Source organism: Cellulomonas citrea (assembly GCF_009829685.1).
GTDB lineage: Bacteria > Actinomycetota > Actinomycetes > Actinomycetales > Cellulomonadaceae > Cellulomonas > Cellulomonas citrea.
Window position 1 is genome coordinate 1 of record NZ_VWSD01000002.1, and the last position, 57,210, is coordinate 57,210.

Annotated in this window: 52 protein-coding genes, 1 tRNA gene and 1 pseudogene (1 of these 54 only partly in view); 15 read left to right on the forward strand and 39 right to left on the reverse strand. The window is 72.6% G+C overall.

All coding sequences use genetic code 11. The annotated features are described in order from the left end of the window. Window positions 1–197 (reverse strand): hypothetical protein (locus F2B26_RS17135; RefSeq protein WP_201292541.1); only part of this gene is annotated, 197 nt, incomplete at its 3' end. A 4-nt stretch (window positions 198–201) separates the two neighbouring features. Between F2B26_RS17135 and F2B26_RS17140 the strand changes: the two genes are divergently transcribed. Together F2B26_RS17140 and F2B26_RS00390 are read left to right on the forward strand one after the other, a co-directional pair. Next, the gene (locus F2B26_RS17140; RefSeq protein ID WP_235929408.1) at window positions 202–384 is read left to right on the forward strand and encodes an FMN-binding protein; all 183 of its coding nucleotides are present in this window, start codon (window positions 202–204) and stop codon (window positions 382–384) included. A gap of 1 nt (window position 385) precedes the next feature. Beyond that, the gene (locus F2B26_RS00390; protein WP_235929409.1) at window positions 386–1,120 is read left to right on the forward strand and encodes an FAD:protein FMN transferase; all 735 of its coding nucleotides are present in this window, start codon (window positions 386–388) and stop codon (window positions 1,118–1,120) included. A 92-nt stretch (window positions 1,121–1,212) separates the two neighbouring features. Here the strand turns inward: F2B26_RS00390 and F2B26_RS00395 are convergent, their stop codons facing one another. The 4 genes from F2B26_RS00395 to F2B26_RS00410 form a co-directional block, all read right to left on the reverse strand. Next, window positions 1,213–2,376 (reverse strand): sensor histidine kinase, encoded by a 1,164-nt coding sequence (locus F2B26_RS00395; protein ID WP_159805247.1) that lies wholly within the window; start codon window positions 2,374–2,376, stop codon window positions 1,213–1,215. Between the two features lie 77 nt (window positions 2,377–2,453). Continuing rightward, on the reverse strand, window positions 2,454–3,143 hold the full coding sequence (locus F2B26_RS00400; RefSeq protein ID WP_201292534.1) for a response regulator transcription factor: 690 nt from the start codon (window positions 3,141–3,143) through the stop codon (window positions 2,454–2,456). Between the two features lie 48 nt (window positions 3,144–3,191). Next, window positions 3,192–3,797 (reverse strand): LysE/ArgO family amino acid transporter, encoded by a 606-nt coding sequence (locus F2B26_RS00405; protein ID WP_159805249.1) that lies wholly within the window; start codon window positions 3,795–3,797, stop codon window positions 3,192–3,194. Further along, a complete protein-coding gene (locus F2B26_RS00410; protein WP_159805251.1) occupies window positions 3,798–4,910 on the reverse strand; it encodes a hypothetical protein in 1,113 nt (370 codons plus the stop codon). 192 nt (window positions 4,911–5,102) lie between these two features. Here F2B26_RS00410 and nhaA point away from each other — a divergent pair. Further along, window positions 5,103–6,242 (forward strand): annotated as a pseudogene (nhaA, locus tag F2B26_RS00415) (Na+/H+ antiporter NhaA); the annotation flags it as partial. 29 nt (window positions 6,243–6,271) lie between these two features. Here nhaA and F2B26_RS00420 read toward each other — a convergent pair. From F2B26_RS00420 to F2B26_RS00430, 3 genes are all read right to left on the reverse strand, one after another. Continuing rightward, a complete protein-coding gene (locus tag F2B26_RS00420) occupies window positions 6,272–6,946 on the reverse strand; it encodes a metal-dependent transcriptional regulator (RefSeq protein WP_159805255.1) in 675 nt (224 codons plus the stop codon). Window positions 6,947–6,956: 10 nt separating this feature from the next. Then, window positions 6,957–8,210, reverse strand: a complete 1,254-nt coding sequence (locus tag F2B26_RS00425) for an Nramp family divalent metal transporter (protein ID WP_159805257.1) — start codon at window positions 8,208–8,210, stop codon at window positions 6,957–6,959. Window positions 8,211–8,313: 103 nt separating this feature from the next. Further along, the gene (locus tag F2B26_RS00430; RefSeq protein WP_235929410.1) at window positions 8,314–9,690 is read right to left on the reverse strand and encodes an anthranilate synthase component I family protein; all 1,377 of its coding nucleotides are present in this window, start codon (window positions 9,688–9,690) and stop codon (window positions 8,314–8,316) included. Between the two features lie 225 nt (window positions 9,691–9,915). On the opposite strand from F2B26_RS00430, the gene F2B26_RS00435 reads away from it, so the two are divergent. Beyond that, the gene (locus tag F2B26_RS00435) at window positions 9,916–10,965 is read left to right on the forward strand and encodes a zinc-dependent alcohol dehydrogenase (protein WP_159805259.1); all 1,050 of its coding nucleotides are present in this window, start codon (window positions 9,916–9,918) and stop codon (window positions 10,963–10,965) included. Between the two features lie 25 nt (window positions 10,966–10,990). Next, complete coding sequence (locus tag F2B26_RS00440) at window positions 10,991–11,665, forward strand: TetR/AcrR family transcriptional regulator (RefSeq protein ID WP_159805261.1); 675 nt, start codon at window positions 10,991–10,993, stop codon at window positions 11,663–11,665. A 97-nt stretch (window positions 11,666–11,762) separates the two neighbouring features. Here F2B26_RS00440 and F2B26_RS00445 read toward each other — a convergent pair. The 12 genes from F2B26_RS00445 to F2B26_RS00500 all read right to left on the reverse strand — a co-directional run bounded on the left by F2B26_RS00445 (window position 11,763) and on the right by F2B26_RS00500 (window position 21,450). Then, window positions 11,763–11,836: transfer RNA gene (locus F2B26_RS00445), tRNA-Pro, on the reverse strand. 171 nt (window positions 11,837–12,007) lie between these two features. Continuing rightward, window positions 12,008–12,412, reverse strand: a complete 405-nt coding sequence (locus tag F2B26_RS00450; protein ID WP_235929411.1) for a rhodanese-like domain-containing protein — start codon at window positions 12,410–12,412, stop codon at window positions 12,008–12,010. 42 nt (window positions 12,413–12,454) lie between these two features. Continuing rightward, entirely contained in the window at window positions 12,455–13,918 is a 1,464-nt protein-coding gene (der, locus tag F2B26_RS00455; RefSeq protein WP_159805263.1) for a ribosome biogenesis GTPase Der, read from the reverse strand. Between the two features lie 4 nt (window positions 13,919–13,922). After that, window positions 13,923–14,597: a lysophospholipid acyltransferase family protein gene (locus F2B26_RS00460; RefSeq protein ID WP_159805265.1), complete on the reverse strand. Its 675-nt coding sequence runs from the start codon at window positions 14,595–14,597 to the stop codon at window positions 13,923–13,925. Next, window positions 14,594–15,307 (reverse strand): (d)CMP kinase, encoded by a 714-nt coding sequence (gene cmk, locus F2B26_RS00465; protein ID WP_235929412.1) that lies wholly within the window; start codon window positions 15,305–15,307, stop codon window positions 14,594–14,596. The genes F2B26_RS00460 and cmk overlap by 4 nt, the downstream gene beginning before the upstream one ends. After that, the gene (locus tag F2B26_RS00470) at window positions 15,304–16,440 is read right to left on the reverse strand and encodes a prephenate dehydrogenase (RefSeq protein ID WP_159805267.1); all 1,137 of its coding nucleotides are present in this window, start codon (window positions 16,438–16,440) and stop codon (window positions 15,304–15,306) included. The genes cmk and F2B26_RS00470 overlap by 4 nt, the downstream gene beginning before the upstream one ends. Further along, window positions 16,437–17,180, reverse strand: a complete 744-nt coding sequence (locus F2B26_RS00475; RefSeq protein WP_159805269.1) for a pseudouridine synthase — start codon at window positions 17,178–17,180, stop codon at window positions 16,437–16,439. Before F2B26_RS00475 ends, F2B26_RS00470 begins: the two co-directional genes overlap by 4 nt. Further along, complete coding sequence (gene scpB / locus F2B26_RS00480) at window positions 17,177–17,785, reverse strand: SMC-Scp complex subunit ScpB (protein ID WP_235929413.1); 609 nt, start codon at window positions 17,783–17,785, stop codon at window positions 17,177–17,179. Before scpB ends, F2B26_RS00475 begins: the two co-directional genes overlap by 4 nt. After that, window positions 17,782–18,627 carry a segregation and condensation protein A gene (locus F2B26_RS00485; RefSeq protein ID WP_438939150.1) on the reverse strand — a complete coding sequence of 282 codons (846 nt, stop codon included), beginning with the start codon at window positions 18,625–18,627 and terminating at the stop codon, window positions 17,782–17,784. The genes scpB and F2B26_RS00485 overlap by 4 nt, the downstream gene beginning before the upstream one ends. Continuing rightward, window positions 18,596–19,411: a ParA family protein gene (locus F2B26_RS00490; RefSeq protein ID WP_159805371.1), complete on the reverse strand. Its 816-nt coding sequence runs from the start codon at window positions 19,409–19,411 to the stop codon at window positions 18,596–18,598. Before F2B26_RS00490 ends, F2B26_RS00485 begins: the two co-directional genes overlap by 32 nt. Before the next feature lie 123 nt (window positions 19,412–19,534). Then, window positions 19,535–20,458, reverse strand: coding sequence for a site-specific tyrosine recombinase XerD (locus F2B26_RS00495; protein WP_159805275.1), 924 nt, complete (start codon window positions 20,456–20,458; stop codon window positions 19,535–19,537). Between the two features lie 11 nt (window positions 20,459–20,469). Beyond that, the gene (locus tag F2B26_RS00500; RefSeq protein ID WP_438939151.1) at window positions 20,470–21,450 is read right to left on the reverse strand and encodes a heme o synthase; all 981 of its coding nucleotides are present in this window, start codon (window positions 21,448–21,450) and stop codon (window positions 20,470–20,472) included. 332 nt (window positions 21,451–21,782) lie between these two features. Here F2B26_RS00500 and tkt point away from each other — a divergent pair, with 332 nt between their 5' ends. The 4 genes from tkt (at window position 21,783) to pgl (ending at window position 27,247) form a co-directional block, all read left to right on the forward strand. Further along, window positions 21,783–23,933 (forward strand): transketolase, encoded by a 2,151-nt coding sequence (tkt, locus tag F2B26_RS00505; protein ID WP_201292536.1) that lies wholly within the window; start codon window positions 21,783–21,785, stop codon window positions 23,931–23,933. Between the two features lie 97 nt (window positions 23,934–24,030). Beyond that, window positions 24,031–25,572, forward strand: coding sequence for a glucose-6-phosphate dehydrogenase (zwf, locus tag F2B26_RS00510; RefSeq protein WP_159805279.1), 1,542 nt, complete (start codon window positions 24,031–24,033; stop codon window positions 25,570–25,572). Then, window positions 25,569–26,489: a glucose-6-phosphate dehydrogenase assembly protein OpcA gene (opcA, locus tag F2B26_RS00515; protein WP_159805281.1), complete on the forward strand. Its 921-nt coding sequence runs from the start codon at window positions 25,569–25,571 to the stop codon at window positions 26,487–26,489. The genes zwf and opcA overlap by 4 nt, the downstream gene beginning before the upstream one ends. Further along, window positions 26,486–27,247: a 6-phosphogluconolactonase gene (gene pgl, locus F2B26_RS00520; RefSeq protein ID WP_159805283.1), complete on the forward strand. Its 762-nt coding sequence runs from the start codon at window positions 26,486–26,488 to the stop codon at window positions 27,245–27,247. Before opcA ends, pgl begins: the two co-directional genes overlap by 4 nt. Window positions 27,248–27,322: 75 nt before the next feature. Here pgl and F2B26_RS00525 read toward each other — a convergent pair whose 3' ends face one another. The 6 genes from F2B26_RS00525 to whiA all read right to left on the reverse strand — a co-directional run bounded on the left by F2B26_RS00525 (window position 27,323) and on the right by whiA (window position 32,379). Continuing rightward, window positions 27,323–27,673, reverse strand: coding sequence for an RNA polymerase-binding protein RbpA (locus tag F2B26_RS00525; RefSeq protein WP_159805285.1), 351 nt, complete (start codon window positions 27,671–27,673; stop codon window positions 27,323–27,325). A gap of 10 nt (window positions 27,674–27,683) precedes the next feature. Beyond that, complete coding sequence (gene secG, locus F2B26_RS00530; RefSeq protein WP_159805287.1) at window positions 27,684–27,923, reverse strand: preprotein translocase subunit SecG; 240 nt, start codon at window positions 27,921–27,923, stop codon at window positions 27,684–27,686. Between the two features lie 125 nt (window positions 27,924–28,048). After that, the gene (gene tpiA / locus F2B26_RS00535; RefSeq protein WP_159805289.1) at window positions 28,049–28,837 is read right to left on the reverse strand and encodes a triose-phosphate isomerase; all 789 of its coding nucleotides are present in this window, start codon (window positions 28,835–28,837) and stop codon (window positions 28,049–28,051) included. Between the two features lie 3 nt (window positions 28,838–28,840). Beyond that, window positions 28,841–30,040 carry a phosphoglycerate kinase gene (locus F2B26_RS00540; protein ID WP_159805291.1) on the reverse strand — a complete coding sequence of 400 codons (1,200 nt, stop codon included), beginning with the start codon at window positions 30,038–30,040 and terminating at the stop codon, window positions 28,841–28,843. 134 nt (window positions 30,041–30,174) lie between these two features. After that, complete coding sequence (gene gap / locus F2B26_RS00545; protein WP_159805293.1) at window positions 30,175–31,179, reverse strand: type I glyceraldehyde-3-phosphate dehydrogenase; 1,005 nt, start codon at window positions 31,177–31,179, stop codon at window positions 30,175–30,177. A gap of 219 nt (window positions 31,180–31,398) precedes the next feature. Next, a complete protein-coding gene (whiA, locus tag F2B26_RS00550) occupies window positions 31,399–32,379 on the reverse strand; it encodes a DNA-binding protein WhiA (protein ID WP_159805295.1) in 981 nt (326 codons plus the stop codon). Window positions 32,380–32,659: 280 nt separating this feature from the next. Between whiA and F2B26_RS00555 the strand changes: the two genes are divergently transcribed. The 3 genes from F2B26_RS00555 (at window position 32,660) to F2B26_RS00565 (ending at window position 36,835) form a co-directional block, all read left to right on the forward strand. After that, window positions 32,660–33,175, forward strand: coding sequence for a hypothetical protein (locus F2B26_RS00555; protein ID WP_159805297.1), 516 nt, complete (start codon window positions 32,660–32,662; stop codon window positions 33,173–33,175). A 103-nt stretch (window positions 33,176–33,278) separates the two neighbouring features. Then, window positions 33,279–35,033, forward strand: a complete 1,755-nt coding sequence (locus tag F2B26_RS00560) for an ABC transporter ATP-binding protein (protein ID WP_159805299.1) — start codon at window positions 33,279–33,281, stop codon at window positions 35,031–35,033. After that, window positions 35,030–36,835, forward strand: a complete 1,806-nt coding sequence (locus tag F2B26_RS00565; protein WP_159805301.1) for an ABC transporter ATP-binding protein — start codon at window positions 35,030–35,032, stop codon at window positions 36,833–36,835. The genes F2B26_RS00560 and F2B26_RS00565 overlap by 4 nt, the downstream gene beginning before the upstream one ends. A gap of 121 nt (window positions 36,836–36,956) precedes the next feature. On the opposite strand, the gene F2B26_RS00570 is transcribed toward F2B26_RS00565, so the two are convergent. The 3 genes from F2B26_RS00570 to uvrC are packed head-to-tail and all read right to left on the reverse strand — an operon-like array spanning window position 36,957 to window position 40,950. After that, window positions 36,957–37,997, reverse strand: a complete 1,041-nt coding sequence (locus F2B26_RS00570) for a gluconeogenesis factor YvcK family protein (RefSeq protein WP_159805303.1) — start codon at window positions 37,995–37,997, stop codon at window positions 36,957–36,959. Window positions 37,998–38,002: 5 nt separating this feature from the next. Further along, window positions 38,003–38,944: an RNase adapter RapZ gene (gene rapZ / locus F2B26_RS00575; protein WP_159805305.1), complete on the reverse strand. Its 942-nt coding sequence runs from the start codon at window positions 38,942–38,944 to the stop codon at window positions 38,003–38,005. Beyond that, the gene (gene uvrC / locus F2B26_RS00580) at window positions 38,941–40,950 is read right to left on the reverse strand and encodes an excinuclease ABC subunit UvrC (protein ID WP_159805307.1); all 2,010 of its coding nucleotides are present in this window, start codon (window positions 40,948–40,950) and stop codon (window positions 38,941–38,943) included. Before uvrC ends, rapZ begins: the two co-directional genes overlap by 4 nt. Window positions 40,951–41,108: 158 nt before the next feature. On the opposite strand from uvrC, the gene F2B26_RS00585 reads away from it, so the two are divergent. Next, the gene (locus F2B26_RS00585) at window positions 41,109–41,600 is read left to right on the forward strand and encodes an OsmC family protein (protein WP_159805309.1); all 492 of its coding nucleotides are present in this window, start codon (window positions 41,109–41,111) and stop codon (window positions 41,598–41,600) included. A 63-nt stretch (window positions 41,601–41,663) separates the two neighbouring features. On the opposite strand, the gene uvrA is transcribed toward F2B26_RS00585, so the two are convergent. After that, on the reverse strand, window positions 41,664–44,528 hold the full coding sequence (gene uvrA, locus F2B26_RS00590) for an excinuclease ABC subunit UvrA (RefSeq protein WP_159805311.1): 2,865 nt from the start codon (window positions 44,526–44,528) through the stop codon (window positions 41,664–41,666). Between the two features lie 66 nt (window positions 44,529–44,594). Between uvrA and F2B26_RS00595 the strand changes: the two genes are divergently transcribed. Continuing rightward, window positions 44,595–45,266 (forward strand): MBL fold metallo-hydrolase, encoded by a 672-nt coding sequence (locus F2B26_RS00595; protein ID WP_438939152.1) that lies wholly within the window; start codon window positions 44,595–44,597, stop codon window positions 45,264–45,266. 1 nt (window position 45,267) lies between these two features. On the opposite strand, the gene F2B26_RS00600 is transcribed toward F2B26_RS00595, so the two are convergent. The 9 genes from F2B26_RS00600 to F2B26_RS00640 all read right to left on the reverse strand — a co-directional run bounded on the left by F2B26_RS00600 (window position 45,268) and on the right by F2B26_RS00640 (window position 56,522). After that, window positions 45,268–46,962 (reverse strand): AMP-binding protein, encoded by a 1,695-nt coding sequence (locus F2B26_RS00600; RefSeq protein WP_235929415.1) that lies wholly within the window; start codon window positions 46,960–46,962, stop codon window positions 45,268–45,270. A 47-nt stretch (window positions 46,963–47,009) separates the two neighbouring features. Continuing rightward, the gene (locus F2B26_RS00605; RefSeq protein WP_159805315.1) at window positions 47,010–48,167 is read right to left on the reverse strand and encodes an acyl-CoA dehydrogenase family protein; all 1,158 of its coding nucleotides are present in this window, start codon (window positions 48,165–48,167) and stop codon (window positions 47,010–47,012) included. A gap of 42 nt (window positions 48,168–48,209) precedes the next feature. Further along, complete coding sequence (locus F2B26_RS00610) at window positions 48,210–49,205, reverse strand: TerC/Alx family metal homeostasis membrane protein (protein ID WP_159805325.1); 996 nt, start codon at window positions 49,203–49,205, stop codon at window positions 48,210–48,212. 3 nt (window positions 49,206–49,208) lie between these two features. After that, a complete protein-coding gene (locus tag F2B26_RS00615; RefSeq protein ID WP_159805327.1) occupies window positions 49,209–50,237 on the reverse strand; it encodes a TerC family protein in 1,029 nt (342 codons plus the stop codon). 164 nt (window positions 50,238–50,401) lie between these two features. Next, complete coding sequence (locus F2B26_RS00620; RefSeq protein ID WP_159805329.1) at window positions 50,402–50,836, reverse strand: VOC family protein; 435 nt, start codon at window positions 50,834–50,836, stop codon at window positions 50,402–50,404. Between the two features lie 38 nt (window positions 50,837–50,874). After that, window positions 50,875–52,980, reverse strand: a complete 2,106-nt coding sequence (uvrB, locus tag F2B26_RS00625) for an excinuclease ABC subunit UvrB (RefSeq protein WP_159805331.1) — start codon at window positions 52,978–52,980, stop codon at window positions 50,875–50,877. A gap of 79 nt (window positions 52,981–53,059) precedes the next feature. Then, on the reverse strand, window positions 53,060–53,677 hold the full coding sequence (gene coaE / locus F2B26_RS00630; RefSeq protein ID WP_159805333.1) for a dephospho-CoA kinase: 618 nt from the start codon (window positions 53,675–53,677) through the stop codon (window positions 53,060–53,062). 103 nt (window positions 53,678–53,780) lie between these two features. Continuing rightward, window positions 53,781–55,253, reverse strand: a complete 1,473-nt coding sequence (rpsA, locus tag F2B26_RS00635) for a 30S ribosomal protein S1 (protein ID WP_159805335.1) — start codon at window positions 55,251–55,253, stop codon at window positions 53,781–53,783. 243 nt (window positions 55,254–55,496) lie between these two features. Next, window positions 55,497–56,522, reverse strand: a complete 1,026-nt coding sequence (locus F2B26_RS00640) for a 6-phosphofructokinase (RefSeq protein ID WP_159805337.1) — start codon at window positions 56,520–56,522, stop codon at window positions 55,497–55,499. A 99-nt stretch (window positions 56,523–56,621) separates the two neighbouring features. On the opposite strand from F2B26_RS00640, the gene F2B26_RS00645 reads away from it, so the two are divergent. Then, on the forward strand, window positions 56,622–57,210 hold the 5' portion of the coding sequence (locus tag F2B26_RS00645) for a class I SAM-dependent methyltransferase (protein WP_159805339.1). The gene runs 215 nt beyond the window's last position; the window shows 589 of its 804 coding nt (coding positions 1–589); the start codon lies at window positions 56,622–56,624; its stop codon lies off the right edge, out of view.

Sequence of the window (57,210 nt, forward strand, 5' to 3'; positions counted from 1 at the left end):
GCAGCCTCGCCCACCGCGACCCAGAAGCCGGTGCCGAAGCCCGCCGCGAAGCCCACGACGGCCGCGCCGGCGGCACCTCCCCCGGCACCGGCCCCGGCGGCCGGGTCGACGAGCTCGCAGGTCATCGCGGGCACGGCGATCTCGATGCGGTACGGCACGGTGCAGGTCGCGGTCACCTTCACCGGTGCTGCGATCACGGCGGTGCAGACCCTGCAGGCGCCCAGCGGCGGCGAGTCGTCCCAGATCAACGCCTACGCCACCCCGATCCTGGCGCAGGAGGCCGTCGCGGCGGGCTCCGCGGCGATCGACACCGTGTCCGGGGCCACCTTCACCTCGCAGGCCTACAAGAAGTCGCTGCAGTCGGCCATCGACCAGCACGGCTGACATGCGACGCGTCGAGGAGGTCATGGGTCTGCCGATCTCGGTGGACGTCCGGGACGAGGACCACGGACAGGTCGACGCCGCGCTCGACGCCGCCTTCGCGGTGCTGCGCGCGGCCGACGAACGGTTCAGCCCCTACCGGCCCGACAGCGAGCTGAACCGGCTGCGACGCGCCGAGCTGACCGAGGACCAGGCATCCGACCAGATGCGCGAGGTGCTGGCCATCGCCGCCCAGGCGCACGACGACTCCGGCGGTGTGTTCGACGTGCACACACCCGACGGGCTGCTCGACACCGACGGTGTGGTCAAGGGCTGGGCGGCCCAGTGCGCCGCCGACGTCCTGGTCGCGGCGGGGCTGACGCGCTTCTGCCTCAACGCCGGCGGCGACGTCGTGCTGCGGGGCGAGCCCGAGCCCGGGAGGCCCTGGGACGTGGCGGTCCGCGACCCTCGGGACCCGAAGGCCGTCCTCGCCGTGCTGGGCGTGCGCGACGGGGCCGTCGCCACGTCGGGCACCTACGAGCGCGGGCAGCACGTCTGGGACGGCAGGACCGGCTCCGTCGACCTGCCATTGGTCGCGGCCACCGTCGTCGCCGCCGATCTCACGGTGGCCGACGTGCTCGCCACGACCGTGCTCGCGATGGGCACCGACGGGGTGGACTGGGCGCTGCGGCACGGCGCCGCGACAGTCATCGTCGTGACCACGGACGGACAGATCCTCGCGGGCACCCCGCAGGGTTGATCCGCGGCGCCAGACGGCGCGGACACACCGGCACGGCCCGGGACAGACCCGCCCCTCGCGGGTCCGGACCGCTCAGCGCGGGTCCGGACCGCTCAGCGCGGGGCCGGCAGCTCCAGCGTGAGCTGCGCACCGCGCTCGCGGTCGTCGCGCGCGCCCGCCGTGACCCGCCCGTGGTACTTGCCGGCGATCTCGGCGACCAGGGCCAGGCCCAGTCCGTAGTGCTTGCGCCCGTCGCGCCCCGTCCCGCCCGATGCGAACCGCTCGAACACCTGGGCGCCCTCGGCGATCCCGGGGCCGTCGTCGATCACCCGCACCCGCACCACGGCGCCGTCCCGGACCACGTCGACCACGACGGCCTGCTCCGCGTGCTCGATCGCGTTGTCGACCAGTGCCGTCACCGCCCGGCGCACCGGCGACAACGAGGCGACCGCCACCGCGCTGCGGTCCCCCGTGCAGTGCAGTGTGCGGCGCCGGGAGGCCGCCACCGCCGACGCCGCGTCCACCACCGCCCGCGCCGTCGCCGCCACGTCCACCGGTTCGGGTCGCACCTCACGGTCGTCGGCGGCGAGCAGCAGGTCGTCGAACAGCCCGGCCAACGCGTTGGCGTCGCCGTACAGGCCACGGACGTCGTCGCGCACCGCCGTCGGCAGGTCCGGCACCTGGGTGTCCAGGTGCCGCCCGAGCAGCTGGACCCGGGTCGACAGCAGCGTGAGCGGTGTGCGCAGCTCATGGCTGGCATCCGCGACGAACCGGCGCTGCCGAGCCAGGGAGTCCGCGAGCGGCCGCACCGCGCGGCGCCCGAGCCACGCACCGGCCACCCCGGCGAGCACGACGCCCACGGCACCGGCGAGCAGCACCGCGGACGCGATCCGCTCGCTGATCTCCCGGTTCTGGGTCGGGTCTACCGCCACCTGGACCACCCGGTCGTCCCGGGCGACCGTGAGCACCGCCACCCGACCGAACGGGGTGCTCACGACGCTCTGCACCTCACCCCCCTCGGTCTGGGCCGCGGCCAGGGCAGTGGTGTCGGGCAGGCCGTCGGGCAGGTCGCTGCTCGACTGCTGCGCCCCGTGGCCGCGGTCCCGGTCCACGACGGTGACCCACAGGTCGGACGAGGCGTCGTGCACGTCGTCGATCGAGCGCGCGGCCTGCTGCCGTCGGCTGTCCGCCTCGGCGTTGAGCGCATGGCGGGCACCGAGCAGCGCGACCAGCGCCACCCCGAGCACTGCCGCGAGCACGACCGCCGCGCTGAGCACCCCGAGACGGAACGAGGCGTGGGCCAGCTCGACCTGCTCCGGCGTCCGTGGCGCTCGGCCCCGGACGCCCGGCGAGGTCACCGCTCGCCCAGTCGGTAGCCGACGCCGCGCACCGTCGCGACGACCTCTCGGCCGAGCTTGCGCCGCAGGTAGTAGACGTAGGTGTCGACCACGCCGATGTCCTCCGCGTCGGCGAACACCAGGTCGAGCAGCTGCTCGCGGCCGAACACCTGGGACGGGTGCCGAGCGAGGGTCTCGAGCAGGTCGCTCTCGCGTTCGGACAAGGCCACCCGACCACCGGCGTCGCACACCACCTCGTGGGTGCCCGGGTCGAGCAGCCCACCGGGCACGGGGACCTGGTCGGACTCCTCGTGGTGCCGACGCACGAGGGCGCGCAGCCGGGCCAGCAGCTCGTCCAGGTCGAACGGCTTGGCCAGGTAGTCCTCCGCCCCGGCGTCCAGCCCCTCGACCCGGTCGGCCGGGTTGCCCAGCGCCGACAGCACGAGCACCGGGGTGTAGACGCCCCGGGCACGCCACCGCGCGAGCACGTCAAGTCCCTCGAGCGCGGGCAGGCCACGGTCGAGCACCACGACGTCGTAGCTGCGGGACAAACCGAGGTGCAGCCCCCGCTGCCCGTCCCGGGCCGCCTCGACGTCGAAGCCCTCACCTGTGAGCAGATCCGTGAGCATCGCGGAGAGCTGCGGGTCGTCCTCGACGAGAAGCAGCCGACGGCGTGCGACCGGGCTGGTCACGACCCACCCGCGCATCTGGTCACCAGCCGAGACTAGTCCGCGCCGCCCACCCGGCGCGGGACGTCACCGCAGGTCGACGAGGAGACCCACCGCGATCGTGGCCATCACGCCGGCGATCACCACGTCGAGCACGCGCCATGCGGCCGGGCGGGCGAAGAGCGGTCCGGCGAGCCGCGCCCCGAAGCCCAGGCCGGAGAACCACAGGATGCTCGCGCAGCAGGCACCGAGGGCGAACCACCACCGGCCGGCCCCGTAGCCCGCCGAGACCGAGCCGAGCAGCACGACCGTGTCGAGGTACACGTGCGGGTTGAGCCACGTGAGGGCGAGCGTCGTGCCGAGCACCCGCCCGGCGGGCACCGGCGGCCCACCGGTCTGCGCGGCCAGCCCGGTCGGCCTGATCGCGCGACGCAGCGCGAGCCCGCCGTACACGAGGAGCACGGCGGCGCCGAGCACCGAGACCACCGCGAGCACCGCGGCGTTCGCCGAGACGAGAGCACCGACGCCCGCCGTGCCGACCGCGATGAGCACCAGGTCGGACCCGGTGCACACCGCCACCACGAGCCCGATGTGCTCACGGCGCAGCCCCTGCCGCAGGACGAACGCGTTCTGCGCTCCGATCGCGACGATCAGCCCGAACCCGAAACCCAGCCCCGACCAGATCGCATGCACCTAGCGCCCGTCCTCCTCGTCCGCCCGAGGTTCGGGCGCGTCCGGGATCCTGCCACCGGCCGGGCCGCCCGCGACGGCGCCGACCAGGGTGTGGGCACGCCGACGCACCCTGACCGCGGCCGGCGCCGGGCCGGTGACCCACACCGCCACCGCGACCAGGACCGCGACCAGGGCGACGGTGACCGAGGTCGCGACCATCGGTGCGGTCGCCGCCGTGAGGAACGCACGCACGACGGCCCCCGGCACGCTCGCGGGCGCCTGCGACACCGCGACGGCTCGGGCCACCGCGACGCCGACGGCCAGCACGGCCATCGCCACGACCTCACCGACGGCCGCCACCGCCACGGCCCTCCGACGACGCACCGCGACCAGCACGCCGCCGACGACGAACGCCAACCCGATCGGTGCGAGCCAGGCACCGGTCATGAGCACCAGCTCGTAACCGAGCCGCAGGCTCGGCAGCTGCTGCACCGTGGCGACCTCCACCTGTCGGTCGATGTCCGGCACGCGCGCCGCCAGCGCGAAGCCCTGGGCGACGAGGCGGTCACGCACCGCCGCCACGATCGGACGCAGCTGGACGGTCAACGTGCCGTCGTTCGACCCCACGACCACCGCACCCGGATCGCCTGCCAAGGTCGCGGTCGCCTGGGTGTGGGTGGCCCGCAGCGCCTCGCGCCAGACGGCAGCGAACGCATCCGAGTCGATGAAGGCCTCGGTGCGCGAACGCATCAGGCCGTCGATCGCCTGCACCGCCGTAGGGCGCAGCGCCTCGAGCGCGGCCGTCGTGCGCGGCCCCGCACCCAGCTGCACCAGACCGTCGACCAGGTCGTTGGTGAGCTGGTCGATGTCGACGGCCTGGTCCACCGCTGCCACGACCTGGTCGGTGAGGAAGGCCTGGACCGCGGGGTCGTCCGCGAGCGGGGCATACGTCGCCACGAAGCGGTCGGTGTCCGTGAGCGTCGACCTCGCCCAGGCGCTCACGACGGCGAACGGGGACACCAGCAGCCCGATCACGACGAGCGCGACCGCGACCGCGGTCCGCCCACGGTGACGGACGGGGCCCGTCGCGGACCCGCGGTCCGCCGCCGGGTCGTTCGGCGCTGTCGGGCTCATCTCGCCTCCGTCCGCACCACCCGGCGCGGGCGGGCGGGTGCCGGCCCAGGATTGCACGACGCGACAGCCTCCGCCGCCTGGTGACCAGGCCCGACGCACCTGCTCCGGTAGGATGGCCGTGGTGTGCCGGGAAGTCTGGTCGGCCGTCACGATGCCGTCCGGGTCGCGACGCTCGCTCCTGTGAGGACCCCGATGAACGTCACGACCCGTCTGTCCGCCGCCACCCGCCTGCGGCTGGCGCTCACCCGCGAGACCACCGGCGGGGCGCTGCTGCTCGGTGCCGCCGTCCTGGGTCTGCTCGCCGCGAACTCCCCCGCGGCTGACGCCTTCGAGAGGCTGCGCCAGGCCCCGGTGGGCCCACCAGGGCTGCACCTGTCCGTGTCGACGTGGGCCACCGAGGGGCTGCTGGCCGTCTTCTTCTTCGTCGTCGGTGTCGAGCTGGTGCGCGAGCTCGTCGTGGGCAACCTGCGCGACCCCCGTCGTGCCGCGGTCCCCGTCCTGGCCGCCGTCGGGGGGATGGCCGTGCCCGCGGCGTTGTACGTGCTCATGCTCGCGTGGGCCGGGGACCTGTCCGCCGTGCACGGCTGGGCCATCCCGACCGCCACCGACATCGCCTTCGCGCTCGCCGTCCTGGCGGTGGTGGGCCGCGGGCTTCCGGTGGGGGTGCGCACCTTCCTCCTCACGCTCGCGGTGGTCGACGACCTGCTCGGCATCATCGTCATCGCGGTCTTCTACGCGACGTCGCTGCACGTGCTGCCGCTCGTCGCGGCCCTTCTCGGGGTGGCGCTGTTCGCGCTGCTGTCCCGGTCACGCGCTGGGCGTTGGTTCACCCTCGTCCCGGTCGCCGTGGCCACCTGGGTCGCGCTGCACGAGTCCGGCGTGCAGCCGGCGGTCGCGGGGGCGCTGCTCGGGCTGGCCGTTCCTGCACGCCCGGTGCTCGGGGAACGGCACTCGCGCGCCCACCGGTACGAGGAGCTCGTCCGGCCGTGGTCGGTCGGCATCGCGCTGCCCGTGTTCGCCTTCTTCGCCGCGGGCGTCGCGCTCGGGGACCAGGGCGGCTCGGTGCTCGTCGACCCGGTGTTCGTCGCCGTCGTGGTGGGACTCGTGCTGGGCAAGCCGCTCGGCGTCATGCTCGTCACCACCGTGCTCACCCGGACGACCCGGCTGCGACTGCCTTCGGGGGTAGGGCTGCGCGACCTGGCGCCGATCGGTCTGCTCACGGGTGTCGGGTTCACGGTCTCGCTGCTCATCACGCAGCTGTCGTTCGCCGACGGCCCCCAGGTCGCGGCGGGCAAGATCGGTGTGCTCGCCGGCTCGGTGCTGGCCGCCCTCGGCGCCTCGGTGGGGCTGCGGCTACGGGTTCAGCGGGTGCGACGCACCAGGACGGCCGCCGCATCGTCCGGGTCGACCAGCACGGGTGCACCCGCTGCTCCTGCACCCGGGACGACGAGCTCCACCGCACCGGAGGCCACCACCTCGAGCTCGGCGCCCGGGGCGACCAGCACCGAGGCCAGCCGCCCGAGCCGCGAGGCGTCCTCGTCCGAGACGCGCACCACCCGGTAGCGCCCGGCGGGGGCGAGCGAGAGCCGCTCGACCGGGGGCAGCGGCGGCAACGAGCCGTCGGCCGCCGGGATCGGGTCGCCGTGCGGGTCATGCCGGGGCTGGCCGAGAAGCGCGTCGACCCGTTCGACGAGCAGGTCGCTCGCGGCGTGCTCGAGTCGTTCGGCGTCGTCGTGCACCTCGCCCCAGTCGTAGCCGAGCGAGGTCACCAGGAAGGTCTCGAGCAGCCGGTGCCGGCGCACCATCGCCAGCGCGTGCACCGTGCCCTGCGCGGTGAGGCGCACCGGTCGGTACGGCTCGTACTCGACGAGACCCTGCGCCGCGAGCCGGCGCACCGTGTCCGAGACGCTGGCCTGCGTGGTGCCGAACCGCGCTGCCAACCCCTTCGTGGTGATCGGCGCGCCGCCCCACTCGGTGGCCGACCAGATCACCTTGAGGTAGTCCTGCGCGACCGCGCTGATCTGCTCGACTCCCACGCTCGCCACCCTAGGGTGCGAGCACCGTGAGCACGACGAGCGCCACGTTGAGCGCGACGACCAGGCTCACGGCCGTCCAGGACAGCACCCGCAGCAGCGGGCGTGCCGCGTGCTCCCCCATGACGGAGCGGTCGCCGTTGAGCCGCACGAGCGGCACGAGAGCGAACGGGATGCCCAACGACAGCAGCACCTGGCTGAGCACGAGCGCCCAGGTCGGGTCGACCCCGAGCCCCAGCACCACGAGCGCGGGGACCAGCGTGACGACACGGCGCACCAGCAGCGGGACGCGCACGTGCAGCAGCCCGGCCATGATCGTGGCCCCCGCGTAGGCACCGACGGAGGTCGAGGCGAGCCCGGAGGCGAGCAGCCCGATGGCGAAGGCCGTGCCGATGACGGGGCCGAGCGCACCGGTGATCGCCGCATGCGCCCCGTCGATCGTGTCGGTCCCCGACTGCCCGGACAGCGCCGAGGCCGCGAGCAGCAGCATCGCGATGTTCACCGTGCCGGCCAGCCCCAACGAGCCGACGACGTCCCAGCGGGTGGCCCGCAGCAGCCTGCCGAGCGGCTCGGCCCGGTCGGCTCCACCGAACCTGTCCCGCACGAGCGAGGAGTGCACGTAGATCGCGTGCGGCATCACCGTCGCCCCGAGCATCCCGGCGGCCAGCAGCACGGAGTCCGGCCCGGCGAACCCGGGCACCAGCCCGCCCGCGGCGCCGGCCCAGTCGACGGGTGCGACCGTGAGCCCGGCGAGGAACCCGACCGCGATGACGACCAGCAGCCCGATCACCACACCCTCGAACGGCCGCTGGCCGCGCCGGGACTGCACGAGCAGCAGACCGATCGAGACCGCGCCGACGATGAGCCCGCCGACGACGAGCGGCAGGCCGAACAGCAGCCGCAGCGCGATCGCGCCGCCGACCACCTCGGCCAGGTCGGTCGCGGCGGCGACCAGCTCGGCCTGGGCCCAGTACGCGAGCCGGGGGCCGCGACGCATCCGGTCGCCGAGCACCTGCGGCAGGCTGCGCCCGGTGACCAGGCCCAGCCGGGCGGACAGGTACTGGACGAGCACGGCGATCGTGTTGGCGACGACAAGCACCCAGACGAGCAGGTACCCGTAGCGGGCACCCGCGGTGACGTTGGCGGCGACGTTGCCCGGGTCGACGTAGGCCACGGCGGCGACGAACGCGGGGCCGAGCAGCCACGGGAGCGAACGGCGCGGGCGGGCGCCCGTTCCGGTCCGAGGACGTTCGAGATCGGTCGCCACGAGTTAAGTCAACCAAACATATGGCGCACGCGCTGGGGTTCCGGGAGCCGAGCCCGCGGCCGCACCACCTCGGCCCCGCGCCACCACGATCCCGCGCCGGCACTCACCGCACGCCGAGCGCCGCCAGCCCGGCTGCCAGCTTGAGCTCGGTCTCCTGCCACTCCCGCACTGGGTCGGACAGGATCGTGATCCCGCCACCGGTGCCCAGGCTGGCGGCGCCGGGACGCACCTCGATGCTGCGGATCACCACCGCGAGGTCGGCCGAGCCGTCGGACGAGAACCGCCCCCAGATCCCCGAGTAGGCCCCGCGCGGTCCCTGCTCGAGCCCGGCAAGCAGCGTCATGGCCGAGCGCTTCGGCGCCCCCGTCATCGACCCGGCCGGAAACAGGGCCAGCGCGGCGTCGAGCGCGTCAGTGACCAGCTGCGACTCGACGGTGCTCACGAGCTGGTGCACGTGCGGGTGGCTGTGCACCGCCCACAGCTCGCTCACCTGCACCGACCCGAGGGCCGAGACCTCGTGCAGGTCGTTGCGGCACAGGTCGACGATCATCACGTTCTCCGCCCGCTCCTTCTCGTCGGACGCGAGCTCGACCGCCAGGGCGCGGTCACGCACCGGGTCCACGTGCCGCGGACGGGTGCCCTTGATCGGCGAGGTGCGCGCCCACCCGGCCGTGTCGACCGCGAGGTACGTCTCGGGCGAGGCGCTGAGCAACCAGCGATCCCCGAACCGCAGCGCACCGGCGTGCGGGGCCGGGCTGGCGCGCACCAGCCGCCCGGCAACGGCGAGCGGGTCGAAGCCGGCGGGCAGCTCGACGTCGATCGTCCTCGTCAGGCACAGCTGGTAGGCATCGCCGCGGGTGATCGCCTGCAGGCACTCGTCGATCGCTTCCAGGTAGTCAGATCTCCCCAGCCGCCGGCGGGCCGGGCCGACAACCGGCACCGACAGGTCCGGACCTGGCGCACCGCCACGCAGCCGGGTCGCCGCGCTCGCGAGCCAGCCGGTTGCGTCAGCGGCAGCTGCGTCGACGACGAGCGTGAGCGCCCCGGACGTGGTGTCGATCAGCACCCCGCGGTCGACCAGGGCGAACGCGGCCGTCGGCCCGTCCGGTGCGGCGAACGGCACGCCGAGCGCGCGGGCCCCTGCCTCGTAGCCGAGCTGCCCCCACCAGCCGAGCAGCGGTGAGTCGCACGTGCTCGTGGCCAGCCGGGCGCGCAGCATGGCGGCGAACCCGTCGAGCCCGCCGCCCTGGTCGGTACCTCGCCCGTCGCGCACCCGGTCGTCGGCGTCCAGCGTGACCACGTCCCGCGCGTCGGCGACCAGTCCGACGAAGCCGGTGCCGCCCGGTCCGCGCGGGGCCGACCACACCATCGCGGCGCCGTCGTCGAGCCGCCGGATCACCGTCTCGGGCGGCACCGGGTGCGTGAGCCGTCGGCTCAGCACGCTCTGCGGTCGTGTGCGCGCGGGGCGACGAGCAGCCACGAGCCTCCTTGTCCTGGACCGGTCCGGCGCAGTGCGGACCGGTCGTGGGCGTGCCCGCACGGTCGCGAGCCTGCTGCAGATCGTCGCCTGTCAGCCGCCTGCGGACCACCTCGCCCTCACCCGGACGGATGCGGACGGTGTCCGCAAGAGTGGCTACGCTGGTGGCAGCCCGCGCACGCAGAGGTGCGCGGCCCGGACCGGCCAGCAGCCGGAACAGGAGCTCTCATGCGCGCAGTCGTCGTCTCCGCCACCGACACCTACTCCCTCCAGGAGGTGCCCGACCCCACCCTGGCCGCCCCCACCGACGCGATCGTGCGGGTGCGCGCCACGACCGTCTGCGGCAGCGACGTGCACCTCATCGCCGGCCACATGGTGCCGGTCCCGCCCGAGGGGTTCCCGCTCGGGCACGAGTTCGTCGGCGAGGTCGTCCAGGTCGGCGCGGCCGTGCTCAACCTGTCCCCCGGCGACCGCGTGGTGGCGCCCGCGGCCCCCTGGTGCGGCACCTGTGCCCGCTGCCGCGCGGGTCAGACCCAGCTCTGCCTGCGCGGCGGCATCTTCGGTGCCGGCCCGGCGTTCGGCGGGCTCGGCGGTGCCCAGGCCGAGCTGGTCCGGGTGCCGTGGGCCGACACCTGCCTGTCGACGATCCCTGAGAACGTGAGCGACGTCCAGGCCCTCGCGGTCGGCGACATCCTGTCCACCGGCTGGTCGGCCGTGAAGCAGGCCGTCACCGCGCCCGGGCAGACCCTCGTCGTGTTCGGTGCCGGCCCGGTGGGGCTCTCGGCCGTGCACACCGCACGCCTCTACGGCGTCCGCGAGGTCATCGCCGTCGACACGGTGGCCGACCGCCTCGAGCTCGCCAAGACCCTCGGCGCCGACCACGTCATCGACCCGTCGGCCCAGGACGTCGCGGCGGTCGTCGCTTCGCTCACCGGGGGTGCGGGTGCCGAGGCCGTCGTCGACGCCGCCGGTGTGCCCGCGACCATCGCCTCGTGGATCCAGGTCGGCGCCGTGGGTGCGCACGTCGCGATGGTGGGCATCCCGGCCGGACCGGTCGAGATGGTGCTCGGCGCGCTGCAGATGAAGAACATCTCGCTGTGGAGCGGTCTGGGCGACCTGTGCCACATGGACATGCTGCTCGCGATGATCGCCGCCGGCCGGCTCGACCCGTCGCCGATCTTCACCGAGCAGGTCGCGTTCGACCAGATCGAGGGCGCCATCGGGCAGTTCGTCGCCCGCAAGCCCGGGCTGGTCAAGCAGCTCGTCACGGTGGGCTGAGCGCGGGCATCCCTAGACTCCTGCGATGGACCTCTCGGCCGAGCGCCGCGGCACGCTGCCGTGGGGAACCCTGGACCGCGACACGATCGTCGCCGCGGCGCTCGAGCTGGCCCGCACCGACGGGCTGGACGGGGTGTCCATCCGCAAGGTCGCCGACGCGGTCGGGTCGTCCCGGATGGCCCTCTACCGGCACGTGCACGACAAGCAGGAGCTGCTCGACCTGGTGGCCGACGAGATCTCCCGGCTCAGTGCCGACCTCCCCGTGGACGAGGACGCCCCCTGGGAGGTCCGGCTGCGGGCGATCGCGACCAGCATGCGCGTGCATCTCAAGGAGAACCCGGCGTTCGCCGAGTTCATCGTGGTCCACTCGGCGAACGGTCCCGGCGGCGTGCGGATGGCCGAGCTCATCACGCGAGCCGTCGTCGCCACCGGACTGCCCCCCGACCGGGTGGCCCATCACTGCCTGGTGTTCAGCGACATCGTGCTCGGCAGGATCCACCGCGAGCTCGCCGGGGACCCGACGGCGGCCGCCCGCAACGCCCGGCTGCTCGAGGCCGCCCAGCACGTGCCGGAGGCGACGGCAGTGCGCCGGCACGACAGCGAGCTGCGCCAGGTGCACGCCGATGCCGTGTTCGAGGCGGAGGTGGACATGGTGATCGCCGCGATCTCGGCCGAGTCCGCTCGCGCACGGACGGCCTGAGCGATCGGCCGGGGCCCGGAGCCGCAGAGGGCCAGGAACCGACCAGGGCCGCAGACGACGAAGCCCCGGCGAGAGATGCTCTCGCCGGGGCTCTCTGTCGGGCTGACAGGATTTGAACCTGCGACCCCGTGACCCCCAGTCACGTGCGCTACCAAGCTGCGCCACAGCCCGTCGTGCCGGGTGACCGGCACGGGCAGACACTCTACCGTCCCGCGGGCACCACTTCCGCATCCCGTCCAGGCCGAGCCGCACCCGTGTCGTGCGAGGCCCGCCCACGGCCGCCGGCAGCTCCCTCGCACCCACGCGCGGCCGGGCCCCGACAGCACCCCGGACGAGGTCCGGTCAGCCGGTGACGACCGGCTGACCGGCCTGGGCCCACGCGGTGATGCCGCCCTTGAGGTCCTGCACGTGGGTGAACCCGGCGTCCTTCATCGCAGCCGTCGCGACCGACGACCGGTTCCCGGACCGGCAGTACACGGCGTAGGTCGCCGACGTGTCGAGGTCCGCGATCGTCGTGCCGAAGTCCGGCTGCTCGACGTCGATGTTGACCGCGCCGGCGAGGTGGCCCGAGTCGAACTCGGCGGGCGTCCGCACGTCGAGGACGACCACCCCGTCGGTCGCCACCAGCGTCGCGAAGTCGTCCACCCCGAGGGTCGACCCCTTCGCGCCGGAGCTCGACCCGCACGCGGCGAGCAGCAGGAGTCCGGCCACGAGCACCACGAGAGCACCACCACGACGTCGCATCATGGCGGTCACCATATACCCCCCTGGGTATCCCCGGGGGTCGGATCAGCGGCGCCGCTTCTCCCGCACCCGGACGCTGATCTCGATCGGCGACCCGGTGAAGCCGAAGGTCTCGCGCAGCTTGCGCTCGATGAACCGGCGGTACCCCGCCTCGAGGAACCCGGTCGCGAAGATGACGAACCGCGGCGGACGCGTCGAGGCCTGGGTCGCGAACAGGATCCGAGGCTGCTTGCCGCCCCGCAGCGGGTGCGGGTGCGCCGCCACCAGTTCGCCGAGGAAGGCGTTGAGCCGTCCGGTGGAGATCCGCTGGTCCCACGACTCGAGCGCCGTGGTGAGCGCGGGCACCAGCCGGTCGGTGTGCCACCCCGTCTTGGCCGAGACGTTGACCCGCGGCGCCCACTGCACCTGGACGAGGTCGAGCTCGATCTCGCGCTCCAGGAACGGGCGGCGGTCCTCGTCCATGAGGTCCCACTTGTTGTACGCGATCACCAGGGCACGCCCGGCCTCGACCACCTGGGTGATGACCCGGGTGTCCTGCTCGGTGAGCGGGGCGGAGGCGTCCACGAGGACCACCGCCACCTCCGCCTTCTCGATGGCCGCCTGGGTGCGCAGCGAGGCGTAGAAGTCGGCACCGGAGGTCTGGTGCACCCGACGCCGGATCCCCGCGGTGTCGACGAACACCCAGGGCTGGTCGCGCAGCACGACGAGCTCGTCGACCGGGTCGCGCGTCGTCCCGGCCGTGGGGTCGACCACCACCCGCTCGGAGCCGACGAGCTTGTTGAGCATCGAGGACTTGCCCACGTTCGGCCGCCCGACGAGGGCCACCCGTCGCGGGCCGTCCGGCAGCGCGGTGCCACGTGCGGAGACCGCGGGCAGCACCCGCATGGCCGCGTCGAGCAGATCGCCCACACCGCGCCCGTGCAGCGCCGAGATCGCGTGCGGCTCCCCCAGGCCCAGACCCCACAGCGTCGCGGCATCGGCCTCGGTGCCCGGGCCGTCGACCTTGTTGGCCGCCAGCACGACGGGCTTGCCGGCGCGCCGCAGCATGCGCACCACCTGCTCGTCGGTGTCCGTGGTGCCCACCGTCGCGTCCACGACGAGCAGCACCGCGTCCGCGAGCTCGACCGCGACCTCGGCCTGCTGGGCGACGCGCGCGTCGAGCCCGGCCACGTCGACCTCCCAGCCGCCGGTGTCGACCACCGTGAAGTCCCGGCCGGACCACTCCGCGGGGTAGCTCACGCGGTCCCGGGTCACGCCCGGGGTGTCCTGCACGACGGCCTCACGCCGGCCCAGGATGCGGTTGACCAGGGTCGACTTGCCCACGTTCGGGCGCCCGACGATGGCCAGCACGGGCTTGACCGGTGCGGGTCCTGCGGCGCCGGGTTCACCCAGCTCACCGCCGAGCAGCGCACGGTCCTCGTCCTCGAGCTCGTACTCCGCGAGGCCGGCCAGCAGCGCGCGTTCACGCGCCTCGTCGTCGGGTCCGGGGGGCGGCAGGGTGTCGGTCACCGTCTCATTGTCCCTGGCCGACGGGCCCTGGCAGCACCAGACCGCTGCGAGCGGTCGCCGCGACCACCAGATCAGCCATCGCGGCTCGGATCTGCTCGGTCCCGTCGGCGATCGCCTGGCGTCGCGACAGGCCCTCGGACGGCACCGTGATCGGCTCCCCGAACTCGACGTAGAACCGTCGGCGCAGCGGGGGCAGCCCGCCCACCGAGGCACCCGGCAGCCGCGTCCCGCAGATCGCCACCGGGACCACCGGGGCTCCGCCGTGCACCGCCAACCAAGCCACCCCGGCCCGCGCGCTGGCCACCTCGCCGGCACCGCGGTTGCCCTCGGGGAAGATCCCCACCGCACCGCCGCGACGCAGCACCGCCAGCCCGGAGGCGAGGGCGGCGCGCCCGTTCGACCGGTCGGTACGGATCTGACCTGCCGCGTCGAACACCCACGCGAGCGGTGTGGCGTACATCTCCTCCTTGACGAAGATGTGCAGCGGCCGCGGCGAGACCCCGATGAACAGCGGACCGTCCATCACGTGCTGGTGGTTCGCCGCGAGCACCACCGGCCCGGTGCGGGGCACGTGGTGCGCCCCGGCCACCCGGGTGTTCCACAGCACGTGCGCCCCGAACCAGCCGACGGCGTGCGCCCACACCGGCCCACCGGCCCAGGGCGCCCGCGCCCCGCTCACGGCCGGACGCCGGTGAGGTCCGCAACCACCTCGAGCACGGCCGCGACCGTCCCGTCCAGGTCCAGGTCGGTCGAGTCGACGGTGACGACGCCCGGAGCTGCCTGGTGGAACTCGACGACCGTCGAGTCGTCGGCGTCCCGGCGCAGCACCTGGTCCCGCGTGGCCTGCAGCGCGGCGGCCGAGTCGGTCCCGTGCACCTCGAGCGCCCGACGGGCCAGCCGGGCCTGCGCCGAGGCCGTGAGCAGCACCCGGACCGGGGCGTCGGGCGCCACGACCGTCGTGATGTCCCGGCCCTCGGCGACGACGCCGCGCCCGCCGGAGAAGCTCGTGGCGGTGCGTTCGGTGTCGATGAGCTCACGCTGCCGGGCCCCGAGCTCGGCCCGGGCGTCCAGGTTGGTCGCCACGGCGCTCACCGCCTGCGAGACCTCGGTGGAGCGGATCGCCTCGCCCACGTCGATCCCCGCGACCGTGACCGTCGGCGCCGCCGGGTCCAGCCCCATGACGAGGGGCAGCGCGGCGACCTCGCGTGCGACGGCCACCTCGTCGTCGAGCGGCACGCCCCGTTCACGGCACCACCAGGTCGCGGCGCGGTACATCGCACCGGTGTCCAGGTAGGCCAGGCCGAGGGCGCGTGCCACCCCGCGCGCGACGCTCGACTTCCCCGAACCCGAGGGGCCGTCGATCGCGATCACCAGCGGCTCGCCGTTCACCGCACCACCTTCCAGCCGTGCTCGGTCAGGACCTGCTCGAGGTGCTCGGCCGACTCCGGCAGCACCGAGACGTTCGCGATGCCGACCGGTCGCCCGGCGGCGTGCTCGAGGTCGAGGTCCTCGAGGTTGACCCCGGCCTCGCCGATCTGCGCCAGCAGCGCGGCCAGCGACCCCGGGGAGTCCGGAACCAGCACGCTCACCAGGGCGTACGTACGCTGCGTCCCACCGTGCTTGCCCGGGATGCGGGCCACCCCGGCATTGCCGGCGGCCAGCGTGCGGGCCAGCGCGCCGAGTGCGCCCGGGGCCACGGTCTCCGGGCCGTCGGCCTCGTCGGCGGCGGCCAGCGCGGCCACGACGACGTCGAGCTCGGCGCGCAGCGCCACCAGCTCACGGTGCACGGCGGCGGAGTTCGCCGCGAGGATCGTGGTCCACAGCGCGGGGTCGGAGGCCGCGATCCGGGTGACGTCGCGCAGTCCCTGCCCCGCCAGCCCGAGCGCACCGGGCGCCGCGTCCCGCAGCCGTCCGGCGACGAGCGTGGAGACCAGCTGCGGCACGTGCGAGACGGTCGCCACGGCCGCATCGTGCTCGGCCGCGCCCATCGCGACCGGCACCGCACCCAGGTCGACGGCCAGCGCACGCACCGCCAGCAGCGCCTGCGCGTCCGCCTCCCCCGGGTCCACGATCACCCATGGACGCCCCACGAACAGGTCCGGGACGGCCGCCGACGGGCCCGAGCGCTCCCGCCCGGCCATCGGGTGCGAGCCGACGTAGCGGCGCAGGTCGACCCCCGCCGCCCGCAGCTCGGCCAGCACGTACCCCTTGACGCTCGCGACATCGGTCACGACGGCCTGCGGGTGCGCGACCAGCTCGGCTGCGACCACCTGGGCGACGACGTCCGGCGGCGCCGCCACCACGACGAGCGCCGGCTCCGGGTCCCCGTCCCGGGCGGGCTGCCCCGCACCGACGTCGCGGGCCAGTGCCAGCGCCGTCCGCGAGGGGTCGGCCAGCTGGACGGGCACGCCGTGGTTGCGCAGCGCCAGCCCCACGGAGGCGCCGAGCAGCCCCGTGCCCACCACCCGCACCGGCCCGACGGTCGAGGCCGTGCGCGGACGCTCCCCGTCCGGCGAGGTCACAGACCGGCCGCCGTCATGAGCGACCCCACCTCCACGGTGGACAGCACGCGGGTGCGCCCCGGACGCAGCTCACCCAGGCGGATCGGCCCGAACCGGGTCCGCACGAGCCGGATGACCGGGTGCCCGACCTCCTCCAGGACGCGGCGCACCACGCGGTTGCGGCCCGAGTGCAGGTCGATCTCGACGAGCGACTCACGTCCGTTGGTCTGCACGAGCTGGAACCGGTCGACGGTCGCGAGCCCGTCCTCCAGCTCGACACCGGCGAGCAGCTTCTTGGCCAGGCCGGGCTGCACCTTGCCCTCGACCTGCGCCATGTACGTCTTGACCACGCCGTGCGAGGGGTGCGTGAGCTGGTTGGACAACGTGCCGTCGTTGGTGAGCAGCAGCAGCCCCTCGGTCTCCTCGTCGAGCCGACCGACGTGGAACAGCCGCTCCGACCGGTTCGCCACGAACTGGGACAGGTCCGGCTTGCCCTGCTCGTCGCGCATCGAGGAGACCACGCCGAACGGCTTGTTGAGCGCGAGGGTCACCATCCCGGTGTCCAGCACCACACGCTCGCCGTCGACGTGGATGACCGCGTGCACCGGATCCACGCGGATGCCCAGCTCACGGACCACCTGCCCGTCCACCTGCACCCGGCCGCGGGCGATGAGCTCTTCGCAGGCGCGCCGCGAGCCCAGGCCCGCACCGGCGAGCACCTTCTGCAGGCGGACGCCGTCGGGGTCGTGCACGTCGGTCATCGTGTTCCTTCGTCGAGGTCGTCCAGCTCGGACAGAGCCGGTAGGTGCGGGGCCAGGGCGGGCAGCTCGTCGAGCGAGGTCAGCCCCATCCGCTCCAAGAAGTATCCCGTGGTCCCGTACAGCACCGCACCCGTGGCCGGGTCCTGCCCCACCTCGGCCACCAGTCCGCGGGTGGACAGGGTGCGCATCACACCGTCCACGTTGACCCCACGCACCGCCGACACCTGCCCGCGGCTCACCGGCTGCCGGTAGGCCACCACCGCGAGGGTCTCGAGGGCCGCCTGGGTGAGCCGCGCCGTCTGCCCGTCGACCACGAACCGCCCGACGACGTCGGCGTGGGCCGGTGCCGAGTACAGCCGCCAGCCGGCACCCGCGTGCCGCAGCTCGAAGCCGCGCGGTCGGGCGCCGGTGTCCCCGCGGTACTCGGCCGCCAGCTCCAGCAGCAGCTCCTCGACCCGTTCGGTGGGCAGCGCGAGCACCGAGGCGAGCCGCACCGCCGGCACCGGCTCGTCGGCCACCATGAGCACCGCCTCGAGTGCGGCGGCGGCACCGCCGGGCAGCTCGGCGACGTCGAACCCCAGCTCGTCGACCCTCGTCTCGCTCACGGTGCGCTCCCCTCGTCGTAGTCGGTGGTCAGCTCGATCTCGCCGTCCTGCGTCCCGGTCCACCGGACCGTGAGCTCACCGAGCGCGACCACCTGGTCGAACGCGACCGAGCCGTCCCGGAACAGCTCGAGCAGCGCGAGGAACCGGGCCACCACGACGATCGGCTCACCTGCATCCGCGACCAAGTCCCGGAACGACATCGACGGGTGGCGGCGCAACCGGTCGGCGAGCACCGCCGCCTGCTCCCGCACGCTCACCGGCGGGGCGTGCAGGTGGCTGAGGTCCACACCGGGGGGCGCGGGCCGGGGCGCGAGGGCCTTGGCGGCGAGCGCGGCCAGCCGGTCCGGCCCCACGGTCCACACCAGGTCGGGCAGCAGGGCGGCCAGGTGCGGCTCCAACGAGACCGCCCGCGGGTATGACCGGGCGCCGTTGGCCCACCGCTCGGCCAGCTCGGCGGCGATCTCCTTGTACGCCCGGTACTGCAGCAGCCGGGCGAACAGCAGGTCGCGCGCCTCGAGCAGCTCGAGGTCCTCGGCGTCCTCCACATCGCCCGACGGCAGCAGCCTGGCCGCCTTGAGGTCGAGCAGCGTGGCCGCCACGACGAGGAACTCCGACGCCTGCGACAGGTCCCAGGCGTCGTCGTCCGCGGCGCGCAGGTGCGCCAGGAACTCGTCCGTCACCTGGGCGAGCGCGACCTCGGTGATGTCGAGCCGGTGCTTGGCGATCAGCCCCAGCAGCAGGTCGAACGGGCCGGAGAAGACGTCGAGGTGGACCTCGAAGTCGCGCGACCCGGCGTGCTGGTCGGCCGCGTCAGGCGGCGTCGCCACGGGCGACGAGCTCACGGGCCAGCTGCCGGTAGGCCTCGGCACCGGAGTGCGTCGGCGCGTAGGTGGTGATCGGTTCGGCGGCCACGCTCGCATCGGGGAACTTCACGGTCCGGGCGATGACCGTCTGCAGCAGGCGGTCGCCGAACGCCTCGTGCACCCGGGCGATGACCTCGCGCGAGTGCAGCGTGCGCGCGTCGAACATGGTGGCCACGATCCCGTCGACACGCAGCCGCGGGTTGAGCCGGTCGGAGACCTTCTCGATGGTCTCGGTGAGCAGCGCCACCCCGCGCAGCGCGAAGAACTCGCACTCCAGCGGGATGAGCACGCCGTGCGCCGCAGTGAGCGCGTTCACGGTGAGCAGCCCGAGCGACGGCTGGCAGTCGATGAGCACGACGTCGTAGTCGTCGAGCACGGGGCGCAGCGCACGGGACAGCACCTGCTCGCGCGCCACCTCGCCGACCAGCTGGACCTCGGCCGCCGACAGGTCGATGTTGGCCGGCAGCACGTCGAGCCCCTCGACCCGGGTGTGCTGGATCACGGCGGCGACGTCGGGGTGCCGGTCCATGAGCAGGTTGTAGACGGTGCCGGACAGCTCGTACGGGTTGACCCCGAGCCCCACGGTCGCCGCGCCCTGCGGGTCGAAGTCCACGACGAGGACCCGTCGGCCGTACTCGGCCAGCGCCGCCGCCAGGTTGATCGTCGTGGTCGTCTTGCCGACGCCACCCTTCTGGTTGCACAGCGCGATGACCCGGGCCGGGCCGTGCGAGGCCAAGGGAGCGGGGACCGCGAAGTCGCCCATGGGACGCCCCACGGCGTCAGTCGTACCGGTCACCGGCTCCGCACTTGCCACGACGCCCAACCTACCGGACGGCACCACGCCCCGGCGGGCACCACACGCCTCGCACACCCGTCGGGTCGGCGCTCACCGGGCTCGCGGGTGACTGGCCGCGTAGACCTCACGCAGCATGTCGGGGGTGACGAGCGTGTAGAGCTGGGTGGTGGTCACCGAGGCGTGCCCGAGCAGCTCCTGCACGACGCGCACGTCCGCACCGCCGGCCAGCAGGTGGGTGGCGAACGAGTGCCGCAGCGTGTGCGGCGAGACGGGTCCGGGCAGCCCGCTGCGCTCACCGGCCTGGCGCAGCACCTGCCATGCGCTCTGCCGGGAGAGCCGACCGCCGCGGGTGTTGAGGAACACGGCCGGCAGCCCTCGTCCGTGCGCCGCGAGGGCGGGCCGGCCGCGCACGAGGTAGGCCTCGACGGCCTGCGTCGCGTAGGAGCCGACCGGGACGACCCGCTCCTTGCCGCCCTTGCCGAGCAGCCGGACCGCGCTTCGGCCCGGGGTCAGGTCGAGGTCGTCGACGTCGAGACCCACGGCCTCGGAGATGCGCGCGCCGGTCGAGTACAGCAGCTCGAGGAGCGCCCGGTCGCGCAGCGGACCAGGTCCGTCGGCACCGCCGACCGCTGCGAGCAGACGTTCGACGGCGTCCACCGAGATCGCCTTCGGCAGCCGCTTCGGGGCCATCGGCGGGTGCACCTCACGGGCCGGGTCGGCGGCGGTGAGCCCCTCGGCGGCCAGGAACCGGTGCCAGCCCCGGATCGCGACCACGGACCGGGCGCTCGAGGAGGCCGACAGCGGGGACCGCCCGTCGGCACCGGTCCGAGCGGCGAGCTGGTATGCCTCGACATCGGCCTCGGTCACCTGCTCGGGCGAGGTCCTCCCCGCCGCCTTCAGGTGGTCGACGTACCGGCGCAGGTCACGTCGGTAGGCCGCGAGCGTGTTGACCGACAGCCCGCGCTCGACGGCGAGGTGCGTCAGGTACGTCTCCAGCGCCGTGTCGAGGGGCATCGCCCGTGATGCTAGAACGGCAGCAGCACGTCCAGCACGATCGCCACGGACAAGGCCGTGAGGTAGGTGATGGAGCGGTGGAACACCCCGATGGCCCGCAGCGGGCCGCGGCTCGGGTCGTCGGCCCGGCGCAGCAGCATGAGCACGGACCAGCCGAACCACGCACCCAGCCCGACCGCCGAGGCGAGGTAGACCCAGCCGAGCCCGCCGACCGGGCCGAGCGCGACCGAGCAGGCGATCATCGCCGCCGTGTACCCGACCATCTCGCGCACGACCTTGCGGTCGTCGGCGACCACCGGGAGCATCGGCACCCCGGCGGCGGCGTAGTCCCGGCGGAACTTCATCGACAACGGCCAGTAGTGCGGCGGCGTCCAGAAGAACACCACGCCGAACAGCAGCAGCGGCGCCCAGCCGACCGACCCGGTGACGGCCGACCACCCGATGAGCACCGGGACGCAGCCTGCGATCCCGCCCCAGACGATGTTCTGCGGTGTGCGCCGCTTGAGCAGCATTGTGTAGCCGACGACGTAGATGAGGATCGCGGCCCCGGCCAGCAGCGCCGACACCGGGTTGACCACGAGGGCCAGCCAGGCGAGCGAGAGCACGGTGAGCGCGAACCCGAAGACCAGGGCGGCCCGCGGTGTCACGGCGCCGGTGACGAGCGGGCGGCCGCTCGTGCGGTGCATCACCTGGTCGATGTCACGGTCGATGACGCAGTTGAGCACGTTCGCCGCGGCCGCCGCGCCTGCTCCGCCGGTCAAGGTGGCCACGAGCAGCCACCAGGACGGCCACCCGTGCGCGGCCAGCACCATGGTCGGCACGGTGGTGACCAGCAGCAGCTCGATGACCCGCGGTTTGGTGAGTGCGACGTACGCCCGCAAGGACGCGCCGAGCCTGGCCCGCAGCTGCACGGCGCGGGGCACGGGGAGCGCCGACGCCCCGGTCGGGTCGGCCCCGGCGACATCGGCGGGGACGGAGGTGCTCACACGCACGCAGGTAGTCCTTTCGTCCCAGACGGCGGGGGTCCGGCTCATGGTAACCACCCCGTCGCCATCGGACCGTCTCGGCCCGCTCCGCGCGGCGCCCCTCGTCGTCGTCCTGCCCACGCGGCTCTCCGCGCAGAGGCCCGATCATCCGCGCCCACGCCGGTGCGCACCAGTGGACCCGCCCGGACGCGGTCCCGCGCCCCGAGCCGGAACGGCATCTGGGACCCCGCGGAGATAGGGTCGCGGACGGGAAAGAACCACGGGCTCACACCGCCCGGCGACGACCTTGACGGGTCTTGGACGAGGCGCCCAGGCGGCGCGGAAGAGGGTACGACGACGTGACTGCTCCGGTGCGTGCGAGCTGGTCGGATCTGGATGTGCGTGCGGTCGACACGGCGCGCGTCCTGGCGGCCGATGCGGTGGAGAAGGTGGGCAACGGACATCCGGGGACGGCGATCAGCCTGGCCCCGGTGGCCTACCTGCTCTACCAGGACGTGCTGCGTCACGACCCCGCCGACCCGCACTGGCTGGGTCGGGACCGTTTCGTGCTGTCGGCCGGGCACTCCTCGTTGACCCAGTACATCCAGCTGTTCCTCGGTGGGTTCGGACTGGAGCTGGCGGATCTGCAGGCGTTGCGCACGTGGGGGTCCAAGACCCCCGGTCACCCCGAGTGGCGTCACACCGCTGGGGTGGAGATCACGACGGGGCCGTTGGGCCAGGGCATCGCCTCGGCGGTGGGGATGGCGATGGCGGCTCGTCGTGAGCGGGGTCTGCTCGACCCGGACGCTGCGCCGGGCACGTCGCCGTTCGATCACCGGGTCGTGGTGATCGCCGGTGACGGGGATCTGCAGGAGGGTGTCTCGGGTGAGGCGTCGTCGTTGGCCGGGACCCAGGAGCTGGGCGACCTGCTGGTGATCTGGGACGACAACCACATCTCGATCGAGGGCGACACCAAGATCGCGTTCGGTGAGGACGTGCTGGCCCGGTACGCCGCCTACGGCTGGCACACCCAGCTGGTCGACTGGACCGCCACCGGCCAGTACGTCGAGGACGTCGACGCCCTGGCGGCGGCGATCGAGGCCGCCAAGGCCGACCCGCGCCCCTCGTTCATCGCGGTGCGCACCTTGATCGCCTGGCCGACGCCGGGCAAGACCGGGGACCACTCCGCGCACGGGTCCAAGCTGGGCACCGACGCCATCCGTGGCCTCAAGGAGCTCGTGGGGCTGGACCCGGACCGCACCTTCCAGGTCGATGAGGACGTGCTGGCCCACACCCGGTCCCTGGCCACCCGCGCCGCGGCGGACCGCGCCGCCTGGCAGACCGGCTTCGACGCGTGGGCGGCAGCCAACCCCGAGCGCAAGCAGCTGCTGGACCGCCTGGTCGCCAAGGAGCTGCCGGCCGGGTGGACCGACGCCCTGCCGGTGTTCCCCGCAGGCAAGGCGGTGGCCACCAGGTCGGCGTCCGGGACGGTGCTGTCCGCCCTGGCCGACGAACTGCCGGAGCTGTGGGGCGGGTCGGCGGACCTGGCCGGGTCGAACAACACCACGATGGCCGGCGTCCCCTCGTTCCTGCCCACCGACCGGTCCTCGCACGACTTCGCCGGCACCCCCTACGGGCGCACGCTGCACTTCGGGATCCGCGAGCACGCGATGGGCGCGATCTTGTCCGGCATCGCCCTGCACGGGCTGACCCGCCCCTACGGCGGCACGTTCTTCCAGTTCGCCGACTACATGCGCGGCGCGGTGCGCCTGGCCGCCCTCATGGGCACCGACCCGATCTACGTGTGGACCCACGACTCCATCGGCCTGGGCGAGGACGGACCGACCCACCAGCCCGTGGAGCACCTGGCCGCCTACCGGGCCATCCCGGGCCTGGCGATCGTGCGGCCTGCCGACGCCAACGAGACCGCCGCCGCGTGGGCCGCGACCCTGACCCGCCACGACGGGCCGACCGGGCTGGTCCTGACCCGCCAGAACGTGCCCACCGTGCCGCGCGGGACCGACGGATACGCGACCACCGACGGGGTCGCCCGCGGTGCGTACACCCTCCTGGACACCGACGGCACCCCCGACGTCCTGCTCATCGCCACCGGCTCCGAGGTCCAGCTCGCCGTCACCGCACGCCAGACCCTGGCCGACCAGGGCATCAACGCCCGCGTCGTGTCGGCACCGTGCCTGGAGTGGTTCGCCGAGCAGGACCAGAGCTACCAGGACGCTGTGCTGCCCCCGCAGGTGACCGCGCGGGTGTCCGTCGAGGCCGGGATCGCCATGCCCTGGTACAAGATCCTCGGCGCGCACGGCCAGGCCGTCAGCCTCGAGCACTTCGGCGCCTCCGCCTCCTCCGAGGTGCTCTACGAGAAGTTCGGCATCACCGCCGACGCCGTCGTCGCCGCCGCCCACCGCACCCTCGCCTCCGTCCGCGGCGAGGCGCCGCAGGCGGCGGCGCCCGGCGTGCCGACCGCGACCGGCACCGGCGACCTGCCTGGCTGAGACCTGCCCGGTCGAGACCTGACCGGCCGAGACCTGCCCCTGCCCGGCCTGAACCCGCTCGGATGACGAGGTGGAGCATGACGCGACGAGACGCTCGATGAGCCCGGCCAAGGTCGAGGCGGGCCACAACCCGCTGCGGGACCCCCGGGACCGCCGGCTGCCCCGGATCGCCGGACCCTCAGGTCTGGTGATCTTCGGGGTGACCGGCGACCTGGCCCGCAAGAAGCTCATGCCGGCGGTGTACGACCTCACCAACCGGGGTCTGCTGCCGCCCGGCTTCGCGCTCACCGGGTTCGCCCGGCGGGACTGGGAGACGCAGGACTTCGCCCAGGTGGTGCACGACGCGGTCCGGGAGAACGCCCGCACCCCCTTCCGGGAGTCGACCTGGCGTCAGCTGTCCGAGGGGCTGCGCTTCGTGCAGGGCACCTTCGACGACCCGGCGGCGTTCGAGACGCTGCGCTCCACCGTCGAGGACCTCGACGCCCGCCGCGGCACGGCCGGCAACCACGCGTTCTACCTGTCGGTGCCGCCCTCGGCGTTCCCGTTGGTCTGCGAGCAGCTGTCGCGCTCGGGGCTGTCCCAGCCGCGCGAGGGCACCTGGCGCCGGGTCGTCATCGAGAAGCCGTTCGGACACGACCTGGCCTCGGCCCGTGAGCTCAACTCGATCGTGTCCCGGGTGTTCCGGCCGGACGACATCTTCCGGATCGACCACTACCTGGGCAAGGAGACGGTGCAGAACATCCTGGCGCTGCGCTTCGCGAACCAGCTGTTCGAACCGATCTGGAACTCCAACTACGTCGACCACGTGCAGATCACGATGGCCGAGGACATCGGCCTCGGCGGCCGGGCCGGGTACTACGACGGCATCGGCGCGGCCCGTGACGTCATCCAGAACCACCTGCTCCAGCTGTTCGCGCTCACCGCGATGGAGGAGCCCGTCTCCTTCGACCCGGCGGCGCTGCGGGCCGAGAAGACCAAGGTGCTCTCGGCGGTCCGGCTGCCCCGCGACCTGGGTCGGCACACCGCACGCGGGCAGTACGCGGCCGGCTGGCAGGGCGGTGAGCGGGTCGTCGGCTACCTGGAGGAGGAGGGATTCTCCAAGGACTCCACCACCGAGACGTTCGCCGCGATCAGGCTCGACGTGGACACCCGGCGCTGGGCCGGGGTGCCGTTCTACCTGCGCACCGGCAAGCGGCTGGGACGACGCGTCACCGAGATCGCCGTCGTCTTCAAGAAGGCGCCGCACCTGCCGTTCGAGTCGACCGCAGCCGAGGAGCTCGGCAAGAACGCGCTCGTCATCCGGGTGCAGCCCGACGAGGGCGTGACGTTGCGGTTCGGCGCCAAGGTCCCAGGCACGGCGATGGAGGTGCGCGACGTCACGATGGACTTCGGCTACGGCCACGCGTTCACCGAATCCTCGCCCGAGGCCTACGAGCGCCTCATCCTCGACGTGCTGCTCGGCGACCCGCCGCTGTTCCCGCAGCACGAGGAGGTCGAGCTCTCCTGGAAGATCCTCGACCCGATCACGTCGTACTGGGCCTCGCACGGCAAGCCCGACACCTACCGGGCCGGGACGTGGGGCCCGGCCTCGGCGGACGCCATGATGGCCCGCGACGGACGCAGCTGGAGGCGACCGTGATCATCGACCTGCCGGACACCACCACCCGGGCCATCAACAAGCGCCTGGTGACCGAACGTGACGAGGGCGGCGCCGTCGCCCTCGGCCGGGTGCTCACCCTCATCATCGACGTCGCGGGACGTGACCCGGAAGAGGCGATCGAGGCGGCCAACGCCGCAAGCCACGAGCACCCCTGCCGGATCCTCGTCCTGTCGGCGCACGAGCACGCCGAGCAGGTCCGGCTCGACGCCCAGATCCGGCTCGGCGGTGACGCCGGGGCCTCCGAGGTCGTCGTGCTCTCCCCCGCCGGTCCGGTCGAGCAGGACCTCGACACCCTCGTCATGCCACTGCTGCTGCCGGACGCGCCGATCGTCGCGTGGTGGCCCTACGAGATGCCGCAGGACCCCGCGAGGCACCCGCTGGGCGTGATGGCGCAGCGCCGCATCACCGACACCACGCAGTGCAGCACGCCGGGGCGGACGCTGCGCAGGCTCGCCACCGTGTACACCGAGGGTGACACCGACCTGGCCTGGACCCGCGCCACGCTGTGGCGGGGGCTCATCGCGGCCACGCTCGACCAGCCGCCGTACGAACCCGTGCACCAGGCCGTCGTCTCCGGGGAGTCCGACCACCCCTCGCTCGACCTCATGGCCGCGTGGCTCGCGCAGTCGTTGCGCTGCCCCGTCACGGTCGAGCGCATCCCGGGCGCCCCGGCGATCACCCAGGTGCGGCTCGAGCGCTCCTCCGGACCGATCGTGCTCGACCGGCCCGACGGCAAGACCGCTGCGCTCAACCAGCCCGAGCAGCCCGAGCACCGCATCGCGCTGCCGATCCGGCAGCTGCGCGAGTGCCTCGTCGAGGAGCTGCGCCGGCTCGACGCCGACGAGGTCTACGGCGAGGTCCTCACCAAGGGCCTGGCCCGGTTGGGGGACCAGTGACGCGCCGGGTCGTCGTCCTTCCGGACGCCGACGCCCTCGCCCGCTCGACGGCCAGCAGGCTGCTGCTCGCCCTGGTCGACGCACAGTCGCAGCACTCCCCCGTGCACATCGTGCTCACGGGAGGTGGCGCCGGGACGGCGACGCTCGCCGCGGCGGCCGTCGACCCGCTCGCCGAGCACGTCGACTGGTCGGCGGTCCATCTGTGGTGGGGCGACGAGCGGTTCCTGCCGTCCGGCGACCCCGAGCGCAACGAGACCGGGGCACGCGCCGCGCTCATCGACCCGCTGGGCGACCGCCTGCCCGCGGCCAACGTGCACCCGGTGCCCGGCCCCGGCCCGGCGACACCCGATCCCGAGAGCGCGGCGCGGGCCTACCGCGTCGAGCTCGCCGCCTGGGCGCCGGCCGGGGAACAGCTGCCTCGGTTCGACGTCCTTCTGCTCGGGGTGGGGCCCGATGCGCATGTCGCGTCCCTCTTCCCCGGTCTGCCCGGGCCGCAGGTCGACGACGAGATCGTGGTCGGGGTGCACGACTCCCCCAAGCCGCCGCCGCTGCGGGTCTCGCTCACGTTCCCGGCGATCCGCACCGCGGCACAGGTGTGGTTGGTGGCGGCCGGTGCCGAGAAGGCCGCCGCGGTCGCCTCGGCGCTTAGCGGCGCATCCCCCGAGCAGGTGCCCGCCGCCGGTGCGGTGGGACGCGAGCAGACGTTGTGGCTGCTCGACGCGGCTGCTGCCGCCGTGGCTGCGACCGAGGACGACTGAGGCCCGACCGGATTGACGAACGCCCCTGCTCCCTCCACGACGAGGGGGCAGGGGCGTTCGAGCGCCGGCTGACGGTCAGCGACCGCCGCGACGTGCGCGAAGCGCGGCCAGGGCCTCGTCGAGGATCGCGGCGCCGTCCTCGTCGGACCGCCGCTCCTTCACGTAGGCCAGGTGGGTCTTGTAGGGCTCGTTACGCACCGGGGAGGGTGGGTTCGCCTCGTCCTGACCGGCCGGGAACCCGCAGCGCGGGCAGTCCCACAGAGCCGGGGCCTCAGGTACGGCCTCCTCGGCGAAGCTCGGACGGGTCTCGTGCCCGTTGGCGCACCAGTAGGAGATCCAGACCCGCGGTGCGGACTCCCCGCGCTCGGCCTCACCCATCGGGCCGGCGCCGACCCTCGACCCACGAATTGCGCTGCCACCAGCCATGACGTACCCCTCAGCCGCGCTCGAGCAGACCGAGCACGACGATGACGGCGGCCCAGGCCAGGGCGACACCGATGGTGATCCGGTTGAGGTTGCGCTCGGCGACCCCGGAGCTGCCGGCGCTGGAGCTGATACCGCCGCCGAACATGTCGGACAGGCCACCACCCCGGCCCTTGTGCAGGAGCACGAGCGGGACGAGCAGGAGGCTGGTGATCACCAGCAGCACCTGCATCACGATCTTCAACGCGGTCACTACGGGCCTGACCTTCTTCGGATGACGGACTCGAGCGGCTGTGCCGCTCCCCCAAGGGTAAGCGACGAGCGGGTGTGCCAGGGGCGGGACCGGGGCAGATGCACCCTGGTCCCGCCCCTGTCGTGCTACAGCGTGTGCGACTGGTAGCGCGCGATCTTGGCGAACTCCTCGGGGTCGAGGCTCGCCCCGCCCACGAGGGCACCGTCGACGTCGGGCTTGGTCATGAGGGCCGCGACGTTCGACGACTTCACCGAACCGCCGTAGAGCACCCGGACCGCCTGGGCCGTCGCGGCGTCGTACAGCTCGCCGATCCGCACCCGGATGGCCTCGGCCAGCTCCTGCGCGTCCTCGGGCGTGGCGGTCTTGCCGGTGCCGATCGCCCAGACCGGCTCGTACGCGATCACCAGACCGGCGACCTGGGCGGCCGTCAGGCCCTCCAGCCCGCCGTCGAGCTGGGCGAGCGTGTGCGGGACCTGACGGCCCTCCTCACGCACCGACAGCTCCTCACCCACGCACAGGATCGGCACGAGGCCGGCGCCGAGGGCCGACTTCACCTTGGCGTTGGTGACCGCCTCGTCCTCGCCGTGGTACTGCCGGCGCTCGGAGTGACCGATCGCGACGTAGGTGACACCGAGCTTGGACAGGAACACCGGCGAGATCTCACCGGTGTAGGCGCCCGACTCGTGCGCCGACACGTCCTGCGCGCCGTACTTGAGCTCGAGCTTGTCCGCGTCGACCAGCGTCTGCACCGACCGCAGGTCGGTGAACGGGACCAGCACGGCCACCTCGACGGCGGCGTAGTCGTGCTTGCCGTCCTTGAGCGCCCAGGCCAGCTTCTGCACGGTGGCGATCGCCTGCTGGTGGTCGAGGTTCATCTTCCAGTTGCCCGCCATGAGCGGGGTACGCGTGGCCATGGGTCAGCCTTCCAGGACGGCGATGCCGGGGAGGGACTTGCCCTCGAGGAACTCCAGGGAGGCGCCGCCACCCGTGGAGATGTGGCCGAAGTCGGCCTCGTCGAAGCCGAGGATGCGCACGGCCGCGGCCGAGTCACCGCCGCCGACGATGGAGAACCCGCCGTTGTGGCCCGCGTCGACCAGCGCCTGGGCCACGGCCCGGGTGCCCGCCGAGAACGCCTCGAACTCGAACACGCCCGCAGGGCCGTTCCAGACGACGGTCTTGGCGTCGACGATCTTGGAGGCGAACAGCTCGCGCGTCTTCGGGCCGATGTCGAGGCCCATCTGGTCGTCCGGGATCTGGGTGGACGGCACGACGGTCGCGACGGCGTCCGCGGCGAACTCCGGTGCCACCACGGTGTCGACCGGGAGCACGATCTCGACGCCCTTGGCCGCGGCCTGCTCGAGGTAGCCCTTGACGGTCTCGACCTGGTCGGCCTCGAGCAGCGAGGTGCCGACGGTGTTGCCCTGCGCCACGAGGAACGTGTAGGCCATGCCGCCGCCGATGACCAGGCGGTCGGCCTTGGTGAGCAGGTTGGAGATGACGCCGAGCTTGTCGGAGACCTTGGCCCCGCCCAGCACGACGACGTAGGGACGCGCCGGGTCGTCGGTCGCCTTGCGCAGCGACGAGACCTCCTTGAGCACAAGCAGGCCGACCGCGGACGGCAGCTTGTGGGCGATGTCGTAGACGGACGCCTGCTTGCGGTGCACGACACCGAAGCCGTCGGAGACGAAGGCGTCGGCGAGCTCGGCCAGCTCGTCGGCGAGCGCACCGCGCTCCGCCTCGTCCTTGCTGGTCTCGCGGGCGTCGAACCGCACGTTCTCCAGCAGCGCGATCTGGCCGTCGGCCAGCGCAGCGACCGTGGCCTTCGCGGACGGGCCCACGAGGTCCTGCGCGAGGGCGACGGGCTGACCGAGCAGCTCGCCCAGGCGGGCGGCGACGGGGGCCAGCGAGTACTTGGCGTCCGGGGTGCCCTTCGGCCGGCCCAGGTGCGCCATGACGACGACCTTGGCGCCCTTGCCCAGCAGCAGCTGCAGGGTCGGGAGCGCGGCCCGGATGCGGCCGTCGTCGGTGATGGTCGTGCCGTCGAGCGGCACGTTGAAGTCCGACCGGACGAGCACGCGCTTGCCGCGCAGGTCGCCGAGGTCCTCGATGGTCTTCATGATCTCCTCATTCGTGGTCGTCGCCCGGTCGCCGGTTGCCGGTCACGGGCGGGAGGTCCGCACATGACGAGCGTCCGCGCGCACGGGAAGCTGCAGTGCACGCGGACGCTCGGTCAGTGGTCTTCAGGCGAAGGTCAGAGACGCTCGCCCACGTAGCTGGTCAGCGCGACCAGGCTGTTGGAGTAGCCCCACTCGTTGTCGTACCAGGCGATGATCTTGACCAGGTCGCCGCTCACCTTGGTGAGCTTGGAGTCGAAGATGCTCTGGTGCGGGTTGGTGACGATGTCGGTCGAGACGATCTCGTCCTCGACGTACTCCAGGACACCCTTGAGCGGGCCCTCGGCGGCGGCCTTGACCGCAGCGTTGACCTCCTCGACGGTGACCTCGCGCGAGGCGGTGAAGGTCAGGTCCGTGGCCGAGCCGGTGATGACCGGGACGCGCAGCGCGAACCCGTCCAGCTTGCCCTTGAGCTCGGGGAGCACGAGGGCGACGGCCTTGGCCGCACCGGTCGAGGTCGGGACGATGTTCTGCGCGGCGGCACGGGCACGACGAAGGTCGCGGTGCGGGCCGTCCTGCAGGTTCTGGTCACCGGTGTAGGCGTGGATCGTGGTCATGAGGCCACGCTCGATGCCGATCGCGTCGTTGAGCGCCTTGGCCACCGGGGCCAGGCAGTTCGTGGTGCACGACGCGTTGGAGATGACGTGGTGCGCGGCCGAGTCGTACAGGGTGTGGTTGACACCCATGACGAACGTCGCGTCCTCGTTCTTCGCCGGGGCGGAGATGATGACCTTCTTGGCGCCGGCCTCGATGTGGGCCTTGGCCTTGGTCGCGTCGGTGAAGAAGCCGGTCGACTCGATGACGATGTCGGCACCCAGCTCGGCCCAGGGCAGGTCGGCGGGGTTGCGCTCGGCGAGGGCACGGATCTTCTTGCCGCCGACGATGATGTTGTCGTCGTCGTACTCGACGGTCTCCGGGAAGCGACCCAGCACCGTGTCGTACTTCAGCAGGTGTGCGAGCGTCTTGTTGTCCGTGAGGTCGTTGACCCCGACGATCTCGATGTCAGCGCCCGAGGCGATGATCGCCCGGTAGAAGTTGCGCCCGATACGGCCGAAGCCGTTGATCCCGACCTTGATGGTCACTAGCCCTCCTCAGGTCGCGTCGAGGAGATCGACGCACCAGTTGATTGCGGTGTCACGTGTGCACGCCGATGTGCGGGCCCGGTCGCCCAGGACGATCCGGGACGAAATCGTTCCCGGCGCGTTGCTGTTGTGTGACGATCGGATGACACGACCCTATATCGAAAGCACCGGGGTCGCCATGACGTAGGTCCGGGGGCGCACCCGCAGGTCAGCGGCCTGTCAGAGGTCGAGCAGGTCGAAGTTGAGCCCGGCCTCGGTGTCCGGGATCCCCAGCTCAGCCGCGCGCTTGTCGGCCGTGGCCAGCAGACGGCGGATCCGGCCGGCCACCGCGTCCTTGGTCAGCGGTGGCTCGGACAGCCGTCCGAGCTCCTCCAGCGACGCCTGCTTGTGGGCCAGCCGCAGCTCACCGGCCTGCCGCAGGTGGTCGGGGAGGTCCTCGCCGAGGATCTCGAAGGCCCGCTCCACCCGGGCACCGGCCGCCACGGCGGCCCGGGCCGAACGACGCAGGTTCGCATCGTCGAAGTTGGCGAGCCGGTTCGCGGTGCCGCGCACCTCGCGACGGACCCGACGCTCCTCCCAGACCAGCATCGCCTCGTGCGCACCGAGCCGGATGAGCATGGCCGAGATCGCGTCACCGTCCCGGATCACCACGCGGTCGACGCCACGCACCTCCCGGGCCTTGGCCGCGATGCCCAGCCTGCGGGCCGCACCCACGAGTGCCAGCGCCGCCTCGGGCCCCGGACAGGTCACCTCGAGCGCGGCCGAGCGCCCCGGCTCGGTGAGCGACCCGTGCGCCAGGAACGCCCCGCGCCAGGCCGCCTCCGCCTCGCCGACACCGGCCGAGACCACCTGCGACGGCAGCCCGCGCACCGGCCGGCCTCGGTTGTCCAGCAGACCGGTCTGGCGCGCGAGCGACTCGCCGTCCTTGATGACCCGCACGACGTACCGGCTGCCGCGCCGCAGACCACCGCCGGTCACGACGATGATCTCGGCGGTGTGCCCGTACACGTCGAGAATGGCCTGGCGCAACCGACGAGCGGCGACCCCGGTGTCCAGCTCGGCCTCGATGACGATCCGCCCGGAGATGATGTGCAGCCCCCCGGCGAACCGCAGCGTCGCCGAGACCTCGGCCTTGCGGCAGGACGTCCTGTCGATCTTCAGCCGGGCGAGCTCGTCCTTGACCTGGGCTGTCAGCGACATGGCCCACATCGTGCCACCGCGGCGGGCACATCCAGGTCCATCTGAGATCACTCCTGGCCAGTCCGGGCGGGTTTGCGTCACTATGCCACAGCAGCACGGCACCCCGGTGGGCATCCCGTGACATCGACCACGAGCCGGCCCTGCGGCACGGACGGTGCCTCGGGCTGCTCGGTGAGGGCGTCCCGGCGGCGCGCCACCCCGGCGCAGGCTCAAGGTCGGCCCTGCAGCCGTCGATTCTGGTCAGTGCCAGGCGTGGCACCGTCGTGAGGAGTGGACCCAGATGCCCGACGAACCAGTCACGGACCTGGCCAGGCTCTCGCCGCACGACCGCGAGGTCGTGCGGGACGCGGTCACCATGGCCCTGTACGTGAGCCTCTCGCTGCTCGCGGTGCTCATCGCCACGCCGCCACCGGTGGAGGACGAGACGGCTCTCGAGCTCGCGGCGGTGATCCTGCTCACCGGGGTCGGGCTGCTCCTCGCGCACCAGGTCGCGTTCATCCTCTCGAGCAGGCTGCTCTCCGCCGGACGCCTCGACGCCCACGCCCGGCGGGCGTTGTCAGCCCAGCTCGCGGGCGGGATGTCGGTCGCGGTCCTGGCTGCTCTGCCCGTGCTCGCTCTGGGCGGCGAGGCCGGGCTCGTCACCGCCGAGCTCCTGCTGCTCGCGCTGGTCGCCGTCGTCGGGTACCTCGCTGCGCGGTCCCTCCCGATGCCTGTCGGCCGGTCCTTGATGTACGTGGGCGGCACGGTGCTGCTCGCAGCGGCCGTCATCATCGTCAAGCTGCTCGCCGGGCACTGAGCACCGCCGCTCCGCGAGCTGGCGCCACCCCTGGGGGGACGCTGAGCTGCGGACGCACGCGGCCGACCCGCCCCGACGACCTCCATGTGGTACACCACATGCCATGCACGCGGTCGGACGTGTCCTCGCCCTGTATCGCCCCTACCGCGGGCGGCTGATCCTGTCGCAGGTGCTCCTGCTGCTGTCGGCCGGCTGCACGCTCGGCACCGCCGCGCTCAACGCTCGGCTGGTCAACGACGGTCTCCTCGCTGGTGACACGACCGTCATCGTCGACACCGGGCTGTGGATGGCCACGCTCGGCGTCGCGGCCGGCCTGCTGCTCACCGGCGTCGCGGTGATCGCGGTGTTCTTCTCGCAGGGCACGGCGTACGCGCTGCGCACCCAGGCCTACGCGAGCATCCAGCGGTTCTCGTTCGGCAACTTCGACGCGATGCGCACGGGGAACCTGCTGGTGCGCCTCAACTCGGACGTCACCAACGTCGCCAACGCCGTGCTGTTCGGCGTCATGCTGCTGCTCTACGCGCCCTTCATGCTCGTCGTGTCCGTGGGTCTGGCGCTGGTCGACACACCCGGGATGGTGTGGATCCTGCTCCTGGTGGCCGCGGCCGTGCTGGCCGCAGCCACCGTCCTGGTCCCGCCGATGGAGCGGGCCTACGCCGAGCGCCAGCGCCGCCTCGACGAGGTGAACAGCGCGCTGCAGGAGAACCTCGCCGGCGTCCGGGTGGTGAAGGCCTTCGGGCGGGAGAAGCTCGAGGCCGCCAGGTTCGACGAGCGCACCGAGGCACTGCGCCGGCCGGCCGCCTCTGCCGCGTTCCGGGTGGCGCTGCTGAGCCCCGTCCTCACGACCGTCACCCAGCTCGGCATCGTGCTCACCCTGCTCGTCGGCGGCGACAAGGTGGTGGCGAACGACGGGACCTCGATCGGTCAGGTCACGGCGTTCATCCAGTACCTGAGCCTGGTGGTGGTGCCGCTCGCGCTGGCCGCCGTCATCGCGCCCTACCTCCTGCGGGGCGCCACGTCGGCGCGACGGGTCTTCGAGCTCGTCGACACCGGCCCGACGCTGCCGGAAGGCGGACAGACCCGGGTCGCCGACCAGGACGGGGCACGGGTGGTGTTCACCGGTGTGCGCTTCTCCTACGACGAGTCCGGCGAGGCGGGGCACGACGTGCTGCACGGCATCGACCTCGTCATCGAGCCGGGCCAGTCCGTGGGGATCCTCGGACCGACCGGTTCGGGCAAGACCTCGCTGGTGAACCTGGTGCCGCGGTTCTACGACGTGCGGGCGGGGAGCGTCACGATCGATGACGTCGACGTGCGCGACATCCCGCTCGACCAGCTGCGTGCCGTGGTGAGCACAGCGCTGCAGGAGGCGGTTCTGTTCCAGGGCGACGTGCGGGAGAACGTGCGCTTCGCCAGCCCGGAAGCCACCGACGACCGGATCCACGAGGCGGCCCGCGCCTGCGACGCCTTCGACTTCGTCGAGGCGCTCCCGCAGCGCTGGGACTCCCCCGTGGCCCGTCGCGGCTACAACTTCAGCGGCGGGCAGCGCCAACGACTCTCGATGGCCAGGGCGCTCGTCCCCCGGCCCCGGGTGCTCATCCTCGACGACTCGACCAGCGCGCTCGACGTCGCCACCGAGACGCGGGTGCAGGCCGCCATCCCCCAGGACGCCCTCGGTACCACCGTGATCTACGTCGCACAGCGGATCAGTGCGGTGATCGACCTCGACCGCATCGTGCTGCTCGACGAGGGCAGGATCGCCGACCAGGGCACGCACACCGAGCTGCTCGGACGCAGCGCGCTGTACCGCGAGATCTACGAGTCGCAGCTGGGCCCGATCGCCGGAGCGGGACGATGAGCGGGTCCGGGCCCACGGCCCGCCTCGTGCCACCGCGCGCGCCCGACGGGCGCGGGGTCATCGGCAGGTTGTTCTCCTACGTCGCAGGCCGGGGCTCACAGCTGACGTTCTGGTCGGCCGTGGCGCTGCGGGCGCTCTCCGTGGTGGCCCTCACCGCCGTCCCCGCGCTCACCGGGGCGGCTGTCAACGCCATGCGCTCGTCGGACCTGCCGGCGTTGCGGCGCTGGGTCGTCGTCGCCGCGGTGTCGGCGCTGCTCTACGTCCTCCTCGCCGGCGTCTCCGAGCTCATGATGACGCGACTGGCCACGTCGGCGACGATGCGCCTGCAGCGCGACATGTTCGGCACGATGCAGCGGCTGTCGCTCGGCTTCTTCGACCGCCAGCCCGTCGGCCAGCTGCTGAGCCGGGTCACCAACGACACGGAGTCGGTGGCGACCTTCAACGAGAACGCGGTGTCGCAGATCATGCGCGGCACCTTCCAGATCCTGCTCACCGTCGTCCTGATGGTGGTCACCAACTGGCGGCTCACGCTCGCTGCTCTCTCGGTCGTCCCGGTGCTGCTGCTCGTGGCCGCCGGAGTGGCCCGTGCAGCCGGCCCGGCCTACGCCCGGCTCCAGGAGCAGCTCGGCGACCTGTCCGGCTTCCAGGAGGAGACGATCTCGGGCCACGGCGTCCTGATCTCGACGCGGCGCCAGGCCTGGGCCGACGAGCAGCACCGCGTCGCGGCCGGCGAGGTCTTCGAGACGGCCTCCCACGCGACCTTCACGGGGTTGCTGCAGTTCCCGGCCACCATGGCCATGACCACCGTGCAGATGGTCGTGGTGCTGGTCACCGGCGGGCTGCTGGCCGCTGACGGCCAGGCCGACGTCGGCGAGGTCATCGCGTTCGTCGGCCTCGCAGGGCTGCTCGCCTCACCGCTGTCCGACCTGGCGAACCTGGCGACGACCACACTGGCTGCTGCGGCAGCCGGACGGCGGGTGCTCGAGATCGTCGACGACGCCCCCACCGTCGTGGACGCGCCGGACGCCGCGCCGCTGCGCTTCGAGGCAGGCAAGGTCGAGTTCCGTCACGTCGACTTCTCCTACGTGCCCGGCCGACGCATCCTGCACGACAACACCTTCACGGCGCTGCCCGGCCAGAAGATCGGCATCTGCGGCCCGACGGGTGCGGGCAAGAGCACGATCATCAACATCCTCACGCGGTACTACGACGTGGACGCAGGCGAGATCCTGGTCGACGACCAGCCCTTGTCCGAGGTCACCATCGCCAGCCTGCGGTCGAACGTCGGCATGGTGCTGCAGGAGGCGTTCCTGTTCTCCGACACGATCATGAACAACCTGCGCTACGCGCGCGAAGGCGCCACCGACGAGGAGTGCATCGAGGCGGCCACGCGGGCCAATGCGCACCACTTCATCGAGCTCCTGCCCGACGGCTACGACACGATGCTCGTCGAACGCGGCGCCAACCTCAGCCAGGGCCAGCGCCAGATGCTCACGATCGCGCGGGCGATGGTGGCCCGCCCACGCATCCTGATCCTCGACGAGGCCACGTCGAACGTCGACACCCGCACCGAGCGGCTCATCCAGGAGGGCTTGCGCCGTCTGATGTCCGGCACGACGTCGTTCGTGATCGCGCACCGTCTGTCCACCATCTCGGACGCCGACGCCATCCTCGTGGTCGACAAGGGCAGGATCGTCGAGCAAGGACGCCACGACGACCTGCTCGCGCAGGACGGTCTCTACCGCCGGCTCTGGTACAGCCAGTTCAAGACGCAGGCCCCGTCCGGTCGCGAGCGGCGCTGACCACCTCCGGTCCGGTGAGCCACCGGCCGGTGGCTCACCGTCACCTCAGGGTCGAGGGAGGGGCGGGGCGCCCGGCTGTGCTGCACGGCGCGCGGTGCCGGCGCCGTGCAGCACCGGGCGATCACGCGGTACGCGGGCGGCCGGTGCCGGCCGATGCGTCGCCCCGAGCGGTATCGATGCGCACGTCGACGTCACCGAGGACGCCCTCGGTGACGTCCCGCAGCGCCGCGGCGAGCCGCAAGGGGTCGTGCCGGGCCGAGCCGTCACCGCGTCGCACCTGGCGGACGAGCAGCCGAGCGCCCATCGTCCCCGCGAGCTCGTCCAACCGGTCGATGTCGTCCACCGAGCTCGGATCGGCCACCACCGCCTCGACGCACAGCCCCGGCGCGTGCTCGCGCAGCACCGCCAGGTGCTCGTAGGCGCGCATGCCCGCGGTCTCCCCCGCCTCCTCGGGCGCGATGTTGAGCACCACGATCGTGCGGGCGCGGGTGCTCTGCAGCGCCGCACCGAGGGCCGGGACCAGCAGGTGCGGCAGCACCGAGGTGTACCAGGATCCCGGTCCGACCACGACGACGTCGGCCGCCAGCACCGCCTCGACCGACTGGGTGCACGCCGGCGGCTCGGCCGGCAGCAGCCGCACCCGCTCGATCGGCCGCGCGCAGCGCGCCACCTCGCTCTGCCCGACCACGAGGTCCAGCCCGCCGTCCGGGCGACGTACCTCGGCCTCGATCCGCAGCGGCACCCCGCACATCGGCAGCACCCGACCGCGCGCGCCGAGCAGCTCGGCGACCAGGTCGAGCCCGGCCACCGGGTCCCCGAGCACCTCCCACGCGCCCGCGATGAGCAGGTTCCCCACGGCGTGCTGGTCGAGCGGCCCGAGCGAGGAGAACCGGTGCTGCAGCACCTCGCGCCACATCCGGCCGGGACCGTCGTCGTCGCACAGGGCGGCCAGCGCCATCCGCAGGTCCCCGGGCGGGAGGACCCCGAGCTCGTCGCGCAGCCGGCCCGACGAGCCACCGTCGTCCGCGACGGTGACGACGGCCGTGATCGCGTCCGTGAGGTGGCGCAGCGCCTCCAGGGTCGCCGACAGGCCGTGCCCGCCGCCGAGCGCCACCACCGCCGGCCCGCGCCTGCCCCCTCGCACGCGCCGCAGGTCGTCCACCGGGCTCACTCCTTGCCGAGGTCCCGTGCCAGCACCGAGACCCGGCAGCCCGCCTCCCGCAGCCGCTGCGCGATGGCCTCGCTGATCGCGACCGAGCGGTGCTTGCCGCCCGTGCAGCCGACCGCGATCGTCACGTAGTACTTCTCCTCCCGGCGGTAGCCCTCGAGCACCGGTTCGAGGGCCGCGACGTAGCGGTCGACGAACGTGAGCGCACCGGGCTGGCCCAGCACGTAGTCACGCACCGGACCGTCGCGTCCGGTCAGGTGCCGCAGCTCGCTGATCCAGTAGGGGTTCGCCAGGAAGCGCACGTCGACGACGTGGTCGGCGTCCAGCGGGATCCCGTACTTGAACCCGAACGACAGCAACGAGACCTGGACCTGGTCCTCCCCCGGCTCGGCGACCGCGGCGCGGACCTGTCGCGCCAGGTCGTGCACCGTGGTCGCCGAGGAGTCGAGCACCCAGTCGGCCCGGGCGCGCAGCTCGGCCAGAGCTGCACGTTCGGCCGTGATCCCGTCGAGCACGGTGCGATCGCCCTGCAAGGGGTGCGGTCGACGCACCTGCTCGTACCGCCGCACGAGCACCTCGTCGGAGGCGTCCAGGAACAGGACCCGCAGCTCGACACCCTGGCGGCGCAGCTGGTCCAGCACCCCCGACAGGTCGGCGAAGTCCCGGCCGCGCACGTCGATCACGGCGCACAGACGCTGGGCGCCCTGCGCCGCGGTCCCGGAGGTCATCATGCCGACGAGCGGCTCGAGCATCTGCGCAGGCAGGTTGTCCACGACGTACCAGCCGAGGTCCTCCAGGACCGCGGCCGCCCGGGAGCGACCCGCCCCGGACATCCCGGTGATGAGGACAACCCGAGGAGGTGAGAGCCGTGGCGCTCCCGCCGCGGCCTCCAACGCCGGGATCCCTGCGGGGACCGTGGTGGGGGACGGCTCGTCGGTCATGCCTCGATCCTGCCAGGTGTCGCACGAGGTGCGTCGGCGTCGACCGGATCCCCGGACAACGCCCGGAGCACCGCGGCCGCCGTGGCGGGCCCGATGCCGGGCACCGCGGCGACCTGCTCGACCGTGGCCTCGCGCAGCCGACGGACGGACCCGAACTCGGCGAGCAGCGCCGCCCGGCGGGTCGGTCCCAGCCCCGGCACGCGGTCGAGGGCCGAGGCGGTCATCCCCTTGCTGCGCCGGCGTCGGTGGGCCGTGATCGCGAACCGGTGGGCCTCGTCACGCACCCGTTGCAGCAGGTAGAGCCCCTGCGAGCTGCGCGACAGGATCACCGGGTACGCCTCGCCCGGCAACCAGACCTCCTCCAGCCGCTTGGCCAGGCCGCACAGTGCGACGTCGTCGATGCCGAGCTCGGCCATCGCCTCCGCCGCAGCAGCCACCTGCGGCGGGCCCCCGTCGACCACGACGAGGTTCGGGGGGTACGCGAAGCGGCGCGGACGGCCGGTGCTCTCGTCGACCGGGCCGGAGCGGGTCCGTCCGTCGGTCTCGTCGTCACCCGCATCAGCCAGCTCCAGGTCACCGGCGGCGTCACGGTCGGCCAGGTAGCGCCGGAACCGACGTCCGATCACCTCGCGCATCGCCGCGGTGTCGTCGACCGCACCGTCGCCGTCCGGCCCGCGCACCGTGAACACCCGGTACTCGCTCTTGCGGGGCAGCCCGTCCTCGAAGACCACCATCGAGGCGGCCTGGTAGGTGCCCTGGTTGTGCGAGACGTCGTAGCACTCGATCCGCAGCGGGGCGGTGTCCAGGTCGAGCGCCTCCTGGATCTCCTGCAGCGCCTGGCTGCGCGTCGTGAGGTCGCCGGCCCGCCGGGTGCGGTGCAGCGCGAGGGCGTGCTCGGCGTTCTTGGCGACCGTCGCCGCCAGCTCGTGCTTCTCACCGCGCTGCGGCACCCGCACCGATACCTTCCGCCCGCGCAGCGCCCCCAGCCACGCCTCCATCTGCTCCTGGTCGGGCGGCAGCACCGGGACGAGCACCTCGCGCGGCACCGCCGTGCCGTCACCGGACTGGTCGACCGAGCCGTAGACCTGGGTGAGCAGACGTTCGACCAGCTCGGCGTCCGTCACGTCCTCGACGCGTTCGACGACCCACCCGCGCTGACCGCGGATCCGGCCGTCCCGCACATGGAACACCTGGACCGCCGCCTCGAGGTCGTCACCGGCCAGGGCGAACACGTCGGCATCGGTACCGTCACGCAGCACGACGGCGTTGCGCTCGGTGGCCCGCTCGAGGGTCGCGATGTCATCCCGCAGCCGCGCCGCGCGCTCGTAGTCGAGGTCGGCGGCCGCCGCCTTCATCGCCGCCGTCAGCCGTCGGGTGAAGCGTCCGGTGTCCCCCGCCATGAAGTCGCAGAAGTCCTCCGCGAGGCGGTGGTGGTCGTCCGGCGAGATGCGACCGACGCACGGCGCCGAGCACTTGTCGATGTAACCGAGCAGGCACGGGCGCCCCTGCTGCTGCGACCGCCGGTACACGCCGGCCGAGCAGGTGCGCACCGGGAACACGCGCAGCAGCAGGTCGACCGTCTCCCGGATCGCCCAGGCGTGCGCGTACGGCCCGAAGTACCGGGTGCCCGGCCGCTTCGCACCGCGCATCACCTGGACCCGCGGCACGGCGTCGGCCAGGGTCACCGCCAGGTAGGGGTACGACTTGTCGTCGCGGTACTTCACGTTGAACCGCGGGTCGAACTCCTTGATCCAGGAGTACTCCAGGGCCAGCGCCTCGACCTCGGTGCCCACCACCGTCCACTGCACGCTCGCCGCTGTCGTCACCATCTGACGGGTGCGGGGGTGCAGCCCGGTGATGTCCTGGAAGTAGTTGGCCAGCCGGCTGCGCAGGCTCTTGGCCTTGCCGACGTAGATGACCCGGCCGTGCTCGTCCGAGAACCGGTAGACCCCGGGCGAGTCGGGGATCTCCCCCGGCGCCGGGCGGTAGGAGGCGGGGTCGGCCATGGTGCCGAGCCTAGTTCGCCGCCCTGACACACCGTCCGCACGGCCGTTGCTCCCGGACCCGCCGACACACCGAGCCGGCGCCCCTGCCCACCGGTGCCACGGGCTCTCGCGGACGGCCCCGGGCGGCCGAGTCAGCCGGTCGCGGCTACCGTGAGCGCATGCCGGCGCTGCACACCTACGACGTCGACCTCGTGTGGCTGGGTGCCCGGGACGTGGGCACCGTGAGCTACACCTCGTACGGACGCGACCACGAGCTTCGAGCGGCCGGTCGCCCACCCTTGCCGGGGACGTCGGACCCGGCCTTCCGGGGCGACCCGACCCGGTGGTCGCCCGAGGACCTGCTGGTCGGCGCGCTCGCGCAGTGCCACATGCTCTGGCTCCTGCACCTGGCGGCCGAGTCCGGCGTGGTGGTCCTCGACTACGCCGACCGCGCCTCGGGCACGATGCGGATCGAGGCCGCCGGCCACGGGCAGTTCCGCGACGTCGTGCTCCGTCCGCACGTCACTGCGTCCGCCACCACGTCGTCCGGCACACCCGTGACCGACGAGCTGCTCGCCGAGGTGCACGAACGCGCGCACGAGCACTGCTTCATCGCCCGGTCCGTCAACTTCCCGGTGGACGTGCGCCCGGCACCCGTCACGCTGCGCTGAGCGATCGGCCGCCGACGGGCACGTCGCCTCGGGCGGTCGGACGCATGACGCCTGCAGGTCGGTTCAGGCGCTCACGCGCCGCGCCGCGCCCTGGTCGAGCACCTCGGCGAGGAAGCGACCGGTGTGGCTGGCCGCGACCGTGGCCACGTGCTCGGGGGTGCCCTCGGCGACGACGAGACCACCGCCCGACCCGCCCTCGGGTCCCATGTCGATCACCCAGTCGGCGTTCTTGATGACGTCCAGGTTGTGCTCGATGACGATGACGGTGTTGCCCTTGTCGGCGAGCGACTGCAGCACGCCGAGCAGCTTGCGGATGTCCTCGAAGTGCAGCCCCGTGGTCGGCTCGTCCAGCACGTAGGCCGTGCGTCCCGTCGAGCGCCGCTGCAGCTCCGAGGCCAGCTTGACGCGCTGCGCCTCGCCGCCGGACAGCGTCGGCGCAGGCTGCCCGAGACGGACGTAGCCGAGCCCGACGTCCACGAGGGTCCGCAGGTGCCGGGCGATCGACGGCACGGCCGCGAAGAACTCCGCCGCCTCCTCGATGGGCATGGCCAGCACGTCGGCGACCGTCTTGCCCTTGAAGTGCACCTCGAGCGTCTCCCGGTTGTACCGCGCGCCGTGGCACACCTCGCACGGCACGTAGACGTCCGGCAGGAAGTTCATCTCGATCTTGAGCGTCCCGTCACCCGAGCACGCCTCGCACCGGCCGCCCTTGACGTTGAACGAGAACCGACCCGGCGTGTAGCCGCGGACCTTGGCCTCGGTGGTCTCCGCGAACAGCTTGCGCACGTGGTCCCAGACGCCGGTGTAGGTCGCCGGGTTGGACCGCGGGGTGCGCCCGATCGGCCCCTGGTCGACGTGCACCACCTTGTCCAGGTGCTCCAGCCCGGTGACCCGGCGATGCCGGCCCGCGACCTGCCGCGCACCGTTGAGCTCGTTGGCCAGCACGGTGTACAGGATCGAGTTCACCAGGGTCGACTTCCCTGAGCCCGAGACCCCGGTGACCGCCGTGAGCACGCCGAGCGGGAACGAGACGTCGATGCCCCGCAGGTTGTGCTCCCGGGCGCCGACCACCGTGAGCTGTCGCGACCGGTCGACCGGCCGGCGCGTGGCCGGCATCGGGATGGTCCGGCGGCCCGACAGGTATGCCCCGGTGACCGACTCCTGGTTGGCCAGCAGCCCGGCCAGGTCCCCGGAGTGCACGACATGGCCGCCGTGCTCCCCCGCGCCCGGGCCGATGTCGACGATCCAGTCGGCGGTGCGGATGGTGTCCTCGTCGTGCTCGACGACGATGAGCGTGTTGCCCAGGTCACGCAGCCGGGTGAGGGTGTCGATGAGCCGGCGGTTGTCGCGCTGGTGCAACCCGATCGACGGTTCGTCGAGCACGTAGAGCACACCGACCAGCCCGGACCCGATCTGGGTGGCCAGCCGGATGCGCTGCGCCTCCCCGCCGGACAGGGTGGCCGCCGGCCGCATGAGCGAGAGGTAGTCGAGCCCGACGTCGAGCAGGAAGCCGAGCCTGGCCTGGATCTCCTTGAGCACCTGGGCAGCGATGGCCTGCTCCCGCGGGCCGAGCACGAGGGCGTCGAGGAAGTCCCGGGCCTCCCGGATCGGCAGCTCGCAGACCTGCGCGATCGAGCAGCCGCCGACCCGGACGGCGAGCACCTCGGGCTTGAGCCGGGCGCCCTGGCACACCGGGCACGGGACCTCCCGCATGAAGGCTTCGTACTTCTCCTTGCTCCACTCCGAGTCGGTCTCGGCGTGCCGCCGCTCGAGGAAGGAGATGACGCCTTCGAACCCCGTTGCGTACTGCCGCTCACGGCCCCACCGGTTGCGGTAGCGCACGTGCACCTCGTGGTCGCGCCCGTGCAGCACGGCGTCCTTCGCCCGCTGCGGCAGCGCCCGCCACGGGGTGTCCATCGAGAACTCGAGGTCTTGCGCGAGTGCGCTGAGCACGCGCTCGAAGTACTCCGACGAGGTCTGCGCCCACGGTGCGATGGCGCCCTGGCCCAGGCTCAGCTCGTCGTCGGGGACCACGAGGTCGGGGTCCACCTCGAGCCGCGACCCGATGCCGGTGCACTCCGGGCACGCGCCGTACGGGGCGTTGAAGGAGAAGGTCCGGGGCTCGATCTCGTCGAGGGTGAGGACGTGGTCGTTGGGGCAGGCCCGCTTCTCGGAGAACCGGCGCTCCCGGGTCGGGTCGTCCGCCTCGGCGTCCACGAGCTCGATGACGAGCAGTCCGCCGGCGAGCCCCAGCGCCGTCTCGACCGAGTCGGTGAGACGACGCTGCACGCCGTCGCGGGCCACCAGCCGGTCGACCACGACCTCGATGGAGTGCTTGAGCTTCTTCTCCAGCGTCGGCGGGCTGGTGAGCTGCACGACCTCGCCGTCGACCCGAGCCCGCGCGAAGCCCTTGGCCTGCAGCTCGGCGAACAGGTCGGTGTACTCCCCCTTGCGCCCGCGCACCACGGGCGCGAGCACCTGGTAGCGCGTGCCCTCGGGCAGCTGGAGCAGACGGTCGACGATCTGCTGCGGCGTCTGGGCGGTGACCTGCTCGCCGCAGACCGGGCAGTGCTGCGTGCCGGCCCGCGCGAACAGCAGCCGGAGGTAGTCGTAGACCTCGGTGATCGTGCCGACCGTGGACCGCGGGTTCCGGTTGGTCGACTTCTGGTCGATCGAGACCGCGGGCGACAGCCCCTCGATGAAGTCGACGTCGGGCTTGTCCATCTGGCCCAGGAACTGGCGGGCGTAGGCGGACAACGACTCGACGTACCGGCGCTGTCCCTCGGCGAAGATCGTGTCGAAGGCCAACGACGACTTGCCGGACCCGGACAGCCCGGTGAACACGACCAGCTGGTCGCGCGGGATGTCGATGTCGATGTCGCGAAGGTTGTGCTCTCGGGCACCACGGACCACCAGGCGGTCGTTCACGGTCGGTGAGTCTACGTCGGACCCACCCACATCGCACACCTGTTCGATCCCGGCGCGTCGTGGATGATGTGCTGCGTGGAGCAGACCACCGAGACCCTCGGCCCGGTGCAGCTGCGCTCGGCGGTCGTCGGGCCGATGGCCACCAACGCCTACCTGCTCACCGACCCCGTGGCCCGCCGCCAGCTCCTCGTCGACCCGGGCGACGAGCCGGACAGGCTCACCGAGCTGTTGCGGCTCGGGTTGCCCCGCGGTGGGCTCGACGTCGTCGTCGTCACCCACCGGCACTCCGACCACCTGGGTGCGCTGGCCGCGGTGGTGGAGCGCACCCGCGCGGCCGTCGTCGCGGGCGAGGCCGACGCCGACGCGATCACGCAGGCCACCGGGGTGCCGGTGCGCACCGTCCTGCGGCACGGCGACGTCGTCGAGGTGGGTGCTGTACGGCTCGAGGTGATCGCGCTGCGCGGCCACACCCCGGGGTCGGTCGCACTCGCCCTGCTCGAGCCGATGCGCGACGAGCCGCCGCGCACCCACCTGTTCACCGGTGACGCACTGTTCCCCGGCGGCGTCGGCTCGACCGGCGGCGACCCGTCCCGGTTCGCCCAGCTCTACTCGGACGTCGTGGTGCGGGTCTTCGACCGGTTCGACGACCGCACGACGGTGCGTCCCGGCCACGGCCTGGCCACCACGCTGGGCGACGAGCGCCCGCAGCTGCGGGCCTGGCGGGAACGTCGCTGGTAGCTCAGGACTCCTCGCGCAGCGTGAGGACGTGGTCGCGCACGACCCGGCGCAGCACCTTGCCGACCTGGGAGCGCGGCAGCTCGGGCAGCACGACGAGCCGCCGCGGCAGGGCATACCGCGCGAGGTGCTGCTCACCCCAGGCGCGCACGGCCGCGAGGTCGACGTTGCGGATGAGCTCGTCGAGCACGATCGCCGCGACCACCGACTCGCCGTGGTCCCCGGCCGGCTCCCCGACCACCGCCACGTCGAGGACCCCGGGCATGAGCCGCAGATGGTCCTCGACCTGCGAGGGGTACACCTTGAACCCGTCGCAGACGATCATCTCCTTGATCCGGTCGACCAGCCGGACGAACCCGTCGGGTTCGACGACGACCAGGTCGCCGGTCCGCAGCCAGCCACCGGGCAGCAGCTGCTCCGCGGTCTCCTCCGGGCGGTTCCAGTACCCGGCGAACACCTGCGGACCGGCAATGAGCAGCTCCCCCTGGGCACCGTCCGGCATGTCGCGGTCGGTGTCCTCGGGGTCGACCACCCGGATCCTGGTCGACGGGAACGGCAGGCCGAGCAGACCGGGGCGACGGGCGGCGGTGAGCGGGTTCCCCAGGGCGACCGGTGAGGTCTCGGTCATCCCGTACCCCTCGATGGCCAGGCCGTGGGTGGCCTTCTCCCAGCGGGCGGCGGTGGCCGGCGGGAGCGCCATCGCACCGCAGATCGCGTAGCGGAACGAGGTGAGGTCGGCCCCCTCCCGGTCCGCCGCGTCCAGCAGGCGGTCGAGCATCGTCGCGACGGCCGGCAGGAAGGTGCCCGGCCGGCGCTTCTGGGCAGCGAGCACCTGGGCCGGGTCGAAGTTCGGGAACAGGACGACGGTGCCCGCGATCCGGGTGGTGTACGACAGGCACAGCGTGAGCCCGAAGGCGTGGAAGAACGGCAGCACGCCGTAGACCACCTCGGTGCCCGGCTCCGCCCCGGTCCAGGCCGCGCCCTGCAGCGCGTTCGCCACGAGGTTGCGGTGCAGCAGGGTCGCACCCTTGGGCGTCCCGGTGGTCCCGCCGGTGTACTGCAGCAGCGCGATGTCACCGCTGCGGGGCGCCGGGTAGGACGCGGGCAACGGCCGCGCGCGGCGCAGCAGCCGGTGCCACGAGTCGACCTGCGGCGGCACCGGTCCGCGCAACCGGGTGCGCAGCGCCTTGGCCGCGGGCAGCGGGAGGGACAGCGCCAGGCGCTTCGTGGTCGGCAGGTCCTGGCTGAGGTCGACGGCAACGACTCGGCGCACCGACGTGGCCGCTCGCGCCTCGAGCACCGTGGGCACGGCCTTCTCCCACGCCACGACGACGGTCGCGCCGGAGTCGGCGAGCTGGTGGGCCATCGCCGGCGCGGTGTACGTCGGGTTGTGCTCGACGACGATCGCGCCGAGCCGCAGCACTGCCCAGAAGGCCACGACGTGGCTGGTCGAGTTCGGCAGCACGAGCGCCACCCGGTCACCCGGTCGCACACCGAGCGCGTGCAGCGCCCCTGCCGCGCGACGAACCTGCCGGCCGAGCTCGGCCCACGTCGTGGTCCGCCCCAGGAAGTCGACCGCCACCCGGTCCGGGAAGTCCCGCACCGCGCGGTCGAGGGTCGCCGTGAGCGGCTCGTCCGGGACGTTCACCGTCGTCGGCGGGGTGTGCAGGGCCGGTTCGTCGACACTGAGGAAACTCACTCCGTCACGATAACCTACGGAACCGTAAGTTACGGACGCGTAGCCCTTCAGCCGCGCAGCGGGCCGAGCACCGAGGCGGCCACGGTGGCGTGCGCCGACTCGTCGTCCGACGGGTGGTAGATCCCGGCCAGCACGTCCCGGTAGAGCCGGGTCAGCTCGTGCCCGGTGAAGTACTCCCCGCCGCCGGCCACCCGCAGCGCGAGGTCCACGACCACCCGGGCGCCCTCGGTCGCACGCACCTTGAGCCCGACGAGCTGGGCGAACCACCGCGACCCGTGGTCCGTCTGCTCGTCGACGTCCCTGGCCAGCGCGTACAGGGCCAGCTCCGCGCCGTCCTGCACGAGGGCGGCGTCGGCGACCTTCCACCGGATGTCGGGGTCCTGGTCGAGGCTGCGGCCGTGGTGCTTGAACGACGTGCGCCGGAAGGTCGCCTGCGCCCCGAGCTCGAGCGCCCGGCGGCCGATCCCGGTGTACACGGCAGCCAGCAGGATCTCGAAGCAGGCGAACAGGGCGAAGATGAACGGGTCGGCGCTCGGGCCCGGCGGGAGCCTGCGGTACACCCGTTCGGCCGGTGCGTAGGCGCCGTCCAGCACCGTCGTCGCCGACTGGGTCGCCCGCATCCCCAGCGTGTCCCAGTCGTCCCGGGTCGCCGTGCCCTCCCGGGTGACGACGGCGTGCACCAGCCGGGGGTCGGCAGGGTCGTGCTCGTCGAGCCCGAAGGTGGCCAGCCGGGTCCACACCGGCGAGAGCGTCGTGAAGATCTTGGTCCCGGTGAACCGGTACCCGCCGTCAGGCGTGCGCTCGGCGTGCGTCCGCGACCCGAACATGACGAGGTCGTTGCCCGCCTCGGAGTTGCCGAACGCGAAGATCTCGCCGGCCGCGGCGTCCTGCAGCACGAACAGCGCGCTGTCGTCCCCACGCGCGTGCAGCAGCCCCGCGAGCCCGGTCACCACGAGGTGCATGTTCACCGCCAGCGCGGTCGCCGGGGCCGCGGCGGCCAGTCGCGCCTGCTCGCGTGCGACCTCCTCCAGGCTCAGCCCGAGGCCACCGAGATCCGCCGGGACGAACGCCCGCAGGTACCCCAGCGCCGCGAGCTCGGCGAGGTCCTCGTGCGGGAAGGTGTTGTCACGGTCGTGCGCGGCGGCCCGGGCGTGGACCCGCTCCAGCAGGTCGTCGGTCAGCACGGTGCGAAGGTCTCGGGGCATGAGCACCACTGTGCCATCTGCCGCCGGACTGCAGCTCGGGGGTCAGGCCTCCACGGACCGCCGGCGTTCGTCCCGGCGCTCCTTGAGCACCGAGGCGACCGCCGTCGTGCCCAGGATGAGCACGATCGCACCGAGCGACGCCCAGATGGGCAGGTCGGGCGCCCACGCCACCGGCTCACCCCCGTTGATGAAGGGCACCGCGTTCTCGGAGAGCGCGTGCAGCAACAGCTTGACCCCGATGAACCCGAGCAGCACGCCGAGCCCGATGTTGAGGTACACCACCTTGTCCAGCAGCCCGCCGAGCAGGAAGTACAGCTGGCGCAGCCCCATGAGCGCGAACACGTTCGCCATGAGCACGAGGTAGGGCTCGCTCGTCAGACCGAAGATCGCCGGGATCGAGTCGAAGGCGAAGAGCAGGTCGGTGACGCCGATCGCGATGAGCACGAGCAGCATCGGGGTGGCGAGCCGTCGTCCGCCCTCCAGGACGGTCAGCCGCACCCCGTGGAAGTCCCGGGTGGACGGCAGCGCCTTCTGCACCCAGGTGACCAGGCGCGGCGGGTCGTACTCCTCGTCCTCGTCGGCCGTGCCCTCCTTCGCCACCGTCCAGGCGGTCCAGAGCAGGAACGCACCGAAGAGGTAGAACACCCAGCCGAACGCGGAGATGGCGGCCGCACCCACGGCGATGAAGAGACCCCGGAGCACCAGCGCGAGGATGATCCCGACGAGCAGCGCCGTCTGCTGGTACTGCTTCGGCACCGCGAACCTGGCCATGATGAGCAGGAAGACGAAGAGGTTGTCCACCGACAGCGAGTACTCGGTGAGCCAGCCCGCCACGAACTCCCCGGCGTAGCGGCCTCCCGCCGTGGCCCACAGCACGACCGCGAAGACCAGCGCCAGGCCGACGTACAGCCCGAGTGCGCGCAGGCACTCGGCGGTGGACGGCACATGCGGCCGGCGCGCGACGATCGCCACGTCGACCAGCAGCACGGCGCAGGCCACCGCGATCGACACCGCCCAGGTGAGGGTCGAGACCTCCACGGCTCAGGCCTGCCGCTCGTCGTCGGCCGTGACCTCGGCGCGGGCATCGGCCGCGACGGCCGACCGGGCATCGGCCCTGCTCCGTCGCAGGCTGAGCACTGTGGTGAGGGCGAGCACACCTGCGATGAACCCGAGCGACACCCCGGTGCTGATCTCCGGGACTCCCGTCACGTGCTGGCCACCGTTGATGAAGGGGACCTCGTTCGTGTGCAGGGCGTGGATGACGAGCTTGGCCCCGATGAACGCCAGGATGGCACCCAGCCCGTACGCCAGGTAGACCAGACGGTCCAGGAGGCCGTCGACCAGGAAGAACAGCTGGCGCAGGCCGAGCAGCGAGAACGCGTTGGCCGCAAACACGAGGTAGGTCTCCTGGGTGAGCCCGAAGATCGCCGGGATCGAGTCGACCGCGAAGATCACGTCGGCCGTCCCGATGGCCACCATGACGATGAGCAGCGGGGTGACCATGCGCCGCCCGTCGACCCGCGTGACCAGCCGGTCGCCGATGTAGTCGTCCGTGGTGGGCAGCAGCCGCCGGGTGAGCCGCAGCGCGGCGTTCTCGACGTACTCCTCCTGCGCCCCGGAGGGCCGGACCTGCTGCCAGGCGGTGTAGAGCAGGAAGGCGCCGAAGACGTAGAAGATCCAGCTCACGTTCTCGATGAGGGCCGCGCCGACGATGATGAACACCGTGCGCAGCACGAGGGCCACGGTGATCCCGACCAGCAGCACCTTCTGCTGGGCCGCCCGGGGCACCCGGAAGCTGGCCATGATGAGGACGAACACGAAGAGGTTGTCGATCGACAGGCTCTTCTCGGTGACGTAGCCAGCGAAGTACTCCCCGCCGTACTGCGCACCCCAGACCGCCCAGACGATGCCTCCGAACACGAGGGCCACGGCGATGTACCCGGCCGACCACCAGGCCGACTCGCGCAGCGACGGCTCGTGGGCGTGCCGCACGTGCCCGACGTAGTCGATCGCCAGCATGACGAGCAGCACGGCGACGGTGAGAGCCCAGACCCAGGGGGCGACGTTCATGAGGAGACCTCCGGTACGCAGGAAGGGACGGCGGAGGTCTCGTCCGGTGCGCCGCAAGCAGCACGTGCGCACCCGACGCCACCGGGCCGGCAGTCACTGGCGACCGTGATGACGATGACGTCGTGGGGAGTACTCCCCTCCTGGCGCAACTGTAGAGGACGCGGCTACACGACGCAGAACTCGTTGCCCTCGGGATCGGTCATCACGATCCAGAAACCCATGGGAGGCACGTCGAACTCCTGGACGAGGGACGCGCCGGCCGTCACCAGTCGGGCGGCGTGCTCACGCACCTGGTCGTGCGTCGACGGCTGCTCGCGAGTGGCCCCCGGCACCCCGACGTCGAGGTGCAGCCGGTTCTTCGCCGTCTTCGGCTCGGGCACCTTCTGCAGGAACAACCGCGGCCCGGCACCTTCGGGGTCGACCACGACATAGGCGTCGTTCCACCGCTCCGGCGGCAGCCCCCAGCCGACGAACGCCGCCGGCCAGTCCTCGTACGGTGCCGGCGGGGTCTCCTCGACGTAGCCGAGGGCGTAGGCCCAGAACGTGCCGAGCGCGCGTGGGTCCGCCGCGTCGAGCGCCAGTGAGATCGAGCGGTCCATCGTGCCTCCTCATAGGTGCGTGGTCGTTCCCGCCCCGGTCAGGCCGTGGCGGCCTGCATCTGCCGCAGCTCTTTCTTCAGCCCGGAGATCTCGTCACGCAACCGGGCCGCCAGCTCGAACTGCAGCTCGCCGGCGGCGGCGTGCATCTGCCCGGTGAGCTCCTGGATGAGATCGGCGAGGTCGGAGGCGGCCGCACCGGCGAGCGTGCTGCGCTCGTGGGCGGGCACGGGACGCGACCCGAAGCCAGGCACCGGGGACTTTCCCCGGCTGGTCTGCCGCCCGCCGCCACCGAGCAGCTCGGCGGTGTCGGCGTCCTCGCGGGCCAGCAGGTCGGTGATGTCGCTGATCCTCTTGCGCAGCGGCGTCGGGTCGATGCCGTGCTCGAGGTTGTACGCGACCTGCCGGGCACGGCGCCGGTCGGTCTCGTCGATCGCCTTGGCCATGCCGGCGGTGATCCGGTCGGCGTACATGTGGACCTCGCCCGAGACGTTGCGCGCCGCCCGCCCGATCGTCTGGATGAGCGAGGTCCCCGAGCGCAGGAACCCCTCCTTGTCCGCGTCCAGGATCGCCACGAGCGAGACCTCGGGCAGGTCGAGACCCTCGCGCAGCAGGTTGATCCCGACGAGCACGTCGTACTCCCCCATCCGGAGCTCGCGCAGCAGCTCGACCCGGCGCAATGTGTCCACCTCGGAGTGCAGGTAGCGCACGCGTACGCCCTTGTCGAGCAGGTAGTCGGTGAGGTCCTCGGACATCTTCTTGGTGAGCGTGGTGACCAGCACCCGCTCGTCACGTTCGACCCGCAGCCGGATCTCCTCGAGCAGGTCGTCGATCTGACCCTTGGTCGGCTTGACCACGACCTTCGGGTCGACGAGCCCGGTGGGCCGGATGATCTGCTCGACCACCCCGTCCGACATCGACAGCTCGTAGCTGCCGGGGGTGGCCGACAGGTAGACCGCCTGGCCGACCCGGTCGACGAACTCCTCCCAGCGCAGCGGGCGGTTGTCCACCGCGCTCGGCAGCCGGAACCCGTGCTCGACGAGCGAGCGCTTGCGGGACATGTCCCCCTCGAACATGGCGCCGATCTGGGGCACCGTCACATGGGACTCGTCGATGACGAGGAGGAAGTCCTCCGGGAAGTAGTCGATGAGCGTGTGCGGTGCAGACCCCGGGGCGCGGCCGTCGATGTGCCGCGAGTAGTTCTCGATCCCCGAGCAGGACCCGATCTGCCGCATCATCTCGATGTCGTAGGTGGTGCGCATCCGCAGCCGCTGCGCCTCGAGCAGCTTGCCCTGCCGCTCGAACTCGGCCAGCCTCTCCTCGAGCTCGGCCTCGATGCCGCCGATCGCGCGTTCCATCCGCTCCGGACCGGCCACGTAGTGGGTCGCCGGGAAGATGTGCACCTGCTGCTCGGCCCGCACCACGTCGCCGGTGAGCGGGTGCAGGGTCGCGATCGCCTCGATCTCGTCGCCGAAGAACTCGATGCGGATCGCGAGCTCCTCGTACACCGGGATGATCTCGACCGTGTCGCCACGCACCCGGAAGGTGCCCCGGGTGAAGGCCATGTCGTTGCGGGCGTACTGCATCGTCACGAACTGGCGCAGCAGCTGGTCGCGGTCCACCTGGTCACCGACGGTGAGCGTCACCATCCGGTCGACGTACTCCTGCGGGGTGCCCAGGCCGTAGATGCAGCTCACGGTGGCCACCACGACGACGTCACGCCGGGTGAGCAGCGAGCTGGTCGCCGAGTGCCGCAGCCGCTCGACCTCGTCGTTGATGGACGAGTCCTTCTCGATGTACGTGTCCGAGGACGCGATGTACGCCTCGGGCTGGTAGTAGTCGTAGTAGGAGACGAAGTACTCCACCGCGTTGTTCGGCAGCAGCTCGCGGAACTCCGTGGCCAGCTGCGCCGCGAGCGTCTTGTTCGGCGCCATCACCAGCGTCGGGCGCTGCACCTGCTCGATGAGCCAGGCCGTCGTCGCGGACTTGCCCGTCCCGGTCGCGCCCAGCAGCACGATGTCCTTCTCGCCGTTGCCCAACCGTTCGGCGAGCTCGGCGATCGCCGTCGGCTGGTCGCCGGACGGGGTGTACGGCGAGACCACCTCGAACGGCGCGACGGTCCGCTGCAGGTCGGTGACAGGTCGCATGGGACCACGGTACGTCCGACCACCCACACGCCCCGGGCCCAGGTGCGGCGCCTCCGCCCGGCCGGGCCGCGGACGCGCCTCAGCCGGCCTCGGCCACGCGCTCGGCGCTCAGTCGTTCCCAGAGCCGGTCCACCTGACCGGTCAGGTCGCTCTCGCTGCCGGTGCCGTCGAGCACGACGTCGGCGACGGCCAGCCGCTCCTCGTCGCTGATCTGGGACGCGATCCGGGCGTCGGCCTCCGCCGGGCTCAGACCGCGGGTGCCCACCAACCTCTCGCTTCGCAGCGCGGCCGGCGCGTGCACCACGACGAGCATGCCGAAGGAGCCCGCCTGGCCCGTCTCGACGAGCAGCGGGATGTCGTGCACGACCACGGCGTCGGGGTCACGGACAGCCGCGGCGGCCTCACGCTCGGCCGCCAACCGGCGCACGTGCGGGTGCACCACGGCTTCCAGACGGGCGCGGGCGTCGGGGTCGGTGAACACGAGCGCACCCAGCGCCGGGCGGTCGAGGCTGCCGTCGGCGGCGAGCACCCGCGTCCCGAAGGCCTCGACCACCTCGTCGAGACCGACCGTGCCGGGTGCGACCGCCTCGTGCGCCAGCCGGTCGGCGTCGATGACCACCGCCCCCAGCTCGGCGAACCTGCGTGCCGCGACCGACTTGCCGGCCGCGATGCCACCTGTGAGCCCGATGCGCTGCATCGCCCCATCCTGCCCCGGACCGCCTGCTCGCGCCGCGCAGCGGGGTCGGGAACGCCGACGGCCGGCCACCCCGAGCGGGGTGACCGGCCGTCGAAGGACCTGCTCAGTTGCCGGTGAGCTTCTCACGCAGAGCGGCGAGCGCCTCGTCCGAGGCGAGCGTCCCGGTGGCCTCGTCGGTCGACGAGGAGTAGGTCGACGGCACCGGGCCGCCGACCTCGACGGGGCTGCTGGCGGCCTCCGCGTCGGCCTTGACCGCCGCGGTGACCTGGGCCCGGTGGGCCTCCCAGCGCTCGTGGGCCTGCGCGTACTGCGCCTCCCACACCTCGCGCTGGGCCTCGAAGCCCTCGAGCCACTCGTTCGTGGCCGGGTCGAAGCCCTCGGGGTACTTGTAGTTGCCCTGCTCGTCGTACTCGGCCGCCATGCCGTACAGCGCGGGGTCGAAGTCCTCCGACTCGGGGTCGAAGCCCTCGTTCGCCTGCTTGAGCGACAGCGAGATGCGGCGACGCTCCAGGTCGATGTCGATGACCTTGACGAAGACGTCGTCGCCCACCTGGACGACCTGCTCCGGGATCTCCACGTGGCGCACGGCCAGCTCGGAGATGTGCACGAGGCCCTCGATGCCGTCCTCGACGCGCACGAACGCACCGAACGGCACGAGCTTGGTGACCTTGCCCGGCACGACCTGGCCGATGGCGTGGGTGCGGGCGAAGGTCTGCCACGGGTCTTCCTGCGTCGCCTTGAGCGACAGCGAGACGCGCTCGCGGTCGAAGTCGACGTCGAGGACCTCGACGGTGACCTCCTGGCCGACCTCGACGACCTCGGACGGGTGGTCGATGTGCTTCCAGGACAGCTCGGAGACGTGCACGAGGCCGTCCACGCCGCCCAGGTCGACGAACGCACCGAAGTTCACGATCGAGGACACGACACCGGGGCGGACCTGACCCTTCTGCAGGGTCTGCAGGAAGGTCGAGCGCACCTCCGACTGGGTCTGCTCGAGCCACGCACGCCGCGACAGCACGACGTTGTTGCGGTTCTTGTCGAGCTCGATGATCTTGGCCTCGATCTCCTTGCCCACGTACGGGGCGAGGTCGCGCACGCGGCGCATCTCGACGAGGGAGGCCGGCAGGAAGCCGCGAAGACCGATGTCGAGGATGAGGCCGCCCTTGACGACCTCGATGACGGTGCCGGTGACGACGCCGTCCTCCTCCTTGATCTTCTCGATCGTGCCCCAGGCGCGCTCGTACTGCGCGCGCTTCTTGGACAGGATGAGGCGACCCTCCTTGTCCTCCTTCTGGAGGACGAGCGCCTCGACCTCGTCACCGAGGTGCACGACCTCGGACGGGTCGACGTCGTGCTTGATCGACAGCTCACGGGACGGGATGACGCCCTCGGTCTTGTAACCGATGTCGAGAAGGACCTCGTCACGGTCGACCTTGACGATGGTGCCGGAGACGATGTCGCCGTCGTTGAAGTACTTGATCGTCGCGTCGATCGCAGCGATCAGGTCCTCGGCCGTGCCGATGTCGTTGACCGCGACCTGCGGCGATGCCGTCTTCGCGGTGGTCGAGATGCTCATGTAGGGGTGGGCTCCGTTGCGGACAGGAAGTAGTGCGGACAGGGAACGTGCTGATCGGACCGCCCGTCCGGCAGCCAGACCGCCGGACGGTGAAGGGCCCATGTCGACCGACCCGCGGACGGGCATGGCTACGTATGGGCGCGCGGCACCGCCGCACATCCTACCGACGCCGCCTCGGCCCGGTCAAAGCCAGCGGCCGCCCCCTGCGAGCGGTCCGTGCCGAGCCGACGCCCGCCCGTGTGCTCAGGCGAGCGTACGGGCCACCGCGAGCAGATCGGCAGGCACGTGCTTGACCTTGCCCGCCACCTCCTCGATCGCCAGCAGCTCCACCTTGTCGCCGCGCAGCGCCGTCATGACGTTCGAGCGGGCGTGCGTGACGGCGTCGATTGCGGCCACACCGAACCGGGAGCCGAGGATCCGGTCCGCCGCGGTCGGGATCCCGCCACGCTGCACATGGCCCAGCACGGTGACGCGCGTGTCGAACCCGGTGCGCTGCTCGATCTCCACCTTGAGCCGCTCACCGATCGCACCGGCGACGATCTCGCCGAACTTGCCGACCTGCGTCTCGTAGTGCATCGCGGTGCCCTCGGCCGGGACGGCACCCTCGGCCACCACGACGATGGAGAAGCTTGCGTGCGCCCGGTGCCGGTGCTTGAGGAAGCGCTCGATCTTGTCGATGTCGAACGGCTCCTCCGGCGCCAGCACGATCTCGGCACCGCCCGCGATGCCCGAGGTCACGGCGATCCAGCCCGCGTGCCTACCCATGACCTCGACGATCATCACGCGGTTGTGGCTCTCCGCCGTGGTGTGGATCCGGTCGATGGCCTCGGTGGCGATCGTCACCGCGGTGTCGAAGCCGATCGACGCGTCGGTGCCCCACACGTCGTTGTCGATCGTCTTCGGGATGCCGATGACCGGGACCCCCGCCTCGGCGATCTTGCTCGCCGCGTGCAGCGTCCCGTCGCCGCCGACACAGATGAGGGCGTCGATCCGCTCGGCTTCCAAGGTGGCCAGCACGGCCTCGACACCACCCTCGTTGCGGTGCGGGTGGAACCGCGCGGTGCCGAGCAGGGTGCCGCCGGTCGGCAGCACGTTGCGGATCTGCTGGCGGCCCAGCGGCTGGACATCGCCGTCGACGACGCCCTTCCAGCCGTTCCGGAACCCGATGATCTGATGGCCGTACTCGCCTTCGCCACGCTTGACCACAGCGCGGATCGCGGCGTTGAGACCAGGGACGTCACCGCCGCCGGTGAGGAGTCCGACTCGCACGGGGCTGCCTTTCGTCGACCGAGAGCTGGCGGTTCCGCACGCTATCGTCCCATCACCGCCCGGGCGTACCACCTCGGTCCCGTACGGCAGCATGGGCCCATGACCGATCGCACCCGGGTGGAGTTCCGCCCCGTGGACCCGCAGGTCGCGGTCGACGCCGCCCGCGGCTGGTGGGACGCCAACGCCGCGGAGTACCTCGACGAGCACGGCGAGTTCCTGGGCCCGGCCGACTTCGTGTGGTGCCCCGAGGGGCTCCGTGAGGCGGACGCCCACCTGCTCGGTGACGTCGAGGGCCTGCGGGTGCTCGAGGTTGGGGCCGGCGCCGCCCAGTGCTCACGCTGGCTGGTCGGGCAGGGCGCCCGGGTGCTCGCCACCGACCTGTCCGCCGGCATGCTCGCCACGGCCCGCCGGCTCGACCAGGCCACCGGCGTCGCGGTGCCGGCCGTGCAGTCCGACGCGCGCCGGCTGCCGCTGCCCGACGCCTCGTTCGACCTCGCGTTCACCGCGTTCGGTGCCCTGCCGTTCGTCGCCGACGCCGCGGCGGTGCACGCCGAGGTCGCGCGGGTGCTGCGCCCCGGCGGGCGGTGGGTGTTCGCAGTCACCCACCCGGTGCGCTGGGCGTTCCCCGACGACCCGGGGACGGCGGGGCTCACGGTGTTCAAGTCGTACTTCGACCGGCGCCCCTACG

Excerpts from the sequence above, each read along its gene's own strand:
- rpsA (WP_159805335.1), bottom strand. The coding sequence starts at position 55,253 with ATGAGCATCTCGACCACCGCGAAGACGGCATCGCCGCAGGTCGCGGTC.
- F2B26_RS00490 (WP_159805371.1), bottom strand. The coding sequence starts at position 19,411 with ATGGGCGACTTCGCGGTCCCCGCTCCCTTGGCCTCGCACGGCCCGGCC.
- F2B26_RS00450 (WP_235929411.1), bottom strand. The coding sequence starts at position 12,412 with ATGATGCGACGTCGTGGTGGTGCTCTCGTGGTGCTCGTGGCCGGACTC.
- coaE (WP_159805333.1), bottom strand. The coding sequence starts at position 53,677 with ATGCAGCGCATCGGGCTCACAGGTGGCATCGCGGCCGGCAAGTCGGTC.
- tpiA (WP_159805289.1), bottom strand. The coding sequence starts at position 28,837 with ATGGCCACGCGTACCCCGCTCATGGCGGGCAACTGGAAGATGAACCTC.
- F2B26_RS00440 (WP_159805261.1), top strand. The coding sequence starts at position 10,991 with ATGGACCTCTCGGCCGAGCGCCGCGGCACGCTGCCGTGGGGAACCCTG.
- F2B26_RS00620 (WP_159805329.1), bottom strand. The coding sequence starts at position 50,836 with ATGGACCGCTCGATCTCACTGGCGCTCGACGCGGCGGACCCACGCGCG.
- rapZ (WP_159805305.1), bottom strand. The coding sequence starts at position 38,944 with ATGACCGACGAGCCGTCCCCCACCACGGTCCCCGCAGGGATCCCGGCG.
- F2B26_RS00410 (WP_159805251.1), bottom strand. The coding sequence starts at position 4,910 with ATGAGCCCGACAGCGCCGAACGACCCGGCGGCGGACCGCGGGTCCGCG.
- F2B26_RS00565 (WP_159805301.1), top strand. The coding sequence starts at position 35,030 with ATGAGCGGGTCCGGGCCCACGGCCCGCCTCGTGCCACCGCGCGCGCCC.
- F2B26_RS00560 (WP_159805299.1), top strand. The coding sequence starts at position 33,279 with ATGCACGCGGTCGGACGTGTCCTCGCCCTGTATCGCCCCTACCGCGGG.
- F2B26_RS00390 (WP_235929409.1), top strand. The coding sequence starts at position 386 with ATGCGACGCGTCGAGGAGGTCATGGGTCTGCCGATCTCGGTGGACGTC.
- F2B26_RS00540 (WP_159805291.1), bottom strand. The coding sequence starts at position 30,040 with ATGAAGACCATCGAGGACCTCGGCGACCTGCGCGGCAAGCGCGTGCTC.
- zwf (WP_159805279.1), top strand. The coding sequence starts at position 24,031 with ATGAGCCCGGCCAAGGTCGAGGCGGGCCACAACCCGCTGCGGGACCCC.
- F2B26_RS00605 (WP_159805315.1), bottom strand. The coding sequence starts at position 48,167 with ATGCCCCGAGACCTTCGCACCGTGCTGACCGACGACCTGCTGGAGCGG.
- F2B26_RS00400 (WP_201292534.1), bottom strand. The coding sequence starts at position 3,143 with ATGCGCGGGTGGGTCGTGACCAGCCCGGTCGCACGCCGTCGGCTGCTT.
- F2B26_RS00475 (WP_159805269.1), bottom strand. The coding sequence starts at position 17,180 with ATGACCGACGTGCACGACCCCGACGGCGTCCGCCTGCAGAAGGTGCTC.
- whiA (WP_159805295.1), bottom strand. The coding sequence starts at position 32,379 with ATGTCGCTGACAGCCCAGGTCAAGGACGAGCTCGCCCGGCTGAAGATC.
- F2B26_RS00595 (WP_438939152.1), top strand. The coding sequence starts at position 44,595 with ATGTGCTGCGTGGAGCAGACCACCGAGACCCTCGGCCCGGTGCAGCTG.
- uvrB (WP_159805331.1), bottom strand. The coding sequence starts at position 52,980 with ATGCGACCTGTCACCGACCTGCAGCGGACCGTCGCGCCGTTCGAGGTG.
- F2B26_RS00435 (WP_159805259.1), top strand. The coding sequence starts at position 9,916 with ATGCGCGCAGTCGTCGTCTCCGCCACCGACACCTACTCCCTCCAGGAG.
- F2B26_RS00555 (WP_159805297.1), top strand. The coding sequence starts at position 32,660 with ATGCCCGACGAACCAGTCACGGACCTGGCCAGGCTCTCGCCGCACGAC.
- F2B26_RS00585 (WP_159805309.1), top strand. The coding sequence starts at position 41,109 with ATGCCGGCGCTGCACACCTACGACGTCGACCTCGTGTGGCTGGGTGCC.
- F2B26_RS00615 (WP_159805327.1), bottom strand. The coding sequence starts at position 50,237 with ATGAACGTCGCCCCCTGGGTCTGGGCTCTCACCGTCGCCGTGCTGCTC.
- uvrC (WP_159805307.1), bottom strand. The coding sequence starts at position 40,950 with ATGGCCGACCCCGCCTCCTACCGCCCGGCGCCGGGGGAGATCCCCGAC.
- F2B26_RS00525 (WP_159805285.1), bottom strand. The coding sequence starts at position 27,673 with ATGGCTGGTGGCAGCGCAATTCGTGGGTCGAGGGTCGGCGCCGGCCCG.
- F2B26_RS00495 (WP_159805275.1), bottom strand. The coding sequence starts at position 20,458 with ATGCCCCTCGACACGGCGCTGGAGACGTACCTGACGCACCTCGCCGTC.